The organism is Trebonia kvetii, from assembly GCF_007827045.1.
Classification (GTDB): domain Bacteria; phylum Actinomycetota; class Actinomycetes; order Streptosporangiales; family Streptosporangiaceae; genus Trebonia; species Trebonia kvetii.
The window spans coordinates 172082-229752 of sequence record NZ_RPFW01000001.1 but is presented as its reverse complement, the minus strand read 5'-3'; the positions used below and the strand labels follow the sequence as shown (position 1 = coordinate 229752).

At 70.9% G+C, this 57671-nt stretch carries 48 protein-coding genes and 1 pseudogene (2 of these 49 running past the window's edge); 16 read left to right on the top strand and 33 right to left on the bottom strand.

The window, feature by feature from the left end:
• Together EAS64_RS00975 and murD are read left to right on the top strand one after the other, a co-directional pair.
• Window positions 1-1347: the 3' portion of a MurL-like N-terminal domain-containing gene (locus EAS64_RS00975; RefSeq protein ID WP_145850820.1), read on the top strand. The gene continues 24 nt to the left of window position 1, outside the view; only the last 1347 of its 1371 coding nucleotides appear in the window; its start codon lies beyond the left edge, outside the window; the stop codon is at window positions 1345-1347.
• Window positions 1344-2768, top strand: a complete 1425-nt coding sequence (murD, locus tag EAS64_RS00970) for a UDP-N-acetylmuramoyl-L-alanine--D-glutamate ligase (protein ID WP_145850819.1) — start codon at window positions 1344-1346, stop codon at window positions 2766-2768. The genes EAS64_RS00975 and murD overlap by 4 nt, the downstream gene beginning before the upstream one ends.
• Here the strand turns inward: murD and EAS64_RS00965 are convergent.
• A complete protein-coding gene (locus EAS64_RS00965) occupies window positions 2765-3436 on the bottom strand; it encodes a pentapeptide repeat-containing protein (protein WP_145850818.1) in 672 nt (223 codons plus the stop codon). The two genes, murD and EAS64_RS00965, sit on opposite strands and share 4 nt — an antisense overlap.
• Window positions 3437-3775: 339 nt before the next feature.
• Between EAS64_RS00965 and EAS64_RS00955 the strand changes: the two genes are divergently transcribed.
• Entirely contained in the window at window positions 3776-5263 is a 1488-nt protein-coding gene (locus tag EAS64_RS00955) for a carboxylesterase/lipase family protein (RefSeq protein WP_145850817.1), read from the top strand.
• A 29-nt stretch (window positions 5264-5292) separates the two neighbouring features.
• Here EAS64_RS00955 and EAS64_RS00950 read toward each other — a convergent pair whose 3' ends face one another.
• Window positions 5293-7326 carry an ATP-dependent DNA helicase gene (locus EAS64_RS00950; RefSeq protein WP_439333576.1) on the bottom strand — a complete coding sequence of 678 codons (2034 nt, stop codon included), beginning with the start codon at window positions 7324-7326 and terminating at the stop codon, window positions 5293-5295.
• 24 nt (window positions 7327-7350) lie between these two features.
• Between EAS64_RS00950 and EAS64_RS00945 the strand changes: the two genes are divergently transcribed.
• The gene (locus tag EAS64_RS00945; RefSeq protein WP_222848908.1) at window positions 7351-7869 is read left to right on the top strand and encodes a gamma carbonic anhydrase family protein; all 519 of its coding nucleotides are present in this window, start codon (window positions 7351-7353) and stop codon (window positions 7867-7869) included.
• On the opposite strand, the gene EAS64_RS00940 is transcribed toward EAS64_RS00945, so the two are convergent.
• Window positions 7866-8435, bottom strand: a complete 570-nt coding sequence (locus tag EAS64_RS00940) for a helix-turn-helix domain-containing protein (RefSeq protein WP_145850815.1) — start codon at window positions 8433-8435, stop codon at window positions 7866-7868. The two genes, EAS64_RS00945 and EAS64_RS00940, sit on opposite strands and share 4 nt — an antisense overlap.
• 378 nt (window positions 8436-8813) lie before the next feature.
• Here EAS64_RS00940 and EAS64_RS46615 point away from each other — a divergent pair, with 378 nt between their 5' ends.
• Window positions 8814-10220, top strand: coding sequence for a DMT family transporter (locus EAS64_RS46615; protein ID WP_145850814.1), 1407 nt, complete (start codon window positions 8814-8816; stop codon window positions 10218-10220).
• Here EAS64_RS46615 and EAS64_RS00930 read toward each other — a convergent pair.
• The 5 genes from EAS64_RS00930 to EAS64_RS00915 form a co-directional block, all read right to left on the bottom strand.
• Window positions 10179-11096 carry a cytochrome c oxidase assembly protein gene (locus EAS64_RS00930; protein WP_145850813.1) on the bottom strand — a complete coding sequence of 306 codons (918 nt, stop codon included), beginning with the start codon at window positions 11094-11096 and terminating at the stop codon, window positions 10179-10181. The two genes, EAS64_RS46615 and EAS64_RS00930, sit on opposite strands and share 42 nt — an antisense overlap.
• An 11-nt stretch (window positions 11097-11107) precedes the next feature.
• Window positions 11108-11272 (bottom strand): hypothetical protein, encoded by a 165-nt coding sequence (locus tag EAS64_RS43160; protein ID WP_187365599.1) that lies wholly within the window; start codon window positions 11270-11272, stop codon window positions 11108-11110.
• Between the two features lie 173 nt (window positions 11273-11445).
• Window positions 11446-12099: a vitamin K epoxide reductase family protein gene (locus EAS64_RS00925; RefSeq protein WP_145850812.1), complete on the bottom strand. Its 654-nt coding sequence runs from the start codon at window positions 12097-12099 to the stop codon at window positions 11446-11448.
• 82 nt (window positions 12100-12181) lie between these two features.
• Window positions 12182-13123: a DUF929 family protein gene (locus EAS64_RS00920; protein ID WP_145850811.1), complete on the bottom strand. Its 942-nt coding sequence runs from the start codon at window positions 13121-13123 to the stop codon at window positions 12182-12184.
• Between the two features lie 90 nt (window positions 13124-13213).
• The gene (locus tag EAS64_RS00915; protein ID WP_145850810.1) at window positions 13214-14173 is read right to left on the bottom strand and encodes a DUF929 family protein; all 960 of its coding nucleotides are present in this window, start codon (window positions 14171-14173) and stop codon (window positions 13214-13216) included.
• A gap of 370 nt (window positions 14174-14543) precedes the next feature.
• Between EAS64_RS00915 and EAS64_RS00910 the strand changes: the two genes are divergently transcribed.
• The gene (locus EAS64_RS00910) at window positions 14544-17651 is read left to right on the top strand and encodes an AfsR/SARP family transcriptional regulator (protein ID WP_145850809.1); all 3108 of its coding nucleotides are present in this window, start codon (window positions 14544-14546) and stop codon (window positions 17649-17651) included.
• 44 nt (window positions 17652-17695) lie between these two features.
• Window positions 17696-18919 carry a phosphoglycerate dehydrogenase gene (gene serA, locus EAS64_RS00905; protein ID WP_281283166.1) on the top strand — a complete coding sequence of 408 codons (1224 nt, stop codon included), beginning with the start codon at window positions 17696-17698 and terminating at the stop codon, window positions 18917-18919.
• 210 nt (window positions 18920-19129) lie between these two features.
• On the opposite strand, the gene EAS64_RS00900 is transcribed toward serA, so the two are convergent.
• The 6 genes from EAS64_RS00900 to EAS64_RS43150 all read right to left on the bottom strand — a co-directional run bounded on the left by EAS64_RS00900 (window position 19130) and on the right by EAS64_RS43150 (window position 26451).
• Entirely contained in the window at window positions 19130-19891 is a 762-nt protein-coding gene (locus tag EAS64_RS00900; protein ID WP_145850808.1) for a gamma-glutamyl-gamma-aminobutyrate hydrolase family protein, read from the bottom strand.
• 136 nt (window positions 19892-20027) lie between these two features.
• Window positions 20028-21146, bottom strand: coding sequence for a pirin family protein (locus EAS64_RS00895; protein ID WP_145850807.1), 1119 nt, complete (start codon window positions 21144-21146; stop codon window positions 20028-20030).
• 61 nt (window positions 21147-21207) lie between these two features.
• Window positions 21208-23742, bottom strand: coding sequence for an FUSC family protein (locus EAS64_RS44385; RefSeq protein ID WP_222848907.1), 2535 nt, complete (start codon window positions 23740-23742; stop codon window positions 21208-21210).
• Between the two features lie 51 nt (window positions 23743-23793).
• Window positions 23794-25167 carry a sensor histidine kinase gene (locus tag EAS64_RS00885; protein ID WP_145850806.1) on the bottom strand — a complete coding sequence of 458 codons (1374 nt, stop codon included), beginning with the start codon at window positions 25165-25167 and terminating at the stop codon, window positions 23794-23796.
• 3 nt (window positions 25168-25170) lie between these two features.
• Window positions 25171-25881 (bottom strand): response regulator transcription factor, encoded by a 711-nt coding sequence (locus EAS64_RS00880; RefSeq protein ID WP_246115480.1) that lies wholly within the window; start codon window positions 25879-25881, stop codon window positions 25171-25173.
• Window positions 25882-26025: 144 nt separating this feature from the next.
• Entirely contained in the window at window positions 26026-26451 is a 426-nt protein-coding gene (locus tag EAS64_RS43150; RefSeq protein WP_187365598.1) for a hypothetical protein, read from the bottom strand.
• Window positions 26452-26532: 81 nt separating this feature from the next.
• Between EAS64_RS43150 and EAS64_RS43145 the strand changes: the two genes are divergently transcribed.
• From EAS64_RS43145 to EAS64_RS00855, 4 genes are read left to right on the top strand one after another with little or no spacing between them, the layout of a single operon-like run.
• Window positions 26533-26820 (top strand): hypothetical protein, encoded by a 288-nt coding sequence (locus EAS64_RS43145; protein ID WP_187365597.1) that lies wholly within the window; start codon window positions 26533-26535, stop codon window positions 26818-26820.
• A gap of 13 nt (window positions 26821-26833) precedes the next feature.
• Window positions 26834-27958: a ferric reductase-like transmembrane domain-containing protein gene (locus tag EAS64_RS00865; protein WP_145850804.1), complete on the top strand. Its 1125-nt coding sequence runs from the start codon at window positions 26834-26836 to the stop codon at window positions 27956-27958.
• Window positions 27959-28018: 60 nt separating this feature from the next.
• Window positions 28019-29422, top strand: coding sequence for an NADH-ubiquinone oxidoreductase-F iron-sulfur binding region domain-containing protein (locus tag EAS64_RS00860; RefSeq protein ID WP_187365596.1), 1404 nt, complete (start codon window positions 28019-28021; stop codon window positions 29420-29422).
• Window positions 29419-29622 (top strand): ferredoxin, encoded by a 204-nt coding sequence (locus EAS64_RS00855; RefSeq protein WP_222848906.1) that lies wholly within the window; start codon window positions 29419-29421, stop codon window positions 29620-29622. Before EAS64_RS00860 ends, EAS64_RS00855 begins: the two co-directional genes overlap by 4 nt.
• Window positions 29623-29644: 22 nt before the next feature.
• Here the strand turns inward: EAS64_RS00855 and EAS64_RS00850 are convergent, their stop codons facing one another.
• The 5 genes and pseudogenes from EAS64_RS00850 to EAS64_RS45425 all read right to left on the bottom strand — a co-directional run.
• Window positions 29645-30751 (bottom strand): NAD(P)-dependent alcohol dehydrogenase, encoded by a 1107-nt coding sequence (locus EAS64_RS00850; protein WP_145850802.1) that lies wholly within the window; start codon window positions 30749-30751, stop codon window positions 29645-29647.
• A 48-nt stretch (window positions 30752-30799) separates the two neighbouring features.
• Complete coding sequence (locus EAS64_RS00845; RefSeq protein ID WP_145850801.1) at window positions 30800-31759, bottom strand: alpha/beta hydrolase; 960 nt, start codon at window positions 31757-31759, stop codon at window positions 30800-30802.
• An 83-nt stretch (window positions 31760-31842) separates the two neighbouring features.
• A complete protein-coding gene (locus EAS64_RS00840; protein WP_145850800.1) occupies window positions 31843-33435 on the bottom strand; it encodes a flavin-containing monooxygenase in 1593 nt (530 codons plus the stop codon).
• A gap of 196 nt (window positions 33436-33631) precedes the next feature.
• Window positions 33632-34303: a Clp protease N-terminal domain-containing protein gene (locus EAS64_RS45430; RefSeq protein WP_246115572.1), complete on the bottom strand. Its 672-nt coding sequence runs from the start codon at window positions 34301-34303 to the stop codon at window positions 33632-33634.
• Between the two features lie 120 nt (window positions 34304-34423).
• Window positions 34424-34846, bottom strand: a pseudogene (locus EAS64_RS45425) (Clp protease N-terminal domain-containing protein); the annotation flags it as partial.
• Window positions 34847-35045: 199 nt separating this feature from the next.
• Here EAS64_RS45425 and EAS64_RS00830 point away from each other — a divergent pair.
• Window positions 35046-35414 carry an excisionase gene (locus tag EAS64_RS00830; protein ID WP_145850798.1) on the top strand — a complete coding sequence of 123 codons (369 nt, stop codon included), beginning with the start codon at window positions 35046-35048 and terminating at the stop codon, window positions 35412-35414.
• A 123-nt stretch (window positions 35415-35537) separates the two neighbouring features.
• On the opposite strand, the gene upp is transcribed toward EAS64_RS00830, so the two are convergent.
• Together upp and EAS64_RS00820 are read right to left on the bottom strand one after the other, a co-directional pair.
• Entirely contained in the window at window positions 35538-36170 is a 633-nt protein-coding gene (gene upp, locus EAS64_RS00825) for a uracil phosphoribosyltransferase (protein ID WP_145850797.1), read from the bottom strand.
• A gap of 50 nt (window positions 36171-36220) precedes the next feature.
• Window positions 36221-37546: a hypothetical protein gene (locus EAS64_RS00820; protein WP_145850796.1), complete on the bottom strand. Its 1326-nt coding sequence runs from the start codon at window positions 37544-37546 to the stop codon at window positions 36221-36223.
• A gap of 304 nt (window positions 37547-37850) precedes the next feature.
• Between EAS64_RS00820 and EAS64_RS00815 the strand changes: the two genes are divergently transcribed.
• Window positions 37851-38690 carry a class I SAM-dependent methyltransferase gene (locus EAS64_RS00815; protein ID WP_145850795.1) on the top strand — a complete coding sequence of 280 codons (840 nt, stop codon included), beginning with the start codon at window positions 37851-37853 and terminating at the stop codon, window positions 38688-38690.
• Window positions 38691-38841: 151 nt separating this feature from the next.
• On the opposite strand, the gene EAS64_RS00810 is transcribed toward EAS64_RS00815, so the two are convergent.
• The 9 genes from EAS64_RS00810 to EAS64_RS00770 form a co-directional block, all read right to left on the bottom strand.
• Window positions 38842-40380 (bottom strand): amino acid permease, encoded by a 1539-nt coding sequence (locus EAS64_RS00810; protein WP_187365595.1) that lies wholly within the window; start codon window positions 40378-40380, stop codon window positions 38842-38844.
• Between the two features lie 156 nt (window positions 40381-40536).
• Window positions 40537-41469 carry a metallophosphoesterase family protein gene (locus EAS64_RS00805; protein ID WP_145850793.1) on the bottom strand — a complete coding sequence of 311 codons (933 nt, stop codon included), beginning with the start codon at window positions 41467-41469 and terminating at the stop codon, window positions 40537-40539.
• On the bottom strand, window positions 41469-42218 hold the full coding sequence (locus tag EAS64_RS00800; RefSeq protein ID WP_145850792.1) for a hypothetical protein: 750 nt from the start codon (window positions 42216-42218) through the stop codon (window positions 41469-41471). The genes EAS64_RS00805 and EAS64_RS00800 overlap by 1 nt, the downstream gene beginning before the upstream one ends.
• A gap of 155 nt (window positions 42219-42373) precedes the next feature.
• Window positions 42374-44074 (bottom strand): choline dehydrogenase, encoded by a 1701-nt coding sequence (gene betA, locus EAS64_RS00795; protein ID WP_145850791.1) that lies wholly within the window; start codon window positions 44072-44074, stop codon window positions 42374-42376.
• 11 nt (window positions 44075-44085) lie between these two features.
• Window positions 44086-46566: a tetratricopeptide repeat protein gene (locus EAS64_RS00790; RefSeq protein ID WP_145850790.1), complete on the bottom strand. Its 2481-nt coding sequence runs from the start codon at window positions 46564-46566 to the stop codon at window positions 44086-44088.
• 142 nt (window positions 46567-46708) lie between these two features.
• The gene (locus EAS64_RS00785; protein ID WP_145850789.1) at window positions 46709-47464 is read right to left on the bottom strand and encodes an aminoacyl-tRNA hydrolase; all 756 of its coding nucleotides are present in this window, start codon (window positions 47462-47464) and stop codon (window positions 46709-46711) included.
• A 153-nt stretch (window positions 47465-47617) separates the two neighbouring features.
• Window positions 47618-48625: a sulfite exporter TauE/SafE family protein gene (locus EAS64_RS00780; protein WP_222848905.1), complete on the bottom strand. Its 1008-nt coding sequence runs from the start codon at window positions 48623-48625 to the stop codon at window positions 47618-47620.
• Window positions 48626-48868: 243 nt separating this feature from the next.
• Window positions 48869-50605 (bottom strand): glycerol-3-phosphate dehydrogenase/oxidase, encoded by a 1737-nt coding sequence (locus tag EAS64_RS00775; protein ID WP_145850788.1) that lies wholly within the window; start codon window positions 50603-50605, stop codon window positions 48869-48871.
• 112 nt (window positions 50606-50717) lie between these two features.
• Window positions 50718-52139, bottom strand: coding sequence for an MFS transporter (locus EAS64_RS00770; protein ID WP_187365594.1), 1422 nt, complete (start codon window positions 52137-52139; stop codon window positions 50718-50720).
• A gap of 198 nt (window positions 52140-52337) precedes the next feature.
• On the opposite strand from EAS64_RS00770, the gene EAS64_RS00765 reads away from it, so the two are divergent.
• From EAS64_RS00765 to EAS64_RS00755, 3 genes are all read left to right on the top strand, one after another.
• The gene (locus EAS64_RS00765) at window positions 52338-52901 is read left to right on the top strand and encodes a TetR/AcrR family transcriptional regulator (protein WP_145850786.1); all 564 of its coding nucleotides are present in this window, start codon (window positions 52338-52340) and stop codon (window positions 52899-52901) included.
• Between the two features lie 63 nt (window positions 52902-52964).
• Window positions 52965-54494 (top strand): glycerol kinase GlpK, encoded by a 1530-nt coding sequence (gene glpK, locus EAS64_RS00760; protein WP_145850785.1) that lies wholly within the window; start codon window positions 52965-52967, stop codon window positions 54492-54494.
• Window positions 54495-54539: 45 nt separating this feature from the next.
• Window positions 54540-55448 (top strand): SMP-30/gluconolactonase/LRE family protein, encoded by a 909-nt coding sequence (locus tag EAS64_RS00755; protein ID WP_222848904.1) that lies wholly within the window; start codon window positions 54540-54542, stop codon window positions 55446-55448.
• Here EAS64_RS00755 and EAS64_RS46610 read toward each other — a convergent pair.
• The 3 genes from EAS64_RS46610 to EAS64_RS00740 form a co-directional block, all read right to left on the bottom strand.
• Window positions 55445-56296: an urease accessory protein UreD gene (locus EAS64_RS46610; RefSeq protein WP_281283165.1), complete on the bottom strand. Its 852-nt coding sequence runs from the start codon at window positions 56294-56296 to the stop codon at window positions 55445-55447. The genes EAS64_RS00755 and EAS64_RS46610 overlap by 4 nt on opposite strands.
• Window positions 56297-56312: 16 nt before the next feature.
• Window positions 56313-56915, bottom strand: coding sequence for an urease accessory protein UreG (gene ureG / locus EAS64_RS00745; protein ID WP_145852218.1), 603 nt, complete (start codon window positions 56913-56915; stop codon window positions 56313-56315).
• Between the two features lie 97 nt (window positions 56916-57012).
• Window positions 57013-57671: the 3' portion of an urease accessory protein UreF gene (locus EAS64_RS00740; protein ID WP_145850784.1), read on the bottom strand. The gene runs 121 nt beyond the window's last position; 659 of the gene's 780 nt are visible here — the last part of the coding sequence; the start codon falls outside the window, past its right edge; its stop codon occupies window positions 57013-57015.

Below are 57671 nucleotides of genomic sequence, written 5' to 3'. Positions count from 1 at the left end.
CAGCCCGCGCCCGCGCGCGGGCAGGTCTTCAGGTACGAAGGGTTCGCCACCGACGCCGACCGAGGGCTGCTGACCTGCCGGTACTCGCTCGACGGCCGGGAGTTCACCGAACGGGTGTCGCTCACGCCCGGCCCCGCCTGGGATTCGCCCGCGGCCCGCGCCGCCGCGCGCCTCGTCTACGTGCTCGCGGCCGTCTCCTATTACAAGACGGCCGCGCCGCCGGTGATCGACCTCGGCGACACCGCGCTGACCGGACGCGAGCGGACCTTCCTGCGCGAGTTCTACCTGGCGGGCCTCGGCGAGTACGCCTACCGCAACGGCCTTGACCTCAGCGACCTGCGCATCGAGGCGCGACAAGCACCGGACGTCCCACAGAGCCAGGACAAGGCCACCCAGAGCGGCCTGCGCCCGCTGATCCCCTTCGGCGGCGGCATCGACTCGATCGTGACCGTCGAGGGCATCCGCAAGCGGACCGGCGACATCGTGCTCTTCGTCGTCAGCCGCCCGGGTGACCGGTTCGCGGCGATCGAGCGGCCGGCCGCGGTCAGCGGCCTCCCCGTGCTGCGGGCGGGCAGGGAGATCGACCCGCAGCTGCTGCGCTCCGCCGAACTCGGCTTCCGCAACGGGCACGTGCCGGTGACCGGCATCATCTCGGCGATCGCGGTCCTTGCGGCCGTCCTGGCCGGCCGGGACACGGTGGTGATGTCCAACGAGTGGTCGGCCTCGGTCCCGACGCTCGAGCACGACGGACGCCAGATCAACCACCAGTGGTCCAAGTCGGCGGCCTTCGAGGCCGACTTCCGTGACCTGCTGCGGGCGGAGGGCCTGCCCGGGTACTTCTCCGCGCTCCGCGACCGCACCGAGCTGTGGGTGGGGGAGCGGTTCGCCGCGCTCACCCAGTACCACGCCACCTTCCGCAGCTGTAACCGCGCGTTCCACCTCGACATCAGCCGCCGCCTCGGCCACTGGTGCGGCGAGTGCGACAAGTGCGCGTTTATCGACCTGATCCTCGCCCCCTTCATGTCTCAGGACCAGCTCGCGGCGGTCTTCGCCGCCGACGGCGGCGCCAGCGAGCCGCTCGGCAACCCGGCGCTCAGGCCCAAGTTCGAGGCGCTGCTCGGCGCGGGCACCAAGCCGTTCGAGTGCGTCGGCGAGATCACCGAGTGCCGCGCCGCCGTGGTCCTCGCCGCCAGGCGCGCCGACCGGGCCGCCACCCCGCTGCTCCAGGAACTGGCCGCCGAGATCACCGGCCGTCCCGACGCACCCACCGAGGCGGAGATCGCCGCCATGCGCCGCCCGGTCGGCGCCAGCTTCATCCCCGCGGAGTACTCACTCGAGGACGCATGACCGCCGGGCGGACCACCCTGCGCTGGCCGGACCTGCGAGGGGCCAAGGTCGGCGTCTGGGGCCTCGGCAAGGAGGGCCAGGCGACGGTGCGCAAGCTGCGCAGCCTTGCCATCGCGCCGGTCCTCGTCGATGACAGCCCGAACGAGAGCGGCGTACTCCCCACCGCCGACGGAGGCCTTGACGCCCTTAGGGCCTGCGAGGTGGTCATCAAGACGCCGGGCATCAGCCCCTACCGCCCCGAGGCGGACGAACTGCGCCTGGCGGGGGTGACCCTGGCCGGCGGCCTCGGCCTGTGGGTGAACGAGGCGGACCTGTCCCGCGTCGTCTACGTGACGGGAACGAAGGGCAAGTCCACCACCTCGTCGGTCATCGGCCACCTGCTGCGCGGCCTCGGCCGCAAGGCCATGGTCGGCGGCAACTTCGGCGTCGCGCCGTACGACCCGGAGCAGGCGGGCGACTTCGACTTCTGGGTGATCGAGGTGTCCAGCTACACGGCGGCCGACGTCGCGGTGACCCCGCCGGTCACCGCCGTGACGTCGCTGCACCCCGACCACCTGCCCTGGCACGGCGGTGTCGAGCGGTACTACGCGGACAAGCTGTCGGCCACCGCGCAGCCAGGCGCCGTGCTCACCGTCGCCAACGGCGACAGCGCGCTGCTCCGCGAGCGGGCAGCGCTGCTCGGCCCGAAGGTCGAGTGGGTCAGCGACGCCGACGAGCCAGGCGCCGTCTGGATGGACCGACTTGGCCTGCCGGGCAGGCACAACCGGCGCAACGCGCTGATCGCCCGCCAGGTTCTGCTGGCGCTAGGCATTGCCGGCGCGGACGACGACGAAAGGCTCGCCGCGGCGGCCGACGGCTTCGCGCCGCTGCCCAGCCGGCTGACCCCGGTGGGCACGCTGGACGGCGTCACGTTCATCGACGACTCGCTGTCGACGAACGTGCTGCCGACGCTCGCCGCCCTCGAGTCCTTCCCCGGCTCGCGGGTGGCGCTCATCGTCGGCGGTCAGGACCGCGGCATCGACTACACCCCGCTCGCGCAGAACGTGCGGGGTAGGCAAGAACCGACAATCGTTCTGACGCTGCCCGACAGCGGCCCGCGGATCGCGGCGGCCTTCGCGGAGACGGCAACCACCACGGTGACTCGCCGGGGGGGTTTGGGGGGGTCGCCCCCCCGGGCAAGTACGGTGATTCGCCGGGGGGGTTTGGGGGGGTCGCCCCCGCGGGCAAGCAGGGACCCCGCCTTTTCCGGCGTCATCGAGTGCCAGGACATGGAGGCCGCCGTCGGCGAGGCGTTCCGCTGGGCGCGGCCTGACGGCATCGTGCTGCTGTCGCCTGCCGCACCAAGCTTCGGCCGCTTCCGCGACTACCGGGATCGCGGCGACCAGTTCGCCGCCGCGATGCGGGCGCTGGGCCAGCCCTAGTCCGCCACCGTGATGCCCAGGTGGTGGGCGAGCAGCGGTGCGAGCGTCATCAGCTGCAGCGAGTCGATCCGGACGCCGCGCAGCGCGTCGAATCCTGCCTTGATGCCAGGCGTGCTCGCCGAGCCGAGCGTCGCGCCCCGCAGGTCAACGTCCTGGCAGGTGACACGGGTGAAGTCGACGTTGGCCAGCGTGCTGCCTGAGAACCGCACCCGGACCAGCTTCGCCGAGGCGAAGTCCACGTCGCGCAGCACGCAGTCCTCGAACGTCACGTCGGTCAGCCTGGCGTCGCGGAAGTTGACCGAGTCGAGCTTGCAGCCGCGCAGCAGCACCCGCCGGCCGGCCATGGAGAAGGCCTGCACCCCGGCGAACACGCTGCCGTTGAACCAGACGTCGGTCAGCGACGCCTCCGCCAGTTCCACCGCCACGAACCGGGTGTCGCCGAACCACACGTCCGAAAGCCGCGCCCGGCGCAGCCGCCCGCCCTCGAAGGCGGCGCCGGTGAACGCCGACTCGGCGAACCGCGCCCCGGAGGCGTCGGCGTCGGAGAACGCGTAGCGGGAGAATAGCAGCCGGTCGTAGTCACCCTCGGGTTCGAGTTCTTCCGCCTCGTCGAAGGGCTCAAGTTCCTTGCCGAACGGCAAGTCGCCGACATCGCGTGGTGACTTCACGTTTCCATTCCTAAACTAAACGTCATGACTGAGTTCCGTGCGCCTGAAGTGAATGACTTCAACGGCCAGATCATCGCTGAGTTCCGTGCCAACGGCGGCCGGGGTCGGCGGACCGTTCCAGGGGTCGGACATCCTTCTGCTGCACCATACCGGGGCACGCAGCGGACGGCAGCGGGTCTGCAGGCAGCAGCAGCGCAGGCCCGCGTTCGCGCAGTACGAGTAGAAGGCGGCGCCGCGCAGGATCCCGGTGGTCGTGCTCGAGCCAGTAAATTGACTTAAGTCGTAAAAAAAGGTCCTATATCGCTTATCGCTCCATCGACGCAGCGGGAGGTCGCCCCTATGGGCCCAGCCGAGCCTGAGGTTTCCACCACGTCCGGCAGGGTCCGGGGCCGCGTTGAGCACGGGAACGCGGTCTTCCGCGGCATCCCGTTCGCGAAGCCGCCGCTTGGCGAGGGCCGGTTCCTGGCGCCGGAACCGACGGAACGCTGGGACGGGGTGCGCGATGCGGCGGCGTTCGGCCCGCAGGCGCCGCAGGCCGCCTTCCCCGGCACACCGGAGCCGCCGCCGGACGAGACGGGCGAGTGGCTGACGGTCAACGTGTGGACGCCGGACACCGAGGCGCGGACGCTGCCCGTCATGGTCTGGATCCACGGCGGCGCGTACCTGTTCGGCTCGGGCGCCAGCTACGAAGGCGCGCCATTCGCGGCCGGCGGCGCGGTCTTCGTCTCCTGCAACTACCGGCTCGGCGTCGAGGGCTTCGCGCACATCGAGGGCGCGCCCGCCAACCGCGGCCTGCTCGACGCCGTCGCGGCACTGCGCTGGGTCAGGGACAACATCGAGCAGTTCGGCGGCGACCCGGCCAACGTCACGGTCTTCGGCGAGTCGGCGGGCGCGGGCGTGATCGCCGCGCTGCTCGCGATGCCCGCCGCCGCCGGCCTGTTCCGTCGTGCCATCGCCCAGTCGGTGCCTGGCACGTTCTTCACGCCGGAGCTCGCCGCCGCGGTCACCGAATCGATCGCCGCCGTGGCCGGCCTGCCGCCGACGCACGAGGCGCTCACCAAGGCCGACCCGATGCGCCTCGTCGCGGCCCAGGCGAGCGTGACGGCGCGAATGCAGGAGTACACCGAGTGGGGCGCGCTGCGGATCACCGACACCCCGTTCTCCCCTGTCGTCGACGGTGAGGTGCTGCCACGGACTCCCTGGCGGGCCCTGGTGTCCGGCGCGGCCCGCGACGTGGAACTGCTCACCGGCCATAACAGGGACGAGTACCGGCTGTTCATCGCGGCATCCGGGCGTCTCGGCAAGATCACCGAGTCCGAGTTGAACACGGTGCTCGACTACTTCGCGCCCGCGCCTGATGGCCCGGCCGGGTACCGGAAGGCCTATCCCGACCTGGACGCGGGCGGCCTGTTCGAGGTGGTCTTCTCCGACTGGCTGTTCCGCATGCCGACGCTGCACCTGGCGCAGGCGCACGCCGCCGCCGGCGGCACCACGCGCCTGTACGAGCTGACGGCGCAGGCGCCGGGCGGCCCGTACGGCGCCTGCCACGCGCTCGACATACCGCTGCTGTTCGGCGCCCGCAGCGAGGGCATCGGCCCGATGCTGACTGGTGCGGAGCCGCCCGCGCAGTTCATCGCGCTCGGCGCCCTGATGCGCGGCGAGTGGCTGGCCTTCGCCGCCTCCGGCGACCCCGGCTGGCCGCTTTACGGCACCGAGCACCGGGCGACGCGGGTCTACGACCTGCAGCCGGACGTCGCGTCCTACCCCGAGGAGACCTCGATGCGACTGTGGGAGCGGCACATGTTCGACGCGCTCGAGCTGCCCTGAGGCTCCAGTGCTCCGCTCGCTGACCTCGCTCAGCTGGCCGCTAGCCGCTCAAGCGCGCCGCGAACCACCTTCGGATCGGTGGTCTGCCAGAACGGCGGCAGCGACGCCCGCAGGTACTCCCCGTACCGCTTGGTGACGAGCCGGGAATCGAGCACGGCGACGACGCCGCGGTCGTCCATGGACCGCAGCAGCCGTCCGGCCCCCTGAGCTAGCAGCAGGGCGGCGTGGTTCGCCGACACCTCCATGAACCCGGACCCGCCGCGTGCGTCCGCCGCCCTGGTGCGGGCCGAGGCGAGCGGGTCGTCCGGCCGTGGGAACGGGATCCTGTCGATGACCACGAGCCGCAGCGACGGCCCGGGCACGTCCACTCCCTGCCACAGCGACAGCGTGCCGAACAGGCAGGTCGGCTCGTCCGCCGCGAACTCCTTCACCAGCTGCATGGTGGAGTCATCGCCCTGGCACAGCACGGGGAACGGCAGGCACTCGCGCATCGCGGCGGCCGCGGCCCGCGCGCCGCGCATCGAGGAGAACAGCCCGAGCGTCCGGCCGCCCGCCGCCTTGATCAGCTCCCAGAGCTCGTCCATGTACTCGGGGGGCAGTCCGTCGCGCGACGGCGGTGGCAGGTGCTTGGCCACGTAGAGGATGCCGCTGCGCCCGTGCGCGAACGGCGAGCCCACGTCGATCCCTGTCCACTCGTGTCCCATGGCGTCGGCGTCGAGGCCCCACTGCCGGGCGAGCGGCGTGAACGAACCGCCGAGGGTGAGCGTGGCCGAGGTGAGCACGACGGTCTTGTCTGCGAACAGGTGCTCGGCCAGGACCTCGCCCACCTCGAGCGGCGCGACGTGCAGCGAAGCCGGCCTGGTGCTCTCCGACCAGTCCTCGGGCCGCTCCAGCCAGACGACCTCCTCGCGCTCGGCGATGGGCTGGTCGAAGGCGCTGATCATCCGGTCCGCGACCACCCCGATCTCCTCGAGGCTGACGAGCGCGGTCTGCGCCGCGGTGACCTCGGCGGGGTCAGCGCTCTCGTCCTTGGTGCCCGCGATCTTGCGCACCTGCGCCGCGCAGGCCATGGCGGCGTCGCGCAGCGCCGCGAGCGTCGCGCCTAGCCCCAGGTCGAGCTGGTCCATCCGGCCGGCCGGCATGGTGGCGAGCAGCGGGGTCAGCGCGTTGCCCGCCTCGGACAGCCGGGCGATCTCCCCGTCGTCTGCGAGCTTGCCTGTCCGCCGCACCGCGAAGTCGATGGCGTACCCGGACAGCTCGCCGGTGGCGACCGAGGTGACCCGGTCGACGAGCTCGTGCGCCTCGTCGACGATGACGACCCGGTGCTCGGGCAGGATGCCGCCCTCGCCGAGGGTGTCGATGGCGAGCAGCGCGTGGTTGGTCACGATGACGTCGGCCTCGGCGGCCATCCGCCTGGCACGCTCGGAGAAGCACTGGACGCCGAACGGGCAGCGTCCGGGGCCGAGGCACTCGCGCGCCGTCACGGAGACCTGCCGCCACGCCTGGTCGGGCACCCCGGGGACCATCTCGTCCCTGTCACCGGTGCTCGTGGCGGCCGCCCACTGGTGCAGCCGCTTGATATGCGCGCCGAGCTGGCTGGTCTGTGCCTGACCGCCGAGGGCGTCGAACAGCGAATCCTGCTCGTCTTCCGGACCGTTGCGCAGCTTGTTGAGGCACAGGTAGTTGTTGCGCCCCTTGAGTATGGCGAACTCGGGTGTGCGGCCGAGCGGCTCGCGCAGCGCGGCGGCGAGGGTGGGCAGGTCACGGTCCACCAGCTGGCGCTGCAGCGCGATCGTGGCCGTGGACACGACCACCGGTCCCCGCCTGTCGGCGGCGAGCTGCATGGCGGGCACCAGGTAGGCGAGCGACTTGCCCGTCCCGGTTCCTGCCTGCACGGCGAGGTGGGTCCCGTCGTTCACGGAGTCCCAGACGGCCCTGGCCATCACCGTCTGGCCGGACCGCTCCGCGCCGCCGATGGCGCCGACCGCGGTGGCGAGTAGCTCCGCGACCGGAGAATCCGGCTCGGAAGAGGTGGGGAGGTTTGCCTCGGAAGCGCTGGCCACGAGCCAAGACGCTACCCTATGCCAGTGTCAATTTACGCCCTGGACGACGACGAGCCGGAGATCGACGAATCCGCCTATGTCGCTCCTGATGCCGTTGTTATCGGACGAGTCACGATCGGCCCCGAGGCCTCGGTGTGGCCGGGCGCGGTGCTGCGCGGCGACCACGGCTACATCTCGGTAGGCGCCCGCACGTCGGTGCAGGACGGGACCATCGTGCACTGCACCGCGCAATGGCCGACCATCATCGGCGAGGACTGCGTGGTCGGCCACAACGCCCACCTGGAGGGCTGCGTGGTCGAGCCCCGGTGCCTGATCGGCTCGGGCTCGGTGACGCTCAACCGCGTGGTCGTCGGCACGGGCTCAATCGTCGCCGCGGGGGCCGTGGTCTCCGAGGGCTTTGTCGTGCCGCCGGGCTCGCTCGTGGCGGGCGTCCCCGCCACGATCAAGCGCTCGGACGTGGATCCCAACTGGACCGAGCGCGCCGTCCAGAACTACATAGAGACGGCGCGCCACCACCGCTCCGGCCTGCGCCGGATCGGCTAGACGACCTTCAACTCGTCAGGCACTTCGTCAGGCTCGGCATGGCTGAGCGCCGGTGCCGCCGCGTCCGTGGGACGCAGAAGGCTTACCTCCTCGACCGCGGACTGCCCGGGCACCAGGAGTCGCTCGAGCGCCGCGAGTTCCGCCGGCCGCAGCTCGGCGAGCCGCCGCAGCAGCCGGATCAGCACCCTGTCGGCGAGCTCGTCGTAGTCAGGCACACTGGAGTACTCCGCCGAGAGCACGCCGCTATCCGCCGCAGCCGACTGGCTGATCCTGGCGGCAGGCGGCGCCGACAGGCTGATCCGGTAGGTGCGCTTGCCACGCACCTCACGGCTGATGAGGCCGTCACGCTCCATGCCGGAAAGCAGCTGCGCGAAGGCCACGCTCGACCCCGGATAGCCGACTGCCTTTGCCAGCTCGGTGCTGGCCATTCCCGTCCGGTCCGAGATCTCGGCGACAAGCGCGAGATGCGCGATGATCCGGTCTCTTGTGCCGACGGCGCGCCGTCTGACGGCCGTACGCTCGCGAGCGGCACGCGCCGCCCTTGGCACTGCGGTTGCTTCCCCCACCCAAGCTCTCCCTACCCGATCCCTCACGACGGCACCCACCTGCCGCCATGATGATAGTAAGGCTTGACCTGCCATTATTTGAGTGGGAATGACGGTCTCGCGAGCTGAGAAAAAACGAACGGCCAAAGGGCTCACAAGAGCGTGAACGTTATCATTCCGAGCTTGTGATGATAGACGCAGCGGGTAGGAGATTCGCAAGCCGGCAACCGCCGGCCGCCGCGCCCGACCGCCTGGCCTGATCGCCGGACGGTGATGGCACGGTTACAGTTGATATCCGGGCGGGCGTCCCCCCGCACCCCCGGCTGCGCGCCAGCTGGCAGACAGCGCCGATGGGATCGGCCGCGCGGAAAGGCATAGCGGGACGGACAGAAGGGTGCCGTGGACGTCGACGTCAGCCTCGACTACGTGCTCACGCTGTTCGCGGCGCTGCTGATCGGCCTCGGGTTCGTGCTGCAGCAGAACGCCGCGCAGGCGGAGCCCGACTCGCGGTTCTTGTCGTTGCGCCTGATACTCGACCTGCTGCGGAGGCCACGCTGGCTCGCGGGCATCGCGAGCATGATCGCCGGGCAGGTGCTCGCCGCCTGGTCGATCGGCAAGCTGTCGCTCGGCTTCGTGGAGCCGCTGCTCACCACCAACCTCGTGTTCGCCCTCGTGCTCGCCGTGCCCATCGCCAAGGCCAAGCTCAGGTTCTGGGAGATCTTCGGCGCGGTGGTGCTGTGCACCGGGGTGGCGCTGCTGTCGGCGTCACGGTCGGCCAAGCCGATCGGCCTGTCCTTCGGCTCGGTATCGCACTGGCCGGCTGCGGCGGTGATCGCCGGCATCGCGTTCCTCGCCGTCCAGGCCGGGCGGGGGCACCCCGGCCGGACCCGGGCCATGCTCACCGGCACGGCCGCCGGCCTGGTCTTCGGCGTCCAGGACGCGCTCACCAGGCAGACGCTGCAGGTCCTTGAGTCGAACGGCGCGGGCGCGATGTTCCACACCTGGGCCCCCTACGCGCTTGTCGGCGCCGGCGCCATCGGCATCTGGCTGATGCAGAGCGCGTTCAGCGCCGGCCCGCTGCCGCAATCACTCCCCGCCATCTCGGCGGGGGAGCCGGTCGTCGGGCTGCTCCTCGGCGTGCTCGTGTTCGGCGACCGGATCCAGATCACCCCCGGCGAACTCGCGCTCCAGGCGGCGGGCATCGCCGCGCTCATCGCCGGCGTGATCATCGTCGGCCGCGCACCCGCGCTTTCCCAGCTCCGCGCCTGGACCCCGCCAAGCCTCCCGCACGTCCCCATCGTCCCGCATGTGCCTCGCGTCCCGCACGTGCCCCATGTCCCGCGGAACCTGGCCACCTTCCCCGGCCGCCCGAAGCATCCTGCGAAGCCGCCGAGACCGCGTACCGACCACATCACGCACGTCAACGGCAAGGCCCCAGCCCCGCAAGACCCCGCGACCAACTCGGCCGATCCCGATCCCGCGGCCACCTCCCGTCGCTCCGCCGATGCCGGCAGCACCACCCTGCCCGGTGACGCCGGCTACCCCGACAGCGACGCCGGCCATCCCGACGGCCGCGCCGGCTACCCCGACGGCGACGTCGGCTACCCCGACGGCCGCGCTACCTACCCCGAGGGCGGCCCTGCCTCTTCCGGCGAGCCCGCTGCCCCCTCTGGCGAGCCCGCGGACACCTTCCGCCCCGACGCCCTCGCCTTACTCGCCCGCCTCACCGCAGCCCGCGCAGTGGGGCAGGCCGCAGCGGGGAGGTCAGCCGACCTTGCGCGGAGCGCGGGCGGTCCAGGAGCCTGACGTCGCCGCCCGGCTGCCCCGGTTGACGAACCGCTCCAGCGCCGGGCCGAGGCCCGCCTCGTCGTTGAGCAGCTTCCTGATCGTCATGATCATCGTGGGCAGCGCCCAGAAGTCGCCGCACACCCACAGGACAGCCGCGCCGATCTGCTGGTCGGCGAACGACGGCAGGGTCACCCCGGGCACGTGGTCGTAGGGCGCGTAGATGGAGTGTGTCGCGAAGATCGACAGCGTCATCGCAATGAAGATCATCACGACGTTGGTGGCGAGCAGTGCGGCAACCCGCCCGAGTATCGGCATCCGGGACCTGAACGGCGGCGACGGAATGAACTGCAGCCAGAACAGCACGCCGGTCGCGAAGAACGTCCCGTGCTCGAGCCAGATGTGCACCGCGGAGTTGTTCGCCGCCAGGTCGAACGCGGCGGGGATGTGCCACACGATCATCGCGAGGTTGAACAGCACCACCGCGACGACCGGCCCGCTGACGAACCGGAACAGCGCGCGCAGCGGCCGCGACCAGTCGTCCGCCAGCATCGACCGCGTAACCGCCTTCCCCGACCGTCCGGGGAGCGCGTCGAGCAGCGGCTGCCCCGGCGCGCCCGCGACGACGAGCGACGGCGCTGCGAACATCAGCAGCAGGTGCTGAACCATGTGCACCGTGAAGTACGAGTCGGCCCAGTAGTCGATCGGCGACACGACGGCGAGCAGCAGCACGAGCAGCCCGGAGTAGAACCAGAGTGACCGGACGCGCCGCTCCCTGGTGCGCTCCGGCCGTGACCGCTCGGCCAGCCGGAACAGCCCGATCTCGTGCCAGGCGACCACGACGGCGACGACCACGATAAACGGGTCGAACGCCCAGTTGTCCAGGATGTAGTGCATGCGGACCCGACCTAACTGGAGGAGCCGTACTGAACCGGCACGCTGATCGTCTGTACCTTCGACCACACGGTCGCCTTGGGCTTGAGTCGCCACACGGTCACCGTGGCGCCCGACACGGCGAACGCGTCCGTCGCGCCGCCCGGTCCCGAAGCGAGCACGCGGGTCCCTGACGGCACCCGCGGCAGCAGTGTCCACTGCGCGGCCCCCTTGGCCGCGGCGCCCGGCGCGTCGACACGGACTCGAGGATCGGGCTGGCAGGGCTCGGGCCCGAGTTCATGCCAGGCATGCGGTCACCCTACCGAGGGGGAATGCGCACTACCAGGGCGTTACGGGCAACATGAGCAGAATGTCATCCGGGGAGGGTTGACTGCTCCTCGCGACCGCGGAGCCCCCAGATCGCCGCGCTGAACACGGTGATGCAGAACAGCAGGAACGTCACGATGTGCACGCCGGTGCAGTACTCGCAGATGCTGCCGATCTGGTACAGCTCGGCGTAGATCAGGTACATCACGAAGCCCATGCCCACGACCATGGACGCCAGCCTGACCAGATGCACCTCGCGGCGCTTCATGCGCCATGCCCACGGGGAGAACAGCGGCACAGCGGCCACGTAGAAGGCCAGGCCGAGGATCGCCACGGGGATGACGCCGAAGACCATCGACTGCGGGCTGGTGATGACGGCGGTGCAGCCGCCGCCCGTGGTAGAGCAGCCGGCCAGGTGTGAGCCATGGAAGTGCGCCCACGTCTCGTACGAGGAGATCCCCAGGCCAATGATGGCCAGCACGAAGGAGACGACCTGGAGCCACGTCGGCTGGCCGACAGGACGGGCCGGCGCAGCCTCGATCAGGGCGTCCGCTGGCTCGTCGGGATCGAAGGCCTCGACGGTCGGCCTGATCACCGGGCGGCTGTTCGGCGTGGCCTTGACGGCCGCCATCGTCCGGGCGGACCTGGAAGGCGAGCCGGACCCAGGCCGCCCCGTCGAGCGCGCCTTAGAGTTTGCCATCGGGGATGTCTCCAGTGAGATCGGGCACTACAAGCAGTCGCCGCCAGCCTAACTGGCAGCCCTGGGGGCCGCCAGTAGCGGCCTACTTGGCGAGGTTGGCTTCCAGCTTCTGGATGGCCGGGGTGCAGGCGCTGGCCGGCTGGTTGTTCGTGAGCACGCAGGTCGCCGCGGTCAGGTAGTTCGCGTTGCCGACAAGTGCCTTGCCGAGCGACGAGGTCGGGTTGCTCATCGCCGCGGCCACCTGCGCCCAGGTCTTGCCCGTCATCATGCTCGGCGACAGCGGCAAGAGGTTGCCGACCTCGGCGTACTTGTTGCCCAGGTCGATGAACGGGATCGCGCCACCCGGGTCGTAGGTCGTGGCGAGCGTCTGCTGAGCCGCGGTCGGGGTCTGCAGCGTGATGTTGCTCTCTGCGCCGAACTCCTCGACCGGGGTGAAGGTGATGTACTTGCTGGTGTACTTGGAACCGACGAACGTGAACGTGGGCGTGTTCGGGTAGACGTCCGAGCCTGACGAGTGCGCCGTCTTCAACCCGGTGAAGGTGCCGAACCGGCTGAACGCGTTGACCATCGCCCACCGCTCGGCCGCGCAGTACGGGCAGTACTCGCCGCCGATGTACAGCACCTCTGGCTTGCCGTTCGAGGTGAGCGGCGTGCCGTTGACGGTCGCCATGTACGAGCCGAGGTTGCTCGACACGGTCTTGACGTCGGCGGCCGTATGGGCAGAGGCGAAGATCCCCTTGCTGACACCGCCGTCCGCCACCTTGTCGGTGACGCTGACGGGGATGTTGGTGACCTGATTGGTCACCGAGGTGAGCGCGGCGCCCGTCGGGGCACTGGCCGACGCACCGCCGCCGCTGTTCAGCTTCACGAGCACGAAGGCGACGACCACGATGGCGACGGCCAGGATGGACCCGCCTGCCAGGTAGATCCGCTTGCGCTGCTCGGCGCGGCGCGCCGCCTCACGCTGCGCGGCGACGCGCGCGCGCCTGTCGACGTCTTGCTTGGTCCTGCTCGCTTTGCCCATGGCAACAATCGTAGGGGGATTTGCGAGGGATATGGCCGCGTTCAAGCTGAGAGAAACCTCTGGTTGAGCTGAACGTTCAGTGACGCCCAGTTAAATCTTGGCCTGCAGCGAGCGGACGGTCGCGGTGCACGCGGTGGCTGGCTTGTTCCCGGTCATCTCGCAGAGCGCGGCGGTCGCGTAGTTGGCCGTTCCGAGCACCGCTTTCGCGACGGGACTGGACGGATCGTGCAGGTCGGCGGCGATCTGCGCCCAGCTCAGGTCCTTGAGCAGGTTCGGGTCGTAGGACGCGCCGACGCTGGTGAACTTGTTGCCGTAGTCGATGAACGGGATCGCGCCCTGGTTCGCCGCGTCGTACTTGGTGATGAGCGCCTGCTGCTCCGCGGTGAGGTTCATCAGCGTGGTGTAACCGCCGGTGGACGGGTCGGGGATGTTGGTGTATTCCTCGACGGGAGTGAACGCCAGGTAACTGCTCGTGTAGGTGGACTTGTAGAACGTCCAGGTCGGGGTGTTCGGGTAGGGCTCCGCGTCGCCCGCCCCGTTGTGCGCCGCCGAGCGGATGGTGCTGAGCCCGCTGAACGTGCCGAACCGGCTAAGCGCGACGATCATCGCCCAGCGTTCCGCCGCGCAGTAGGGGCAGTACTCGGCGCCGATGTAGAGCATCTCCGGCTTGCCGCCGCTGCTCAGCGGGTCCCCGGTGATGCGGGTCGGCAGCGAGTTCACCCCTTGCCCCGGGCCCACCTGGTCAAGCGTCGCCGCTGGCACCGAGGTGACCTGGCTGGTCACCGCAGCGAGCGCGGTCCCTGTCGGGCCCGGCGTCGCGGTCCCCGACGAACTCGGCGAGCCGCCGCCGCCATTGGCCAAGACCAGCCCGAGCACCACGCCCACGACCACCACGACCGCGCCGCCGGCCAGCAGGAGCCGGTTCCGCCGTTGTGCGCGCTGTTCCGCCGCCCGCTGCGCCGCGATCCGCGCCCGCCGGTCATCGCCCTTTCCCGGTGCGCCCGATGAGCCCGGTGAGCCCGCCTTCGCCATCCCCACCCCCGAAGTCACTGCGTGCGACCATCTGGTCTCGCAGTGTATCGAAGTCGGAGCGATTACTTGCGGGCGAAATGGCGCCGGCCCCCACGGCTGGAGTGAGGGGGGAAGCCATGGGGGCCGGCTGTCACGGCAGGGCACGAGGGGGGTGTGCCCTCACCGATCCGGGCAAGCGGCGAGGGACGCCATGCACCGGACCGTGGCGACCACCGGGCTGGCTGCGTGTGCTCGGCCGGCTCACCACTCGCATAGTGATAGTCGCCCCGGCTAGAGGCGATCTGGATATTTTCTAGATGCCCGTCCATCCAGGGCGGTAATCTCCCTGCCTGTACCACTTGGTTGCGCGGCGTGATGGCACGCGGGGTGCGCGCTCCCGGGTGAATGGGTGCGAAGGGGGCGGCTGGCAGTGGTGCCGCTGCGAGTGGGGGTGCTCGGACCGGTCACGGTCTGGCGCGAAGGTAGTGAGGTGGCTGCCGGCCAGCCCAGGCAGCTCGCCGTGCTTGGCGTGCTCGCGAGCCGCGCCAACCGGGTGGTGTCGCGCGGCGAACTGGTCGACGCGGTGTGGGGTGACAACACGCCTGCCAGCGCCGAGGGCGGCGTGTACACCTACGTGGCCGGGCTGCGCCGGGTACTTGAGCCGGACCGGGCGCCCCGTGCCAGGTCTCGCGTGCTCGTCTCGTCGTCCGGCGGCTACACGCTGCGGATCGGCCCGAGCTCACTGGACGCGAGCGAATTCGAGGAGTGCCTGATCCGGGCACGCGGGCTGCGCGCGGCGGGCGACGCGGCAGAGGCGGCGAGCACGCTCGATGCCGCGCTCTCGCTGTGGCGCGGCCAGCCGTTCACCGGGGTGCCCGGGCCGTTCGCCGAGGCGGAGCGGCGACGGCTGACCGAGCTGCGGACGGCCGCAGTGGAGGTGCGGGCCAACCTGATGCTCGACCAGGGGCACGCCGCGGCGGCGATCCCCGAGCTGACGGCGCTGGTGGCGGAGCATCCCCTGCGCGAGCGGGCACACGGGCTGCTCATGATCGCGCTGTACCAGTGCGGGCGCCAGGCCGAGGCGCTCGGCGTCTTCCGCGATGTCAGGGAACGGCTCGCCGAGGATCTCGGCATCGACCCAGGGGTCGAGCTGACCAGCATTCACCAGCGGCTGCTCGCGATGGACCCTGCGCTCAGCGGCCCGGCCCCGGCTGACCGCACCGGCGCCCGTCAGGCAGACGGTGCCTCGGCCCGGCCGCCGACGGACCAGGCACCGGAGGCAGGACCCACGACCAAGCCAGCCAAGATGCCTGACGGGACGCCAGAGCAGTCACCCGAGGCCGGCCGTGTCGCGGCGAGGCAGGAGGCGGACCCGGGCGCGGACGCGCCGTCAGGTCCCGGTGGAGTGCCGAGCCCTGCCCAGGTGCCGCCGGAGCCTGCCGGGTTCGCCGGGCGGGTACCCGAGCTGCGCTGGCTTGAGGGGCTGCTCCCCGAGCAGACGGGGGCGGAAGGGACGCCGATCGCACTGATCACCGGCACTGCGGGCGTCGGCAAGACGACCCTGGCGATCCGGTTCGCGCGGCAGGTGGCGTCCAGCTTCCCCGACGGCCAGTTGTACGTGAACCTGCGCGGGTTCGACCCGGCGAGCGCGCCGGTATCACCGGCCTCCGCGCTCCAGTGGTTCTTCGACGCGCTCGGCGTGCCGCCGCGGCACGTCCCTTCGGCGCTTGACGCGCAGAGCGCGCTGCTGCGCAGCCTGCTCTGCGGCAGACGGATGATGCTGCTGCTCGACAACGCGCACGACGCGAGCCAGGTGCGGCCGCTGCTGCCCGGCAGTCCCGGCTGCATGGTCATCGTGACGAGCAGGTCGCAGCTGACCGGCCTCGTGGTGACGGAGGGCGCGTGGCCGCTGTCGCTTGACGTGCTCGGCGCGGACGAGGCCGCGGAACTGCTCGCCAAGCGGCTCGGTCCTGAGCGGGTGACAGCCGAGCCCCACGCGGTGGTGGAACTGGTGGCTCAGTCCGCGGGTCTGCCGCTCGCGCTGAGCGTCGCCTGCGCGCGCGCCGTGACCAGGGCAGGCGGACGGCTCGCCGACCTGGCCGCCGAGCTCGCCGACGCGCGAGACAGGCTCGACGTGCTGCGGACCGGTGAGGTCACCACGGACCTGCGGGCGGTCTTCTCCTGGTCGGTGGACAAGCTGAGCGAGGAAGCCGCCTCGGCATTCCGGCTCATCGGCCTGCACCCGGGACCGGACATCTCGGCCGCCGCGGCCGCGTCGCTCGCCGGGACGACGCCGGCCAAGGCCCGCGCCGCGCTCGCCGAGCTGACCAGGGCCTCGCTGCTCACGGAGGACGCGGCAGGCCGGTTCGGCTGCCATGACCTGCTGCGCGCATACGCGGCAGAACAGGCGGCCGCTACGCTGACCGATGCCGAGCGCGACCTCGCCAGACGCCGGATCCTGGACCACTACCTGCGGACAGCGCAGGGGGCCGCCGTCCGGCTGTACCCGGGGCGCGGCCTACTGGTGCTCTCTGACCAGCCGGACGGCGTGGCCGCCGAGGAATTCGACGGCGATGGCGCCTACGACGCCGCGCTCGCCTGGTTTACCGCCGAGAACCGGGTACTGCACAACGTGATCAAGATGGCCGCGGCCCACGGCGAGGACGAGCACTGCTGGAAGCTCGCCTGGTGCTGGGCGCCGCTGCTCAAGCGGCGCGGTCGGCTGAACGCGGTGCTCACGGTGCAGCGCATCGCCCTGGACGCCGCGGACCGGCTCGGCGACACAAACGCGCTCGCTCACGTGCACTACGACCTCGGCCACGTTAGCCTGCGGCTCTGCGCGTACGCCGCGGCCGAGGCGCACCTGCGGCGGGCGCTCGAGCTGTTCACCGGGATCGACGACCCGGTGGGCATCGGGCAGGTGCGGCAAGGCCTCGGCCTTCTCCTGCACCAGCAGGAGAAGTACGCCGAGGCGCTCATGCACGGCCTTGAGGCGCTGAAGCTGCGCCGGGCGTACGCCGACCGGGCGGCGGTCGCCTACTCGGAAAACCTGGTCGGCTGGATCCAGGCTCACCTGGGCCAGCACGAGGCGGCGCTGCGGCGCTGCCGCGTGGCGCTCGACCTGCACCGGCAGTCGGGCAGCAGGACGGGCGCCGCCGACACGCTCGACAGCATCGGCTACATCCACGGCAAGCTCGGCGACCACCGGCAGGCGGTCGCCTGCTACGAACAGGCGCATGAGCTGTACCGGGTGATCGGGGACTCCGAGGGCGAGGCGCGATCGCTGCTGTACCTCGGCGACATCCAGATCGAGGCGGGCGAAACGGAGGCGGCCCGCGGCAACTGGGAGCGGGCACTGTCGCTGCTCGCGCAGATTCCCGGCGCCGACACGAGCGGGGCGGCCGGCCGGGTCAGCCGGCTCGAGCCGGACGCCGCGGCCTGCGGCGGAGCCGACACAAATGCGGAAAACGTGCCAGAGAGCTGGAATGATCGGCCACGGACAGGTGCTGTAAAGTGACATCGCCCGTCAGTTAAGTAACGTGGGGAAAACGTGGGGAAGAGGTGCTGACGCTGGACACGCTCAACCGTGCCTTGCTGCTTGAGAACATTCACCCGGACGCGACGGCTCGACTGACGAAGGCTGGCTACCAAGTAGAGACGATGACACGCGCCCTCGGCGAGGGCGAGCTCATCGAGAAGCTCCAGGGTGTCAGCCTGCTGGGCATCAGGTCCCAGACCCAGGTCACAGAGCGCGTGCTGAAGTCCGCGCCCGACCTGCTGGCCGTTGGCGCCTTCTGCATCGGCACGAATCAGGTGGACCTGGCCACCGCCGCCAAGCGCGGCGTGGCGGTGTTCAACGCGCCGTTCTCGAACACCCGCTCCGTGGTGGAGCTGGCGATCGCCGAGATCATCTCGCTCGCCAGGCGGCTGCCGGAGAAGAACGTGAAGATGCACCAGGGCGTGTGGGACAAGTCCGCCAAGGGCGCCCACGAGGTCCGCGGTCGCAAGCTTGGCATCATCGGCTACGGCAACATCGGCACCCAGCTGAGCGTCATCGCCGAGTCCCTCGGCATGTCGGTGTACTTCTACGACATCGCCGACAAGCTGGCGATCGGTAACGCGCGCCGCTGCTCCACGCTGAACGAGCTGCTCGAGTCGGTGGAGACCGTCACCATCCACGTGGACGGCCGTCCAGGCAACCACGGGTTCTTCGGCGAGGAAGAGTTCTCCCGGATGAACCCGAGGTCGCTGTTCCTCAACCTGTCCCGCGGCTTCGTGGTCGACCACGCCGCCCTGCGCAGGCAGATCGAGTCGGGGCACATCGCGGGCGCGGCGATCGACGTCTTCCCGAAGGAGCCGAAGGCGAACGGCGAGGAGTTCGTCTCCGAGCTGCGCGGCCTGCCCAACGTCATCCTGACCCCGCACATCGGTGGCTCGACAGAAGAGGCGCAGCAGGACATCGGCGAGTTCGTGTCGGGCAAGCTCGTCGACTTCGCCGAGGGCGGCGCCACGGCGATGTCCGTCAACCTGCCCGGCGTCGCGCTGCCCGCGGTCCCGGGCACGCACCGCCTCATCCACCTGCACAAGAACGTGCCCGGTGTGCTCGCGTCGATCAACCGGGTGCTCGCCGACCACGGCGTCAACGTCGAGGGCCAGCTGCTGCGCACCCGCGACGAGCTCGGCTACGTGATCACCGACATCGGCACCCAGTACAGCGACGAGGTGCTCGACGAGCTGCGCGCGATGGACGTCACCATCCGCCTGCGCACCATCGAGTGGGAGTAAGAAACCCGTTATCCAGAACGGGTTCGTGTTCCACGCCACGGCATATTCCGTACGCCCCCGGTAGCCGACGTCGCAGTTCACCGGCAGACTACGGGGAACGATGTGCGAATAGCCGGAAAGCGCGTCGGCCTGAGCTGGAGATCTTCCCAGCTCAGGCCGGTATTTGAGCCATTTAATCCTGATCGGAAACCGTTTGCGGTGCGACCGCGATTACGCTCCGGCAAGCAGTGGCGGCAGTGAAGAAGCTACCGTTCGTTCCGAATAGTGCATTTCCGCGGCCGCGACGAGAGCGCTGAACAGCCGCGGGTCATCGCCCTGCTCGGGATGCCACTGCACGCCGACGAGGAACTCGCCAGGCGTGGTCGACTCGATGCCCTCGACTATCCCGTCGTCGGCCCAGGCGACGGCGGTCAGGCCGGAGCCGACGATGTCGACGGCCTGGTGGTGATGCGTCGGCACCTCGAAGAACTCGCCGCCTGGCAGGATCGAGGACAGGATCGTGCCGCTGGTCACGCGCACCTTGTGCGTGCCGAACCCGTTGTCCGGACCACAGTGGTGGCCGTGCCCGACCAGGTCGGGTACGTGCTGATGGAGCGTCCCGCCACAGGCGACGTTGAGCATCTGGTGGCCGCGGCAGATGCCGAGCAGGGGAACGCCCTGCCGTACCGCCGCCTCGGCGAGCGCCAGTTCCCAGGAGTCCCGGTCCGGCGCGTTGTCTTCGGTCTTCGGATGCTTGGGCGCGCCGTAGATCGCCGGGTTAATATCTCCCCCGCCGGCGATGACAATGCCGTCAAGTACGGCTACGGTCGCTTCGGCCTCGGACACGTCGCCACCGGGCGGAAGCAGCACGGGGCGGCCTCCGTTGTTCCTGATGGACGTGACGTAGGTCCACGGCAGCAGGGCACCCTCCTCTGACCAGCCACGCCAGTTGGCGTGCATGTGGTAGGTGGTGATGCCTATAGTCGGCGCCATTTGTCCCCTTCGTGGTGATGAAAGCGCACCGATCCGCCATCGTTTTCCATTGCGGGCCCGGGAGGTGATTCCCCGGAACCTCGTGCTCCGCCGGTCTTGGGGGACGACCCCCTGTAACCCACGAAGCCCGGGCCAGTCAATAGGGAAGGCGGGCGAGTTGCCGAAAATAGAGATTACTAGCGATGCGCCCGCCATTGCTGCCGATCGCGGATACTACTGACCGTAACCGGCTGTTATGAGAACCGTTCTCGCCTGCCCTACGTTCCCCAGGCGAAACATTATGAGAACGGTTCCCACGCGCCCTAAGTTCCCCAGGAGGAAGCGGCGGTGCCGCCAGCGGATCGCCGGCGTACCCGCGCACCTCGCCAAACTCGCCATTTCCCCACGCGTTGCGTGCCGTAACAATCTCCTCGTGCGTTCGCGCGACGAAGTTCCACCACATAACGAGCTTCTCGCGCATCGGCTCCCCGCCGACGACGAAGAGCCGGCACGGGCCGGCCGAGGACAGCGTGATCGTCGGCACCCCGGCGGGCAGGTGCGCCAGCTCGCCGACCGCGATCTGGGCGGGTGAGCCGTCGGTCGCCGGGCAGCCGACGCCCGCCGGTCCGTCGGCGGTTATCACCCCGTACTCGTAGCCTTCCGTGGCCGGCAGGGTGATCTGGCTGGCGCCAGGCAGCACCACCTCAAGGCCGACGAGCGGCGTGTAGACCGCCGCGGGTGACCGCTCGCCGCCGAACGCGCCTGCCACCACGGTGATGCGGGCGCCGTCGCCGGTGTCGAGCACCGGCAGGTCGGCGTGGTGCGCGAAGTCCGGGTCGCCGAACCGGCGCTCCTGCGGCAGCGCGATCCACAGCTGCACGCCGTGCAGCAGCGGCGGCCGCTGCGGCGGCGACTCCTCGGAGTGCGCGATGGCCCGTCCCGATGTCATGAGGTTGAGCTCGCCAGGCCTGATGAGCTGCTCGGAACCCAGGCTGTCCCGGTGCAGCACGAGCCCGTCGAACAGCCAGCTGGCAGTCTGCAGCCCGATGTGCGGATGCGGCGGCACCTGCATGCCAGGCCCGGCGGAGACGTCGTCGGGCCCGTAGTGGTCCAGGAAACACCAGGCGCCGATGGTCCGCAGTTCCCTGGTCGGCAGCAGCCGCCGCACCTCGGTCCCGTCGCCGATGGCGGCCTTCCGCGCCTCGATGACGTCCACCGCGCTGACCACGCTGGCCGCGAGTTCAATCGCGTCCGGTCGCGGATCGAGGTTGCTCATGCCCTCACGGTACGCCGGGGCCACGCGCCGTGCCGGGGACGGGTGTTGCGGACGGGGCTGGTCAGCGCCACCAGGGCCGCTGGCGGATCTCCGCGAGCCGCAGCGCGGGATCGCTCACCGTCTGGGCGCTGATGCTGAGGTGGTGCAGGTGCTCCTGCACCCAGAGCAGGTGGGGGTGCGGCAGCTGATGCGCCGGTGCGATAGTCCCGGGCGTGCTCACGCCCCCTCCCGTCTCGCCATTGCCAGGGCCACCAGTGCCCGCCCCTCCCGTGCCGTTAGTGCCCGCGGCGCCCGCGCCCGTTGCCGCGCCGCCTGCGGCCCGGTGCCTGGGCATCGCGGGACCTATCAGCATCGGCGCGGGCACCGGCGCGATCTGCCCGGTCCCCGGATGCCTCATCTCGTCGGCGACCGCGTCGTAGAACCCGGCGAGTCCGGACGCGGCCGACCGCAGCGTGACGCAGGCCGGCGCGCCCGCGTACTCCTGCGAGCCCTCGAGCGGCAGGCACGCGGCACCGGGGGAGGAGTCGGGAACTATGGCAATCCGCAGCCCGGCGAGGCTCTGTGCGGTCAGCCGCAGCCGCATGGACGCGTTGACCAGCGCCCACAGGTCCTCCTTGGTAAGCCGCTTGCTGCCCTGCTCGGTCAGGAAGCCGCGTACAGCGTCGTCCAGCCTGACGCCTGCGCTCACGGCGGCGACCGCCGCGGCCGGCGGCACGAGCAGCTCGGACAGCGCCCAGTCGACCGCCTGCGACAGGTACGCCGCGCCGGTCCTGAACGCGTCCGCGAGGTCGTCGCCGACGATGGATGACACGCCGCGGGGCCAGAACAGCAGGCCGAACGCGAGGCTGACGGCGCAGCCGATGGCCACGTCCTCGACGCGGAGCAGCCCGACCCGCCAGCCGGCCGGCACGAGCAGGTTGAACAACACCACGATCGTCACGGTGAACGCGGCCTGGCCGACGAGGAAAGGCGTCGTCCCCGGCGCGTACGCGGCGACGAGGACCGCGAGCGGCAGCGCTACCCACAGCGCGGTCTGTGCCGTGCCGATGCCGACGAGCAGCGCCCCGCCGATGACGAAGCCGACCGCGGTGCCTGCCAGTGCCCGCCAGGCCGTCGAGCCTGTCGACGCGGCGCTTGTCCGCAGCACGGACAGCGTGCCGAGCACCACCCAGAACCCGTGCTGCACTCCGGACAGGTCAGCGATGGCGACGGCCGCCGCGAGCGCGAGAGCGCCGCGCAGCGAGTTGAGGAACCAAACCGAGCGCACGCTCGCGTGCCGGCGTACCAGGGTGGCCGCCCCGGCGAGCCCGGCCACCCGCGGCGAGCTGGCCAGCGCGGCGAGCCGGCCCGCCTCGTCCGCCTGGTCCGCCCGGGCGACGCCGTTGGCGGCTCCGGGAACGGCGCTCCCGTTCGGTACCGGCGTGGCGGGGGACGGCGCGGCGGCGAGCGTGCCGGCAGGCGGGACCGGCGCGCTGCCGTTTCCGCCGGCGGCCGAGGCAAGCCTGGTGACACCGGCCGAGGTGACGGGGGCGGTGCCGTACCACTGGCGGCGCGCAGCCGCGATGGTGGCGTCGCTCGCGCGATGGCAGACGATCAGCGCGTCGGCGGCGGCTGACAGCGCGACGATGGCCAGTCCCTGTGCGTGCACTGCCTGCGCCGCGGACAGCCGCGCGTCCGGCTCGCCGGGCCGCCCGGACAGCTCGCGCAGGTGCTCGGCGGACCTGGCGCGTGCCGACTCAATAGCGGCGAAGTCCGGGTCCGCGTGCTCGCCGGACAGCAGCGCGCGAGTGTCGTCGTAAAGGCGGCCGGATTGGCGGAGCAGTTCGCGGTCCTCAGGACAGCCGGTCTTCAGGTCGATATGCCCGTCGAACGCGTCACTGACCTGTGTCGCGCCCCACTCGAGCAACTGGACAAGGCTGGACAGCGCCTGGTCAGCGGTGGCGAGCCCGGTCGGCCGGTAGGGGGCAGCCGTGAACGCGGTGCGCAGTTTCTGCTTCGCGGCCATCATCGCCCGCGAATCGGTGGTCTCGCCTGCCGCAGCTGCGCGCACCCGGCTGGCGAGCTCGCCGGCCAGGTCGGCCGCGGCGGCCTGCAGCCGGCTGCCGGGGGCGCGCGGCGAAAGCAGCAGGACCGCGATCGTGCCCGCGGCCGACGCGAGCAACCAGCCTTCGATCCGGCTCGGGATCATGGCAGCGTTGCCTGCCGAGGCGACGGGCAGCACATAGGCGAACATGGCGGCGGTGGAGCCCGAGGCGGCGTTCGGGCCGCCGATCCCGGCGAAGAAGATCGCGAACGTGACCGGGACGGTGACCACGGCGGCAAGCCAGGTGGTGCCGCTGACCAGCGTGCCGATGATCAGCACCAGGCAGCCGGCGGCCGCGAGCCCCGCGTGCGCGGTGAGCTTGTCCCGTCTTGTGCCGTTGAAGCCGGCGATGACCAGGGTCGCGAACCCGCCGAATGTCGCGAACAGCGCCATCTGCGGGTCGCCGACGACCTTGTAAGTGATCGCGAAGAGCGCGGGGACGACAACGGTCGCCCGTGCGGCGCGCATCGCGGCGGGTACGGACCAGACGGGTTTCCACCATTGCTGCGCCATGATCAAGAGCCTATTGACGAACGTTGCTCACCAGCCATCTTTTTCACCGAGTTAACGCCCGGGCTTGGGGGCCGGCGGCTCGTCCTGGCTTGGCAGCTCGACCTCCACGGTCAGACCGCCGCCCGGCGTGTCGGCCAGCCTGATGCCGCCGCCGTTGGCGGTGACGAGCCGGTGCACGATGGCAAGGCCGAGGCCGGTGCCGTTCTGGCTGCCGGTGGTGAACCGCAAGAACGCACGCGACCTTTCCTGCGCCGTCATGCCAGGGCCGTCGTCCGCGACGGTCAGCGTGGCGCGCTTCTCCGACCTCGCTACGGACACCCGGACGATGCCGCCCCGGTCGCCGATGGCCTCGATGGCGTTGTCGAGCAGGTTGTCGAGTATCTGCTCCAGGTGGCCGGCGCCGAGCGCGATGATCGGCGCGGGGGAGGCCGTGGCCTCAGCGATCAGCTTGACCCCGTTGCCGTCGGCCACCGGCTGCCACGCGGCGACCCGCTCGTGAACCGCCTCATGCAGGTCGATCTGCTCGAGCTGCTCGGTGACCGCCTCGGCGCGCGCGGTGGCGATCAGTCCGTCGACCAGCCGGGAAAGCCTGGCGATCTCCTCCTGGGCGCCTGCCAGCTCCGCCGCCGCGGCGGGCGCCGAGTCCACGGCGAGCAGGTCGAGCCGCAGCCGCAGTGCGGTAAGCGGTGTGCGCAGCTGGTGCGACGCGTCGGCGAGCATCGCCCGGTGCCCGTGCACGAGGGCCTCGAGCCGTCCGGCCATCATGTTGAAGGTGGCGGCCATCCGGCGCAGTTCGGGCGGGCCGCTTCCGGCCTTGGCGCGCACCGTCAGGTCGCCGTCGGCGATGCTGCGCGCGGCCGTGTCCAGCCGGGCGAGCGGCCTGCTCACCCAGCGCCCGAAGTAGATGGCGATGAGGACAGCGGCGGCCATCGCGACGCTGCTCAGCCCGACTAGGTAGAGCCACAGGTTGGCGATGTTCTGGTTGAGCGTGCCGGTGGGCCGTTCGAGCACCACGGTGCCGATGGCGGTGTCGCCGTCGCCCCAGACGGTCTGTACCGCGATCGCCCGGTCGTTTGCCAGCTCGGTGGTCGGGTCGTTCTGATCGGAGGCCTCGGCCACCAGGCGGCGCCAGTCGCCGTTCTGCGGGACTCCCTGGGAGATGACGACGTGGCCGTACTTGTCGAGCAATAGCAGTTCGTCGTGCTCCCTCGCGGCCGATACGAGGGCCGACGACAGGGCGGGGTCTGCCGCGTTGGCGCTGAGCCGTGCCACGGCGATGTCGGCCACCGAGGCGGCGCTGCGCGCCGTGTCCTGGACGAACGAGTCCCGCTCGTGGGCGATGGCGCCGAGCGCGAGCGGTACGACCGCTGCGAGCAGGATCGCCAGGGTCAGCACAACCAGCGCGGCGACGACCCGCCGCGTCATGGGTCAGTCCGCCGAGTCACTCTGGTCTGCCATGGCGGAACGGTCGGCGAGCCGGAAACCATGCCCGTACACCGTCTCGATCAGCGCCGGGTCGCCCAGCTTGCGGCGCAGCGCGGCGAGGTGGACGTCGAGTACCTTGGTCGGCCCGTACCAGTGCTCGTCCCAGGCCCGCTCGACGATCTCCTGCCGGCTGATCAGCCGGCCGGGGTCGGCGGCCAGGCACTCGAGGATGGCGAACTCCTTGGGGGTCAGCGCCACCTCCATGCCGGACATGGTCACCTTCCTCGTCCGCAGGTCGATGTTGAGCGGGCCGTGCCTGAGCACCTCGGCGGCGGTGCCGCCGCTCGTGCGATGGCCACGGCGGAGCACGGCGCGGATCCTGGCGAGCAGTTCCGCGAGCCCGAACGGCTTGACCAGGTAGTCGTCGGCGCCCTCGTCGAGCGCGAGCACCCGGTCGGCCTCCTCGCCGCGCGCCGTCACCACGATGATCGCGGCGTCGGAGTCAGCGCGGAGCCGGCGGCACACGTCCATGCCGTCCACATCGGGCAGCCCGAGGTCGAGCAGGATCACGTCGGACGGCGGCCGCCGCAGCGCCTCCGCGCCCATGGCAACGCTGTCGGCGGTGTATCCGGCCCGCTCAAGCCCGCGGACCAGTTGCGTAGCGATTCCCGGGTCATCTTCGACCACGAGTACGGAAACCTGTGGAGAACTCACGGATACACGGTAGATCGACATGGGCCCCATGCCTAAATCGGACGCGATTCTTAGGAAAACCTGAAGAACATCCCCCGCGTTCGCTCAGCTTCCGCCGACGTCATTGTTACTTCTGAGGCGGCTCAGAAGTACTCCTTGCGGGTATCAGAACCTGGCCGGCTTCCCTGTGGGCATGACAAGCTCCCACTTCCGGCAGGCCGTCCAGGCCAGGACGGCCGGGCGCCGGCGGGTCAAGAAGATCACCTGGACCACCGCCCTGGCCGCGACGGCGGCGACCGCGACGGCGGCGGTCGTCGGCGCACAGACCACCCATGCCTCCGCCGCGACGAAGGCCCACACCAGCACCAGCACCGGGACCTCCTCGACGGCGAAGAAGGCGACCTCAAGCCCGTCCTCCGCCGCATCCTCGGCCAATTCGTCGTCGAGTAAGTCGTCGTCCAGTAAGTCCTCGTCGAGCAAGTCGTCAAGCTCGTCTTCCTCGGGCTCGTCCTCGTCGTCGAGCTCGTCGTCCTCCGGCATCGCACCGTCCTCCGGCGTCTCCTCGGGCTCGGGCAGCAGCGGCACCACCACGAGCGGCGCCTCTTAGCGATTCCTACACGGTTCAGAAGCGGTTCCGCTCGATGGCAGAGGATGGGCGGCAACCCTGTAGCCGTGAAACGAGCGAAGTACTCACAAGCACTGCAAGCCAGAGATGACGGCCTGCGCCGGGTCAGGAAGCTCACCTGGCGGGTGGGGCTGCTCGCCTCGGCCGCGGCGGTCGTCGTCGGCGCCAAGTTCGCGCATCTCACCGCGGTGTTGCCGCATCTGTCGGTGGACGGCTCGTCATCTTCGGGCGGCGGCTCCTCATCGTCGGGGTCGTCGTCATCGTCGGGGATCTCCTCGTCGTCCGGGATTTCGTCCGGCACCGGCGGCGGCGTCACCACCAGCGGCGGGTCCTGACGGGGCGACGGCAATGACAACCGCGGCCGTCGCGACCGCAACCAGCCCGCTCTGGTTCGCCACCCGGGCCACCGGCCTCATGGCGCTGGTGCTGCTGACCGGCACCGTGCTGCTCGGCATCCTGACCTCGGTCCGTTTCGCCAGCCCCGCCTGGCCCCGGTTCGTTACGATCGGGCTGCACAGGAACCTGTCGCTGCTGACGATCACGTTCACCGGGCTGCATGTGCTCACCACGATCACCGACCCGTTCGCCTCCATCAGCCCGTTCTCGGTGGTGCTGCCGTTCACCTCCGGGTACCGGCGGATCTGGCTCGGCCTCGGCGCGGTCGCCTTCGACCTGCTCCTCGCGGTCCTGGTCACCAGCTTGCTGCGTACTAGGATCAGCCCCCGGCTGTGGCGGCTCGTGCACTGGGCCGGCTACGCCTGCTGGCCGGTCGCGGTGGTGCACGGGCTCGGCACCGGTACCGACGGCGCGGCCCGCTGGGTGCTCGCGATCACCGCGGCGTGCGCCCTGGCGGTGCTCGCGGCGGGCGCCTGGCGGCTCACCGCCGGCTGGCCGGCCCACGCGGGGCTGCGGGTGACCGCAGCGGCGGTGGGCGTCGCGGTCGCGCTCGCCACCGCGGGCTGGGCCTGGGCGGGGCCACTGCGGCCCGGCTGGGCGCGCCGGGCGGGCACTCCGCCGTCGCTGCTCGCGCGGTCGGCCGGCAATGCCGCCGGCTCGGGCACCCCGGCTGCTGGGGGGCCCGGCGGAGGAAGCACCGTCCGTTCCGGATCAGGAGTCTTTCCCGCGGTGCCGTTCCAGGCGCGGCTGACCGGGACGGTCAGCTTCGCATCGGGTCCGGCCGCAGGCGACCGTACCGTCAGCCTCGCGATGAAGAACGGGACCGCGGTGCGGCTGAAGGTGACCATCATTGGCCCCGCGGTGCAGGGCGGCGTGCATATGAGCGCGAGCAGCGTCGCCCTCGGTCCGGCCTCCGCTCCGGACAGGTTCACCGGGCGCGTGGTGCTGCTCGACGGATCAGTGCTCCAGGCGGCGGTGTCCGGCGACGGCCAGCGGCTGACCCTGGCCATCGAACTGACGAGCCAGACAAGCACGACGGTCACCGGCGTCATGACGGCACAGCAGGCGGAGCAATGAGGCGCGGGCACCTGGCCTGGGCGGCGAGGAGGAAAAGTGCGCACAGTGGGAGATCTGTCCGTGAACGGTGAGAGGGCGGAACTGGACGGCGACGCGGCTTGGGGCCTGGACGCCGGTCATGCGGCGGACGGCCCGGCGGCGGACGGGTCCCTGTCCCGGCTGCTGCCGCCGGTGCCGGTGCGTGAGCTCCGCGCCCACGAGGCGCGGTACGGGCCGCCGGGGCTGCGCGGCGGCTCGCTGATCGACGAGGTGACGCGGGCCGGGCTGACCGGACGCGGCGGCGCGGCCTACCCCGCGGGACCCAAGCTGAGCTCGGTGCGCGAACGAGCGGGACTGCGCGGCTCGGTGGTGGTCGCGAACGGCATGGAATCCGAGCCTGCGAGCGCCAAGGACGCGTCGCTGCTCGCCCGCGTGCCGCACCTGGTGCTCGACGGGATCGCGCTCGCTGCGGAGGCCGTGGCCGCCAGGTCGGCGTACCTGTGCGTCAGGCGCCAGGCGCAGGCGGACATGCTCGCCGCGGTCATCGCCGAGCGCGGCGCGCACGACCCGGTTCCCGTCAAGCTTGTTCTGGTGCCGGAGCGTTACGTATCAAGCGCTGAATCGGCCCTGGTCAGGCACCTCAATGGCGGGCCGGCCCTGCCGGGGTTCACGCCCCCGCGGCCCTTCGAGCGCGGCGTGCGCGGCCGGCCGACGCTGGTAAGCAACGTGGAGACCCTGGCCAACATCGCGCTGATCAGCCGGCACGGCGCGAGCTGGTTCCGGTCCGTCGGCACGGGCACGGCGCCGGGGTCGGTGCTCGTCACGGTGGCCGGCGCGGTGAAGCGGCCAGGCGTCCATGAGATTCCCCTTGGCATGCCGGTCCGTGACGTGCTCGGGCTGGCCGGCGGCTGCGCGGAGATCGGCGGCGTCCAGGCGGTGCTCGCGGGCGGCTTCTTCGGCAGCTGGCTGCCAGGCGGCGCCCCGCTCGACACGCCTGCCACGCCCGACGCGCTGCGCTCGGCAGGAGCGTCGTTCGGCGCCGGCATCTTCCTCGCGCTGCCCGCCGGCGGATGCGGCCTGGCGGAGACCACCCGAGTCCTGCGCTACCTGGCCGAGCAGAGTGCCGGGCAGTGCGGCCCGTGCGTCAACGGCCTACCGGCGATCGCTGACGCGTTCGGCCAGCTGGCGTTCGGCCGTGGCCCGCACGTTCGTACCGTCCGGGAGCTGCGTGAGCTGTTCGGGCTTGTGGACGGGCGCGGCGCCTGCCACCTGCCGGACGGGGTGACGCGGCTCGGCGAGAGCGCGCTTCGGGTTTTCGCGGAGGACATGCGGCGCCACGAGCGCGGCCCGTGCCCCGCGGCGTTCGGCTCGCGGTGGCTCCCGGTCCCGGCGGGCCTGACACGGGCACCCGAGCGCAGACAGACATCGCGGCAGATGGCGACCATCAAGCTTGGCACGTCACCGGAGCAGGCGGTGCGCCCGTGACCAAGCGACTGCGGGTGAACCCGATCGTGTGCGAGGCGCACGGGGTGTGCGCCGGACTGCTGCCCGAGCTGATCACACTGGACCGGTGGGGCTACCCGGTGCTCGCGAAGGAGCCGGTGCCGCCCGGCCTGCTCCCGCTGGCCCGCCGCGCCACCGCCGCCTGTCCGGCCCTCGCCCTGCTCCTCGAGCGGGCCGACTGAGCCACCCCGCAGGCCGCCAGGCCTACGGCATCTCGAGGACCGGCTTGATGACGTCGCCGTGGTGCGACGCCTCAAGTGCTTCGTTGACCTGCTCGAGCGGGAACTTCCTGATCAGCCGGTCATATGGGAACCGGCCCTGCGCGTTCAGCGTGATCAGCGTGTTGATCAGCGAGTCCGACCGGCCCTCGCCGCCGAGGATGCCGACGACCTTCTTGCCCCATAGCGTGGACATGTGATCGAGGGAGAACGACGCGCCTGCGGGCGCGCCGCCGATCAGCGCGACCGTGCCGCGCATGCCGACGGAATCGGCTGCCTGCCGCAGCACGTTCACGTTGCCCGCGCAGTCCATGCTGAAGTCCGCGGGCCCGCCGCAGATCTCCTGCACAGCCGCGACCGGGTCAGTGCCTGGAGCGGACACGTCAATGGTCTCCGTGGCACCCAGTGAGGCCGCCAGTGCCAGCCGCGACCCCAGGCGGTCCACCGCGATGATGTGCGTCGCCCCGGTCAGCCGCGCCGCCATGATCGCCGAAAGCCCGACCGCCCCGGAGCCGTACACCACGATCGCCGACCCGGCAAAGGGCCGCAGTGCGTTGAGCACTGCCCCGGCACCGGTGGAGATACCGCAGGCCAGCGGGCCGAGAAGTGACACGTCCGCGTCGTCGGGCACCTTCACGAGCCCGTTCGCGGCGCAGATCGAGTACGAGGCGAAGGAGGACTGCCCGAAGAAGTGGCTGTGCAAGGAGGACCCGTCCGCACGGCGCAGCGACGTCGACCCGTCGCCCCGCGCCCCGGCGATCACCAGCGGCCCCAGTTGCAGGCAGTACCGCGGCTGCCCCTCCAGGCAGTTGCGGCACGAGCCGCACCACGGCCACCCGATGACCACCTTGTCGCCGGGGGCCACGTTGGTCACCCCGTCGCCGACCGCAGCCACGAAGCCCGCGCCCTCGTGCCCGAGCACGCCTGGCGCGGGGAACGGCATGTCGCCGTCCCTGGCGAGCGCGTCGGTGTGGCAGACACCAGACGCGACGATCTTCACCAGGACTTCGCCCGGCCGGGGCTCGTCGATCTCCACCTCGGCCACCGACAGTGGCGTGAACAGCTTCTCGAATATCGCCGCGTTAGCGCGCATGAATGATCCTCCCTGGCTTCAGCCAGCTGTCCACCATCAGCCGATATCTCAGTCGTCGACCGGCGAGCCAGCCGAATCGGGCTCGACCGCCGCCCTGATGGCGGTCCCGGCCTCGGACACCGCCTTGTCGGCGTCGTCGAGCACGCCGGTGAACGAGAAGAACGCGTGGATCTGCGACCCGTAGTGCCGGTGCTCCACCGGCACTCGCGCGTCCCGCAGCCGGTCCGCGTAGGCGAACCCCTCGTCACGCAGCGGGTCGTGCTCGGCGGTGATGAGGTACGCGGCGGGCAGGCCGGCCAGCGAGGGAGCCCGCAGCGGCGAGGCGTACGGGTTGACCCGCGCCTCGCGGTCTGGCGCGTACCGGTCCCAGAACCACCTCATGTCCCGCCGGTTCAGGATCAGGTCGTCGCCGTCGTACTCCCGGTAGGACCGCCGGTCCATGTCGCAGTCCACCACGGGGTACACAAGGACCTGCAGGACGATGGCCGGCCCGCCGGAGTCCCTGGCCCGCAGCGCCGACACGGTCGCGAGGTTGCCGCCCGCGCTGTCGCCCGCGACCACGACCGGCCGCCCGGCAGCGAGCCCGGCCGCGGACGCCACCCAGACGAGCGCGTCGTACGCGTCGTCAGCCGCGGCCGGGAAGGCGTGCTCCGGCGCGAGCCGGTAGTCCACGCCTACCACGTCGCAGCCGGAGGCGGCCGCGAGCGCCCGCACCGAGGGGTCCCAGCCGTCGAGCGAGCCGACTACCCAGCCGCCGCCGTGGTAGTAGACGACGATTCCCGGCGCGTGGTCCGACGGCGAGTACACCCGGGCTGGCATCCCGCCCGCCTGCGAGGGGATGACGATGTCGCGCACGGACTCCAGGGCGGGACCGGCCGGGATCATCGCGTTGCTCGCCTCGACCCCGGCCCGCGCTTCATCCGGGGTCAGTTCCCACAGCGGTGGCGCGCCGGCGGCGGCCTTTCCGTCGAGGATCTCTTGCGCCTGCGGATGCACAGAAGTCGCCACCGCTTACCTCCGAGAGCTGACAGTCACCGTTGAAGTCAGGCCGTACCAGGTCACGGCGCCGTGCGCCACGGCACCGGTCAAGATCAGGACACCGCGAACCCCTCGTAGCCGGCCGCCGCCACCGCGTCGCACTTGGCCCGGTACGGCCCGCACCCGCCGAGGTAGGAGGTGAACACCCGGGGCTTGCCTGGGATGTTCGCGCCCACGTACCAGGAGTCGGCCCGCGGGAACAGCGTCCCGTTCGCCACCTCGGTCACGTGCGACATCCAGGCGTCCTGCGCCGCCACAGTCGCCTCGATCGTCGCATGACCGTGGTCGCGAAGCCAGACGATGCAGTCCCTGACCCACTCCACGTGCTGCTCGATCGACAGCACGACGTTGGAGAACACCGCGGGCGACCCAGGCCCGGTAATCAGGAACATGTTCGGGAACGCGGGCACCCCGATCCCGAGGTACGTGCGCGCCCCAGCAGCCCATGCGTCGCCGAGCGTCGCCTCGTTGACGCCGCGCGTGTCGATCGCGAGCTGCGCCCCGGTCAGCGCGTCGAAGCCGGTCGCGAACACCAGCGCGTCGAGCTCGTAGCTGTCCGCGGCGGTCTTGACGCCGCCCGGGTAGACCGACTCGATCGGCGCCGACCTGATGTCGACGAGCGTCACGTTGTCCCTGTTGAACATGGCGTAGTAGTCGTCGCTCTGGCACAGCCGCTTCGCGCCGACCGGATAGCCGCGCGGGCAGAGCAGTTCCGCCACCGCCGGGTCGGTCACCGTCTCGCGGATGCGGTCCCGCATGAATTCGGCCACCACGTCGTTGGCCGGCTCGGAGACAAGCACGTCGGTGTAGGCGCCGAGGAACGGCATGCCGCCGCCCGCCTTCCACCGAGCCATGAACAGCCGCTGCACGTCCTCCAGCGGCTCGGAAAGCACGGGCCGCCCGGTGCCGGGAACCGGGACCCCGAGGAAGGACTCACGCGCCTCGGCCCGGTAGTCGCGGTACCGCGACTTGAATGCGCTCCATTCGGCCGCCTCCCATGGCCGGTTCCTGTTCGGCACCGCGAAGTTCGCGGTCCGCTGGAACACGTACAGCTGGTCGGCGACCGCCGCGATCTCCGGCGCGATCTGGATGCCGGTCGACCCGGTGCCGACCAGGCCGACCCGCTTGCCCGTGAAGTCGACGCCTTCCTTCGGCCAGCGCGACGTGTGATACCAGGGGCCCTCGAACTCTTCAAGACCCGGCAGCGCGGGCACCTGGAACTGCGACAGCGCGCCGACCGCGGAGACGAAGTACCGCGCGGTGACCGCCGCGCCGGCGTCCGTCGTCACCGTCCACTCGCCGGCCGCGGAGTCCCACGAGGCGCTCGTCACCCGCGTGTTGAGCTGGATGTAAGGCCACAGTCCGAATCGGTCGGCCACATGGTGCAGGTAGCGCAAGATCTCCGGTTGCGCCGGATACCGCTCGCTCCACGACCACTCCTGCTCGAGCTCGGGCGAGAACGAGTACGAGTAGTCCTTGGACTCGACGTCGCAGCGTGCGCCGGGGTAGCTGTTCCAGAACCAGGTGCCGCCGATTCCGTCGCCGGCCTCGAACGCCCGCACCGTCAGCCCGGCTTCCCGCAGCGCGTACACCGCGTAAATCCCGGAAAACCCGGCACCCGCCACCACGACGTCAACGTCGGCCACCGCGCAGCTCCTTTACAGCAGAGTCCGCATCCGACGTTAAGCGGCGGGAAAATGCCCGGTCAATCCCTTCCCCCACAAGCTCCGCGGTCTGCTTTGCGGTGTTTCACCCAAGCCAGGACTTCATCCGAACGGTTGCCTGTTCCACGTCCTCCCGGTCCGATGGCCCTTTAGTGCGTGGTGGGAGCGGGGCGGGCGGTCAGGATGAGGCTGCTTCTCCGCGGGGGTCGTCGGGGGCGAGGGTGTCCGTGGCCGGGTCGGCGATGTCGGGATGGTCGGCGGCTGACTCAGCGATGAGCTTGCTCGAGCCGGGGTGCCTGACGACCCTGGTGCGCCGGCGCGGCGGCGGGGCAGGGACGCCCGCGAGGGTGGCCAGGGTCTTGCGGAGCTCCACCCAGACGTCGGCCAGGCCGGCGGCGGCGGGGTGGTCGCCGCGGATCACGCGGCTTGTCGCGGCGGGGCTGGCGGATTCCCCGGTTGCGGGCTCACCGTCCTCCGCTTCCCCGGTTCCTGCCTGGCCGGCGTTGCCGAAGCGCAGCGCATCCTTGCCCGCCTTGACGATGACCGGGTCGGTGAGGACGATCGTGAGCATCTCGTCGGAGACCTCGATGGTCATCTGGCGGCGGCCGGCCTCCTGGGGAAGCTCGTCGCTGGTCCCGGCCAGGTTCGCAGAGCGCAGCTTCTCCCGCAACTCGTCGAGGTCGACGCCGAGCGAGGACAGGGCGGAAGAGGCGGCGGAATCCGTGTCGTTGAGCGCGGCCAGCAGCAGGTGGTGCGACCCGACGGGCAGCGCTCCCGCCAGCGTGGCCGCCTGCTGGAGCGCCGCCTCGACGGCCGGGGTGCCGCGAGTAAGACCCGCCTCAGCGGTCATTGCCTCCGGGCGGAACGGCACGCTGGCGGAGTGCCTGGTCAGCCGGGCTCGCAGCCAGCGGAGTACGGCATTGGTCTCATCCGGGGCGTCGCCCTCGCCTTCCGGGGACGCGGTCATCGGGATCGCGTCGATCACCGCGGCGCGCAGTGTTCCCAGGTTCGTGCGCTCGCAAAGGATCTGGTAGGCGACCCCCTCGCCCTCGCGGATCAGGCCGAGCAGGATGTGCTCGGTGCCGATGTAGTTATGGCCGAGTGACAGCGCCTCGCGGAGCGACAGTTCCAGGATCTTCTTCGCCCGCGGCGTGAACGGGACGTGGCCGCTCGGGAAGCTCTTGCCCCGGCCGACCCGCCGCTCCACCTCCTCGCGGCCGCCCTCGCGGGTGAATCCGAAGTCGGCGAGGACCTTACCGCCGATGGACTCGGACTCGCCGAGCAGGCCGAGCAGGATGTGCTCGGTCCCGATGTAGTTGTGGTCAAGCAGTCGCGCCTCTTCCTGGGCGAGGACGACGACGTGCCGCGCTCTGTTAGTGAATCGCTCGAACATGCCCCTCAGCCTGTCCGCTACTTCAAACCCTGTCAATACCATGCTAATAATAGGGATACCATGCTAATAATAGGGTTATAGGCCCAAGCCGGCAGCGCGTGCACGGGTGTGACGGGGGAGTGGCATGGTGGCATCGTGACCCGGTCTGGGTACAAATGAGGCCTGGGGTACACGGCGGAACGATGCGGGAGGGGCGTCCATGGACTGGGAAGACCGGCTCGATGAGTGGGAGCTCGACCTCGAGCTCAACGCCACCCTGGAGGGCTCGGAATGGGTGACGCTCGAAAAGGCGGCGGAGGAGACCGGCGTGTCCCGTGCCGCGCTGCGCACCTGGTACCGCACCGAGCAGATCCCGTCGCGGCTGGTCGACGGCCCGCACGGCCCCCAGCGCCTGGTCCCGCTCGCGATGGTGGCCGAGCGGGCCGAGGCCAGCCCGCGGCTGCGCAAGACCGCCGAGCGCCGCCTCGCCGACGAGGCCCAGCTAGAGCTGCTCCGCCACCGCGTCGACCAACTGGAACTCCGCCTAGCCGACCTTGAGCGCCGCCTGAACCCCCCAGAAGATCGTTAGCAAGATCGTTTAAGCGGTTGCCCTTTTCATTACCGGGTTATAACCCCGGTAATGGCAAGGGCATTTTCGAAATGATCTTCGCGGGGGCGGGCGGGCGGAGCCACGAGCCCGTTCGGTATGTCCTTAGATCTCGCCGAAGAGGCGGTCGCCTGCGTCGCCGAGGCCGGGCACGATGTACCCCTTGTCGTTCAGCCGCTCGTCGACCGCGCCCGTGACCACCCGCACGTTGTCGCCTGGGAAGGCCGCCTCCACCCGTGCCATGCCCTCGGGGGCGGCGAGCAGGCAGACCGCAGTGACGGCGGCGGCGCCCCGGTCGAGCAGCATCGACACCACGGTGACCAGCGTGCCGCCGGTGGCGAGCATCGGGTCGAGTACGAACACCTCACGGCCGTCGAGCCTGGCCGGGAGCCGGTTGGCGTAGGTGGAGGCGACGAGCGACTCCTCGTCCCTGACCATGCCGACGAAGCCGACGCTTGCCATCGGGAGCAGCCGGGTCATGCCGTCGAGCATGCCGATGCCGGCGCGCAGCACGGGGACGATCAGCGGCTTGGGGTCCGCGAGGCGGGCGCCAAGGGCGATACCGACCGGCGTGGTGACCTCGGCGGGTACCGCCCTGATCTCGCGGGTGGCCTCGTAGGCGAGCAGGGTCACCAGTTCGTCCGTCAGGATGCGGAAGGTCGCCGTGTCTGTCGAGGCGTCGCGGAGCAGCGTGAGCTTGTGGGTGACCAGCGGGTGGTCGGCGAGGAGCGTGCGCATGGAGAAGAGTGTGTCAGGTTCCTATGGCCCAGGTGACGTTGCGGCGGCCGTCAAACATGCTCGTGCCGCCGCGGCCGCAGCGCCCGCGCGAGCAGCCCGGACAGCGCCGCCGCCGTCCCGACGCTGGTCAGCGCCACCGTGCCGGGCGGCGCCTCCTCATCGAGCAGCTGCAGCGCGCGCAGCCGGTGCCGCAGTACGTGGATCTCGCCGCGGATCGCGCCCGCGAGGCTGCCGCCGGACCGTGACGCCCACCCCTCGGCGGCGTGAATCTCGGTGAGCCGGCTCGCGAGCTCCTCGTACCCGACGGGTCCCTCGTGCAGCGCGACGATGAGCAGTGCCGCCTCGCGGACGGCCACGGTGAAGTCGGGATCCGGCGCGTCGTCCGGTCCGATCAGCGACGCGGTCCCGATGTGCCAGCGCACCGCGGCGTCGTCGGCCATCAGCCGCCCGGTCCTCGTCAGCACCAGCGCGGCGCCGCTGCGCCTGATGGCGCCCATCTCGTGCTGCGCGAGCGCGCGCAGTGTGTGCAGGGGGTAGACGTCGAGCTCCTGCTGCCGCCGTCCGGGCCCGGACGAGCCGGTCCGCCAGCCGAACAGCACCGCGGCCTCGCCGACGATCGTCGGCGCGATGTAGTGCCTGGCGGTGAGCCGCATCCCGGTGCCGGCCTGCTCGAGTATCCAGGCAAGCGTCGGCAGCGGCTCGTCGGGCAGGTCGGGCGGCTCGAGCAGCTTGGGCATCACGGCCCTGGCGAGCCTGGATCGCTCGCCCGGGTGCCCGTGCGCCCACTCCTCGATCCGTTCCGCGCTGATCTTGCTGAGCCAGGTGTCAGAACCGGGCGCGCCGGTGCTGCGGGTCAGCCAGCGTTCCACAAGCGCGGCGCGCTTGGTCTTCCAGCCGCTGACCCCGGGCTTCAGCTCCTTCGAGGCGACGGCGAGCTCGATCGCGGCGCCGCAGGCGTCGTAGGCCGCGCGCTCCTCCGGGCCCATCACCGAGGACCAGGCGAGCAAGTCGGTGTCCGGCGGCGCCGCGTGCGACGTGGCGAGCGCCCCGGTGTAGGCCGACAGACCCTCGGTGCGGGACACGCCGTACGCGGCCAGAATCCGTTCTGTTTCCGCGCTGGTGCAGACCTCCGCGTAGCGCTCCATGCCGGCCAGCGTGAACAGCCTGGCGAGCGCCTTGGTGACGGTCAGGTGCGCCTCGGGCGACTCGGCTGAGCCGGCGGGCAGCGCGTACCACAGGTACTCCTGAAGCCGCAGGAGCGAGATTGCGCCGAGCCCGCCGCCTGATGTGAGCGAGTGGAGAGCGGTCCTCGCGTCGTCGGCGACAGCGGGGTCCTCGCGCGCCAGGGTCTTGAGTGCCTCCGCCTCAGTCATCATGCGGTCAGTCTGCCCCACGCCGCGAGGCGGCGGTAGATGCGTTGCGGATTTGACGGGTGATGTTCGGGTGCTGTCGGTCGCTCAAGCCGCGGCTCCCCGCCGCACCTGTTCACGCCGATCCCGAACGGTTGCAGAGCTTCGCCCATATCTATCGCTCCGACTGTTTTGCCTGGTGAGCGCCGGTTTTGAGCGGCCAAAGAGATCGCGAATACACGCCTGTGTGTTGCCCCTGTGACCAGGGTGGGAAACGGCCAGTGACCGCTCGCCGTCCGGCCGGCGGCCGGTGTGCGGCATGATTGCAGGGGTGAGCGGCATTTATGACGAACCCGAGCTGTACCAGCTTGCCTGCGCCTACCGTGACGTCCCCGCCGAGGTGACCGCGCTGCTTGCCTGGTGCGCCCGCCACGGCGCGCTGCCCGGCGGCCGGCCGGCCGCGTCCGTGCTCGAACTGGCCGCGGGGCCCGCCGAGCACGCGCGCGAACTCGCGGGCCGTGGCCTGCGGGCGACGGTGCTCGACCGTTCTCCCGCGATGTGCGCGTACGCCGCGGCGCAGGCCAAGGCGTCGGGTACCGACCTGGACGTGGTCGAGGCGGACATGCGCGACTTCCGTATCGAGGGCACATTCGATGTCGCCATCACGATGCTGAACTCGCTCTGTCACATGTTCACCCTCGATGACATGGTCCGGCACCTGGTCGCGCTGCACGGGCACCTGGCACCCGGTGGCCTCTACATCGTCGAGCTCGCCCACCCGGCGGACTTCTTCACCCCGGTGCCGCGCACAAGCAGCGAGTGGACGGTCGACGCGGACGGCGTGCATGCCGAGGTCCGCTGGGGCGGCAGGGAAGACAGGATCGACCCGCTGACGCAGGTCACCCGCGAGCATATGACGATCACCGCGACGAGCGAGGACGGCACCATCCGCACGGTCAGCGACGTGGTGCCGAACCGCTTCTGGACCCTGACCGAGTTCCGCGCCGCCGTGGCGCTTGCCAACGGGGGCATCGCGGCCGAAGGGTTTGAGCTGGTGGCGAGCTACGGCGACTTCGACGAGACAACGGAGCTCGACGCGCCCACAGCTTGGCGAATGATCCTGGTCCTGCTAGCGCGCGATGGCAAAGAGCGCCATCGTATCGCGCGCTAGCAGGACCCTTTCTCCCGGGGGGACGACCCCCCGTACCCCCCGGTGTTCGCGCTCCGCGCGAACGAAGTTCGGAGCGCCTGTGCCCGGAGACAACGCAGGGGGCCTGCTCGCGTCGTCGCGAGCAGGCCCCCGGTGCGCTGTGGGTGTCATGCTATTCGACCGGGATCTCCTTGTTGATCAGGGAGAGGTCGATGCCCTGGCGGGACCTGATGGCCCTGGCCACCAGGTAGATCACCAGCGCGAGCACGTACATTCCGCCCATGTAGAGCAGCGAGTCGTTGTTGTTCACGAAGTAGCTGTCGTTGGACAGCCACTCGTACAGGCAGTACCCGATGAGCCCGATGGTGACCACACCGGCGGCGGGCACGACAGGGACACCGAGCAGCTTGATCCGCGATGCGGGGGAGGCCGCCCACAGGTCCGGCTTGCGGAACGGCAGGATCACCACGGCAATCGCGGAGAACAGGTACGTGACCGCGATGACGAGCGTCGCGTCCAGCGTGTAGGTGTGGAACGTCGAGTTGTAGGCGTAAAGCGCGCCGAGCCCCACGGCCGGCAGCAGCATCAGCACCAGAGACCACACCGGCACCCGGCGCTTCTCCGACACCTGCGCAGCGCCGTCGGGGAGGATCCGGTCGAACGCCGCCGCGAAGATCACCCGGGTGGACGACAGGAACAGCGTCCCCACCCAGGCGAAGAACCACAGGCTCATCAGCAGGATCAGGATCACCTGGAACGCCTGGTTGTTGACGAGCCAGCTGACAAGCAGCGTCGGGTACGGGAACACCGGCAGGGCCGCGCTCGTCCCGGCGTAGCCCGCCCAGTTCGCGTTCACGTCCTGGTAGAAGACGAAGCCGAAGGTCTTGGAGAACAGCGCGAGGAAGGCCACCGACAGCAGCACCGTCGTCCACAGGCCGAAGAACATCCCGCTGAAGACCCGCTTGAAGTCGGACGCACCGCGGATCTCGCCGTACAGCGTGGTGCCCCAGTTCGGCCAGAGCAGGTAGAACATCAGCATCGGGACGAGCAGCATGGACTGCCCCAGGTCGCCGCTGAAGCCGAACCCCGGCGGCGTGTAACCGGCCTTGGCGGCCGCGGCGGTGGTCGCGGCGTACGCGTTCTTCATCCCGAACAGCTTCGAAGTCTGGTTGTTGAAGGCGCTGACGAAGTTGCTCTGGTTGTTGACGAGCAGGATGATCACGATGATCGCAAAGCCGAGCAGGCCGCCGTAGAAGCACCACTTCTGCACGCGGGCATAGCCGGCCATGCCGAGCGAGACGAGGATGCCCGCCAGCGCGATGGTGATCAGCGTGACGACGAAGATGCCGGTGTGCGTGGTGAACCAAGCCGCGCCCGACGGGTCGTTGAACGCGACCCACAGCGGCTGGAAGAACTCCTCGGAGAGCACGGACCCGTAGATGGGCGCCCACAGCCAGAGGATGAACCACCACCCGGTCGCGGCCATGACGAAGCCGAGCCCGCTGCCCAGGATGCGGGACTGCCATACGTAGTCGCCGCCGGCCCGCGGGATGGTGACCACCAAGCCGCTGTAGGCAATGACGAGGAACGAGACCCAGACACCGGAGATGAGCACGGCGGTGAGCAGCTGCCCGGTCGGGAAGGCGCCCTGATAGGCGAATTCGACCAGGCCGAGCGTGACGACGTTGGTGGATAGGCAGGCGTAGATCATTGAGTCGCGGACAGACCAGCCGCGTACGAGACCCGTCGCTTTACGCAGGAATAGCGTAGGTCTCTCATCGCCGATGGCGTTAGAGGCCATGGGACCCTCCGGGGGGGTTATCGAAAAATGCCAATACAATGCATCGTAACGGCAGCACCATAACAGTCAGCCGTTAACAAGGACATACTTAACCTTTCCATTTTTCATGTTGATATCGAGCAGAGCGGCCTGAAGCACGCCGTCTCCGTAGGAACTGCCGGGGTTGACCGTCAGGGTCCGGCCCAGCTTGGCCACGCCCCGGCTTTCGTGGATATGCCCGTGCACGGAGAGCGGCGGCTGGTACCGCAGGATCGCCTCGCGCACGGCCGTGGACCCGACTGGCTTCATGACCGCGCCGCCGTGAGTCGGCCGCATGGTCGCGTCGAGCTCCGGCGCCTCGTCGAGCCCGGTGCCGTAGGGCGGGGCGTGGAAGTTGAATATGGTCCTGTTCATGTCGGGCACGCGCGCGGCGATGGCGTCGATCCGCATCGCGAGCTCGTCCTCCGGCGCCTCCCGGTGGGTGTCCCACGGCGTGGGGTTGGTCCAGCCCATCGAGATCATCGTGAATCCGCCGAGGTCGATGACCTTCCCCTCGGCGAACGTCACGGCGGGCGAGGACTCCAGAATCGGGTCGATCTCGAAGATGTCGTCGTTGCCGCCGTTGAGAATGCACGGGACCGAGCCGCCGCGTAGCTTGCCGTCTGCCATGTCGAGCCAGCGGTCGAGAGAGTGCGTCATCTCGGCGTTGAACCGCTGCGTGATGGCATGTTCATTGCTTAGCGCGTCGAGTTCGTCGCGGGTCACGATCGCGGGGTACGAGCCGCGGTCGCGCAGCTGCTGCATCGTCTCCTGCAGCTCTTCCCTGCTCTCGAGGCGGCGCCGCTCGCCGCGCACCGAAACCTCCCAGTAGCCCGGGTAGGCGACGATGGGGACCATGACCTTGCCGGTGACGTCGCCGCCGAGCACGACCAGGTCGGCCTTGTAGAAGGCGGCGGCGTTCAGGAACTTCTTCCAGCAGATTTCCGACCCGTGGATGTCAGTGGCGAAGAAGATCTTCATCAGTGCGCTACTTCCTCTGGCAGCTCGTACCAGCGCACGCGGTCGCCGACGTTGGCGCGCAGCTTCCACTTCATTGACTTGGGGACCGAGTTGGCCACGTCGAGCAGCCGCGCCGCCTGCGCGGCTGGGTCGAACCTGGCCTGCGGCGGGATCATCTCCGCGCTGTCGGCGAGCAGCTTGGGCAGCTTCTCCAGGTTTCCCGTCGAGGTGCGCCACCAGCCCCAGTCCGCGGCCAGGATCTCCCCGAACCTGCGGGTGTCGATGAACGGGCCGCCGCCTTGGCCGTCGCCGACGGGGACACCGGAAAGCAGCTGCGTGATGTCGCGCGCGTCCTTCGCGTTCAGCTCGAAGATCTGCAGCTTGGACAGCAGCAGGTCGGCCGGGTCCAGGGTGAGCGAGGAGTTGCCGAGGGAGGGACGGAGGTCCAGCGTGTGGCACATGACGAGCCGGTCGACCATGACGTCGACCGGCAGCCCCGACGGTGCGATGAAGTACATCTGCCAGTCGCCGTTGAGCGCGTTGAACGCCTTGTCGGGCTGGCAGCCGCTCCTCTCGAGGAAGGCGGCGATGTCGCGCCGTCCCTTGCCCGCGCAGGCGAAGTCGATGTCCCGGTGCGGGCGAGGCGGGAAGTCCGGGCAGAGCACCCGCACGCCGAGCCCGCCGAGCAGCCGCAGTCTCAGCCCCGCGGCCATGGCCCCTTCGACAAGCGCGACCGCTTCTGGCAGCGGATCATCATCTGGGCTGGGCATGCCGGGCAGCTCCTAGAAAACCGTGGTCGATTTGGTCTCGATGATGCGGAGATTCCCGCCCCACTGTCCAGACATTCGCGCGCTATGACCGCATTGGTTCCACGATGTGGGCGGGTAATTTGCGCCTGTCCCCGGGGCGCGCGGCCGTTACCGCGCTAGACCGCGTCCGCGTCGGAATTGTGCCGGTAATACGGGATCTGCTCCGGTGTCAGCGGCGTGTTCCCCATGATCAGGTCGGCTGCCTTCTCCGCGATCATCATGGTCGGCGCGTATATGTTCCCGTTGGTGACATAGGGCATGACCGACGCGTCGACGACGCGGAGCCCGGACACCCCGTGCACGGCGAGGGATTCCGGATCGGTCACAGAAAGCGGGCCGGTGCCCATGGCACAGGTGCAGGACGGGTGCAGCGCGGTCTCCGCGTCTCTTGCCACCCAGTCGAGCACCTCCCGCTCCGCGGACACCCCGGGGCCCGGGGACAGCTCGCCGGCGTTGAACTCGTCGAACGCCGGCTGGTTGAGGATCTTCCGCGCGATTGCGATGGCCTCGGTCCACTCCGAGCGGTCGGTCGGCGTGGACAGGTAGTTGAACCGCAGCGCGGGCTTGGCGAACGGGTCGTCGGACACCAGCTTCACCGTGCCGCGCGAGTCGGAGTACATCGGCCCGATGTGCACCTGGTAGCCGTGCCCGCCGGCCGGCGAGGACCCGTCATAGCGGACCGCGATCGGCAGGAAGTGGAACATCAGGTTGGGGTAGCTGACCTTGTCGTTCGAGCGGGCGAAGCCGCCCGCCTCGAAGTGATTGGTGGCGCCGGGCCCGGAGCGCGCGACGGCCCAGCGCAGCGCCACGCCTGGCCGGTTGCGCCACTTCAGCGCGGGGGCCACGGAGACCGGCAGCTTCGACCCGTACTGCACGTACACCTCCAGGTGGTCCTGGAGGTTCTCGCCGACACCCGGCAGGTCCGCCACCACGGGGATGCCGAGCCTGGCGAGCTCGGTGGCGTTGCCGACGCCGGAAAGCTGGAGCAGTTGCGGCGAGCCGAATGCGCCACCGCATACGATCACCTCGCCGCCGTGGGCCTGGCGCGGCGCGGAGCCGCCCGCCGCCGCGCCCGCGGGCCCGGCCAGCACGAATTCCACCCCGGTCGCGCGCGTGCCGGAGAACAGGATCCGGGTGGTGTGCGCCCTGGTGACCACCCGCAGGTTGGGCCGGGACATGGCCGGGTGCAGGTAGGCGCGCGCCGCCGACAGCCGCCGTCCGTGGGAGATGTTCCTGTCGAATGCGGCGAACCCCTCCTGCCGGTACCCGTTGACGTCGTCCGTGAGCTGGTACCCGGCCTGCTGCACCGCCTCGAACCAGGCACCGAACAGCGGGTTGGTGGCCGGACCGCGCTCGAGCACGAGCGGGCCGGCTGTGCCGCGGAACGCCTCGCTCGGCGTGCCCGGCGCGGCCAGGCAGTTCTCCATCCGCTTGAAGTACGGCAGGCAGTGCGCGTAGTCCCAGGACGACATGCCCGCGTCCGCGGCCCACCGCTCGTAGTCGAGCGGGTTGCCGCGCTGGAAGATCATCCCGTTGATCGACGACGAGCCGCCGAGGACCTTGCCGCGGGCGTGGTAGATGCGCCGCCCGTTGAGGAACGGCTCGGGCTCCGATGAGTACTGCCAGTCGTAGAACCGGGACCCGATCGGGAAGGTGAGGGCCGCGGGCATGTGGATGAACGGGTCCCAGACGTAGTCGGGACGGCCTGCCTCGAGCACGAGCACCCGGGTGGTCGGATCGGCCGACAGTCGCGCCGCGAGCGCGCTGCCCGCGGAACCGCCGCCGACGATGATGTAATCGAACTGCTCAGCTGCCACCAGAACTCCGTCTACTCCGTCGCTGCTTGCAGGCTTTCCCTGACCGTGGCGGTCATGGCATGGTCCGGTCCCAGGTACCGCTCGCAGTCCGCGAGCGCGTGCCGCATCACCGTGATGCCGTCGGGCATCCGGCCGCCCTCGTAGTAGGCGGCGGCCAGGTTGCACCGGGCGGTCAGCGTGTCCAGGTCGCCGGGGCCGAGGGCACGCTCGCTGTCGGCGACCACCGCCTCGTAGGTCGCCACCGCCTCGCGCATCCGGCGCGCGACCTGGTAGGCGGCGGCGAGCAACGCGCGGGAGGCGAGCGTGTCGCGGTGATCGGCGCCGAAGATGCGCTCTCTGTCGGCCACCACCCGTTCGTAGTGCGGTATCGCCTCCCGCAGCTTTCCGGCGCTGCGATAGGCGTAGCCGAGGCTCCCGCGCGCCGCGATCGTGTCGGGGTGGTCGGCGCCGAACTGCTGCTCCCGGCCTGCCAGCACCCGCTCGTACTCGGCGATCGCTTCCTTGTTCTTGCCCGCTGCCCGGTAGGCGCCGGCCAGGGCGGCCCTGGTGGCCAGGATGCCGAGCGCGGTCGGCGCGCCCGCCGCGTCCGCGCCGGGTCCGGCCGGCTGCGTGCCGTCGGTCGCCGCTGCCTCGCGTTCCTGGGCGGCCAGCGTGCGCTCGAAGGCGCTGATCGCCTCCTTGTTCCGGCCGGCCCCCAGGTAGGCGGCCGCCAGGCTGGCACGGGCGGACAGCGTGTCACGGTGCGCCGGGCCGAGTTCGCGCTCGGCGTCGGTGACCGCCCGCTCGTACAGCCGGACGCTGTCGCCGCGCCGTCCCGCCATCTCATAGGACTCGGCGAGCTTGAGCCGCACCGCGAGCGTCTCCCGGTGCGCCGGCCCGAACAGCCGCTCCCGCGCCGCCAGCACCTGCTCGTACAGTTCGATCGCCTCGGACTCGCGTCCGGCGGCGTGCAGCGCGTTCGCGACGGTGAGCCGCGCGGTGACCGTCTCTGGGTGATGCGGCCCGTAGGTCGCCTCCCGGTCGCCGAGTGCCGCCTCGAAGACCGGCAGCGCCTCGGAGAGCCGCCCGGAGGCGGCGTAGGCGTCGGCGAGCCGCTCCCGCGAGAGCAGCGACTGCGCGTGGCCGGGCCCGAGCAGTTGCGCGCTGGTGGCGCCGAGGGCCTGCCAGTACCCGATGGCGGCGTCGGCGAGCGCCGGGGCCTCGCTGAGCGATATCCCGGCCCGCACGAGCAGCGGGTGCGCCTCCGGTTTCCACAGCATGTCGCCCGCGAAGGCGCGTAGCGCGGCCGCGTTGTCCCGCAGCGCCTGGCTGAGCTGGGGGCCGCCGCCGGGCGAGCCAGCCTCGGGCCAGGCCTCAAGCAGGCCGTTCGCCGCCGCGCTGACCACCTGCTCGACGTTGCCTGGCGCCAGGTAGGCGCGGACGAGGGACCGCACCGCTGAGTGCAGCCAGACCGTCCGCACCGGGCTCGCGTTGTCCACGCTGAGCAGCCCGAGTCGCTCAAGGCTCGCGTACGCGGTGCGCACCAGGTTCAGCTCGCCGCCGCGCTGCGGTCCGCCCTGCTGCCCGGTGATGTAGCCGGCCGCGGCAGGCGCGGTCAGCACGCCGGCCGGGATTCCCCCGGTGTCGAGCACCGAGGCGAAGACCAGCGCCGGCCAGGCCAGCCCGGCCGGGCCGAGCTGATGCGCGTGCTCGACGGCGAGCGACCAGGTGGCGAGCAGCGCGGGCGGGCAGCCGTCGACCTGTGTGCCCGCCGTGCCCTGCATCCGCTGCGCGAACTCGGCCCGGTAGTCACGGCAGGTGGTCTGCGTCGCCATGACCACCGCGGCGGCCTGGGAGAGCGCGATCGGCAGCCCGCCGACGTCCTCGGCCAGGTCGAGCGCCTCGATGCGCTGGTCGGGATACCCGGTAAGCCGTGCGTTGAGGTAGCCGAGCGCCTCCCGCCTGCTGAATCCAGGTACGGGGTACGCGGTGACGCCGGCCGCCGAGCCGACGGAGCCGAGTTCCTGCTCACGCAGCCTGCTGGTGACGACGACCTGGCCGGCCGGGCCTTGCGGCCACAGGCCGTCGAGTTCGACGGGGGAGGCGACGCCGTCGAGCATGACCGCCCACCGCCGGTCGGTCCGTTGCAGCCAGGACAGGAACCGCTGCGCGATCGCGTCGGCGGTGAGTTCGTAGGCCTCGGCGCTCGTCAGCAGGTCCAGGTCCGCCGCCGCCTGCGCGTAGCCGCCCACAACCGAGGCGCGGCTGCCCGCGGAGACCCAGACAAGCAGGTCGACGGCGCGCGCCGACCACATCGCGTGCGCGAACCCGACCGCTAGCTGCGTCTTGCCCGTGCCCCCGACGCCAAGCATCGAGGGAATGAGCAGGATGGTCTCACCCGGTCGCAGCCCGTCCGCCAGCCCGAAGCCCGTTTCCTGGCGTGCGTGGAAGAACTCGGCCAGGGGCGGAACGGACCCGGAGAGGACCGGTGCCACGGCGCGTTGAGCACCCATGTTCGCTGTCCCTCCCCACACGCAAAGCGGTGTCAGGGGGCATTTTACGATCGGGGCGCCATGGAAAGTCGCATGTCGCGGCAGAAAATGCGGCAAATACCGAAAGAGTCCGGGCGCCCACTCACCGCATCGGGAGAACGCTTTATAGATAAATCTGTAACAGCGTCATGCCGAGCGTCGCCCGCAGCGCAGGATGATCCGCCACCACGGTGGCCGATCCCGGTGCCACCTCGGTGAACCCGCCGTCGGTGACCACCGGCAGCCCGCTGGCAATCAACTCTCCCCAGCGGCCCGGGTCCGCGACCCGCACGGCCAGGGCGAAGTCCCGGTCCCGCCATTCGGAACGGGCGCGTGACGACAGCCCCCACCAGGCGAGCTGAGCCCCGTGCCCGGCCTGCGCCATGGCCTTGCCCGCCGTGATGGGCAGCCCGGGATTCATCCAGAGCACGGGCATGTCCGCGGCCGGCGCGTCCGGCGGCTCCTGGTCATCAAAGTCGGTTCCTGACACCTGGAGCCTGGCCAGGTCGGCGGGCCAGTCGTCCACCGGCACCGGCGGGTAGACGCGGACCTCCGCGGTTCGCTGCGTGACGGTGATTCCCGGTAGCGCGCCCGCCCGGTCCCATCCCGCGCCGCGTGCCCGCCTGACGACCTTCCTGATCCGCGCGTCCTCCCAGGCACGCGCCGCGGCGAACCACTCGCCGTCCTCGTCCGCGACCCGCGGATCGGACAGGAACGCAAGCACGGCACGCGCGGCGGCCTCGAGCGCGTCGGTCCGCGCCGGAGGCGCCGCCCGCTCCACCCGGATCACCAGCGGCAGCGCATACTGCCGCCCCTCATCCCTGCTCGCGTCCTGCATCGCCGCGGGGGCCTCGCCCGGCCCTGACTGCTCATCCGTCACCGTTCAAGCATGTCAGCCATGCCTGCGTGCCCCGTACCGCGCCGCCGCCGGCCGGCGGTGCCGCTAGCGGGGCGGCGGCTCCGGGCAAGTAGAGAGCGACCAGGCGCGGGATCAGCCACCCGCGCCGCGCGATCAGCCACCCGCGCCGCGCGATCAGCCGGGCCGCCGGGCGAGCCCCGGCAGCTCCGCGCGTTCCGGTTCCAGCTCCTCGACGCCGACTTCCAGCCCGGATTCGGACCGCCCGGCGTCGGACTTGCCCGCGACGGCGATCTTCCCGGCCTCGGTCTGCGCGTCGCCGCGCCACGGCTTGCGCCGCGCCAGCCAGTACGCGCCCCAGGCGAGCGCGGCACCGCACAGCGTCCAGCCGAGCGCCGTGGTGCCCATGCCCGCGTACTTGAGCCCGGAGGCGAAGATCACGAAGGTGATCACCGGCCTGATGTAGCGGTCGGGCGCCCGCGAGGACAGGAACGAGCCGACAAGCACCGCGGGCACCGACCCGATGATGACCGCCGTGGTCAGCCCGAACTGCACATGCCCGAACAGCAGCGCGCCGAGCGCCGCCGCGGCGGTCAGCGGCACCGCCTGGGTGAGGTCGGTGCCGACGAGGCGCCCCGCCGCGAGTGCCGGGTAGGTGAACAGCAGCAGCACGATCATCAGGGAGCCGGAACCGACCGAGGTCATCCCGACCACGATCCCGCCGATGGCGCCGATCGCGATCGAGGCGAGCGGCCGCACCCGTATCGCCTCGATGGCCTGCGTGCGCGCCTGGCCTGACCGCCGGTCGAGCCAGTAGCGAAGCAGCATCGCCGCCGTGCCGGCGAGCAGCGCGGCGCCGAGCGCTCTCTCCACGTTCAGCTGCTGCGCCTCACCGCCGCCGAGCACGTGCAGCAGGTAGGAGCCGAGGAACGCCATCGGGACGGAACCCGCGCACATCCAGGCGACGAGCCGGTAGTTCACGGTTCCCCTGCGCATGTGCACCAGCGAGCCGACCGGCCGCATCACCACGGCGGCGACCAGGTCGCTGGAGATCGCCGCGCTCGGCTTGACGTTGAACAGCAGGATCAGCATCGGGGTCATCAGCGCCCCGCCGCCCGCCCCGGTGAGCCCGACGAGCAGCCCGACGACCGCGCTGCCCAGGACCACATAGGGGTTGAGGTCCACCGTGCCTCCTCTGATCTGCTGACCTGCCACCGGCAGGAAGCTCCGCGCCCCGCCCGGCGCCCGAACTCCCTACCTTCCCGATGGCAAATATATCCCTTGTAAACAGATCGTAAAAATGTAACGTCCCTCACGCCCCCGCCCTGCTGGCCCTGAGCCGGAAGAGGCGTGCGCACGCATGCAATAGCCATGCCGGGACGCCGTTGGCAAGGTCGGGCCGCTGGCTCGCCCCCGGACGCCGCTGGCCTACGCCGGGACGGACACCTCGTCGGAGGAGTCGGCGAGCACCGCGGCCGCGACCGCCGGAATAGCAGGCGCGCTGAGCGCGGCCGTGTTGGCGGCGGCGAAGTCCAGGTAGCGCCGGATCTCGGCGGTCCGCCGCCGGCGGCTCCAGCCGAGCAGGCCGCCCATGATCGCCGCCACCTCGGGTGCGGCGGACGCGCCGGCGTCCGAGGACTCGATGAGCAGCCGGACCCGGCGGGCGAGCACGTCCTCCACGTGCAGCGCGCCCTCGTGGGTGACCGCGTGGCTCACCTCGGCGCGCAGGTAGGGATACCCGTCGACCAGTGGCCGCCTGAGGCCGCGGTCGGCGCGGATCGCGTCGAGGATCTCGCTCGCCGCCGACCCGTACCGCGCGATCAGGTGCTCGATGGCGGCAAGAGGCACCGCGTAGTCCTCCGCGAGCCGGCGTGCGGAGGCGAGGATGGCGGGCAGCCCGTCGGCGCCGAGCAGCGGAAGCTGCCCGGTCACCGACGGCGAGACCTGCCCGGGCAGGCCCTCGACTGCCGCGTCGACCACGTCGCGCGCCATCAGCCGGTAGGTGGTGAACTTCCCGCCCGCGATCGAGGTGAGCCCGGGCAACGGGCTGTCCACGACATGCTCGCGCGACAGTTTGGTCGTCGGCTTCTCCCCGTTGCCTGCCTTGTCGTTGGCCGGCTTGTCGGGCTCGGCCACCAGCGGGCGCAGTCCCGCGTAAACGGCGAGCACGTCGCCGCGGGTCAGCGGCGTGGCGAGCACCCGGTTCGCCTCGCCGAGTATGTAGTCGACGTCCTCGGCGGTAGCAGTGGGCTCGGCCCGGTCGCCCGACCAGTCTGTGTCGGTCGTCCCGACGATCCACCGCGAGCCCCACGGGATGAAGAACAGCACGCTCTTGCTCGTCCGCACGATCATCCCGGTCTCGGCGTCAATGGCCGACCTGGGCATCACCAGGTGCACGCCCTTGGACATCCGCACCTGGTAGCCGGCCCGGACGCCGCTGGCCGAGTGGACAAGATCCGACCAGACGCCGGCGCACACGATCACCCGGGAGGCATGCACGTCGAAGTCCCAGCCGCTTTCCTCGTCCCGCACCGTCGCGCCGGTCACCCGCGCGCCGTCACGCAGCAGCGAGATGGCGGTCGCCCTGGTGACCACGAGCGCTCCGTACCTGGAGGCGGTCCGCGCCACGGTCACCGTGTAGCGCGCGTCGTCCACCTGGGCGTCGTAGTAGACCATCGCGCCGGCCAGCCGGTCCGGCCGCAGCGCGGGCGCCCGGCGCAGCGCGCCGCGGGTGGTGAGGTGCCGGTGGTGCGGCACCGGCCGCCTGGTGCCCTCCATCGCGTCGTACAGCACGAGCCCGGCGCCTACATAGGGCCGCTCCACAACCTTCCTGTACAGCGGATAGAGGAACGGCACCGGGCGCACCAGGTGCGGCGCGAGCCTGCTAACCAGCAGGTCGCGCTCGCGCAGCGCCTCCCTGACCAGCTTGAAGTCGCCCTGCTCCAGGTAGCGCAGCCCGCCGTGGATCAGCTTCGACGACCGCGACGAGGTGCCGGCCGCCAGGTCGCGCGATTCGACGAGGCCGACCCGCAGCCCGCGCGAGGCCGCGTCGAGTGCCGCACCCGCCCCGGTGATGCCGCCGCCGATCACAAGCACGTCGAGCGGCTCCGCTGCCATCTTGCGCAGCGACTCATCGCGAACGCGGGCGTCAAGTACACCGGGCATGGACGACTGCTCCCTCCCAGGCCCCGCTGTGAGCCCTGTCATCCATGGTAAGTACCCAAACCAACCGGTTACTGACGGGTAAGCCAACGCGGCATGAAACGAGTAGGCGAAGCTAGCCCCCGGCCTGCAACTCGATCAGGTTGAGCCGCTCGCCTCGCCCGTCCTCACGCAGCAGCACCGCGGCGGCGGCTAGCCCGGTGATCACGAGCGCCGCGCTGACCGCGAATCCGGCGTGAAAGCCGCTGGTCAGCGCGTCGGGCGCGGCGTGACCGGCGGCCGCCGCGCGGGCCGACACGCCGGCGGTGATCGTCGCGATCACCGCGAGGCCGAGCGCGCCGCCGAGTTGCCTGCTCACGTTGAGCAGCGCGGAAGCCACCCCGTGCCTGGCGGCCTCCACTCCGGACATCGCCGCGACGGAGGTGGGCACGATCACCAGGCCGGCCCCGAGCCCGACCACGACCGTGGGCACGATGATGTCGGTCAGCAGGTGACCGGTGGCGGGCACCCGGGCGAGCAGGAACAGCCCTGCGACGCTGATCGCGGAGCCGGCGACCGACGTGAGCCGTATCCCGGCGAGGGTCACGAGCGCAGGCGCCACCCCGGCCGCGACCAGGATCGACGAACCGAACGGCAGGTACGCGAGCCCGGTGCGGAGCGCCGAATAGTGCAGCACCTGCTGCATGTAAAGCGTCGTGGCGTAGAAGACCGCGAACATCGCGCTGCCGAGCAGTGTGGAGACTACGTTGGCGCCGGCGACGGAGCGGTTGCGCAACAACGACAGCGGCAGCAGCGGATCGGCCGCCACTCGCCACTCGTGCAGCACGAAGTAGCCGAGCAGCACCGCCGCGGCGCACAGCAGCCCGATGGTCCGCCCCGAGCCCCACGCGTGGGTGCCCGTCTGCGCCACGGCATAGGCGAGCACGCTCGCCCCCGCCGTCACGCTTACCGCGCCGCCCAGGTCGAAGCTACGCAGGCCGCGCAGGCCGGAACCTGGATCAGCGGGCAGCACCCGCAGCGCCGCGGCGATCACCAGCGCGCCGAGCGGCAGGTTGACGAGGAAGACCCAGCGCCACCCCGCCGCCGTGACGAGGACGCCGCCGATCACCAGGCCCAGCGTGGCGGCGCCCGCCGTCACCGCGCCCCAGATGCCGAACGCCCGGTTCCGCGCGGGCCCAGGCGGGAAGACCGAGCCGAGCATCGCGAACGTCATCGGCACCACGAACGCGGCCGCCAGACCCTCCAGGGCCCGCGTCGCGATCATCACCTGCGCGGAAGGCGCCAGCGCCGATCCGGCCGACGCCACCGTGAACAACGCCGTCCCGGCCACCAGCACCCGGCGTCGCCCCGCCAGGTCCCCGGTCCGCCCGCCGAGCAGCAGGAACCCGCCGAACGGCACCATGTACGCGTCGACCATCCAGGCGAGTCCGCCCTCGGAGAAGCCGAGCGCGGACTTGATCGCGGGCATCGCCACGTTGACCACGGTCACATCGATGGAGTCGAGCAGCGCCGCCATGCACAGCACGACAAGCGCCACCGTGTGCCGCCGGCTCCACAAGAACCCGGGGACGGCCCCGCCGCCCGCATCCGCCGCCCCAGCCCCATGGCCGGCGCCAGCCGACCGGCCACCCGAATCACTTACTGATCGATTAGTAAGTCGCCTCATGATTCCCGACCCTAATCCACTTACTAACCAATCAGCAAGTACCCGCGGGACAGAAGTACACTGCCGCATGTGAGCCCGGTCGACACCAAGCAACGCATCCTGGAGATCGCCGCCGAGCTGTTCGCCCGCAAGGGCTACACAGGCACCACGATCGCCGACATCGCGGGCGAGCTCGGCACCACCACGGCCGCGCTTTACTACCACTTCCCGTCCAAGCAGGCGATACTGGTGGGCCTGCTCGCCGGCCCGATCGGCGGCTACAACCGGCTGCTTGACGGACTCGACTCCGGCGAGTCCACCCCGCAGGACTTGCTCAGCGCGATCATCGACATCTGCGCCGACTCCCGCGAGCTCGCCACCATCTTCGACCGTGACCCCACCGCGCTCGCCATGATCGACAGCCAGCTCCCGCGCTCTTCCGCCGAGATGACCGCGCAGACGGTCGCCGCGCTAGCCGGTCCCGATCCCAGCCGTGCCGCGCTGATCAGGGCGAACGCGGCGCTCGCCGGGGCCAAGGCCGCCACCATCGCCGCCCTCGACCTGAGCGGCGGGGTGCTGCTCGAGGCCGACCGCGCCGAGGTCCTCGCGGCGGCACTTCGTTCCCTAGCCGAGCCTGTCAAATCAACAACATGATCCCGAACGGTTGCGGCTGACTCTCCCACCGCCCATGAACCCTTCTATGCAGAGGAGGCCCCAGTGGCCGACTTCGTCGGTGCCGTGGACCAGGGCACGACAAGCACCCGGTTCATGGTCTTCGACCACGGCGGTAACGAGGTCGCCAGGCATCAGCTCGAACATCAGCAGATCCTGCCGCGGGCCGGCTGGGTGGAACACGATCCGCTGGAGATCTGGGAGCGGACCAGGACAGTGATCGCGGCCGCGCTCAACGGGGCCGGCCTGTCCACGGACGACCTCGCCGCGATCGGCATCACCAACCAGCGGGAGACCACCGTCGTATGGGACCGCCGCACCGGCGTGCCGTACGCCAACGCGATCGTCTGGCAGGACACCAGGACCGATCAGATCGCCTCGGCGCTGGAGAAGAGCGGCGCGGGCGAGGTGATCAGGCGCAAGGCGGGCCTGCCGCCCGCCACCTACTTCTCCGGCGGCAAGCTCCGCTGGCTGCTGGACAACGACGAGAAGCTGCGCGCGGACGCGGAGCGCGGCGACGCCCTGTTCGGCACGGTCGACACCTGGCTGCTGTGGAACCTGACCGGCGGTCCGGCCGGGGGAGCGCACGTCACGGACGTGACCAACGCCAGCAGGACGATGCTGATGGACCTGCGCACCCTCGACTGGGACGACGAGCTGTGCGCGATCTTCGGTGTGCCGCGGGCGATGCTGCCCGCCATCAGGCCGTCGGTCCACCAGTACGGCGTCGTCGCGCGCGGCGGCCTGCCGAGCACGGGCACCCGGGGCAGCGGCGAGCTTCCGATCGGCGGCGTGCTAGGCGACCAGCACGCGGCCACCATGGGCCAGGTCTGCTTCGCGCCAGGAGAGGCGAAGAACACCTACGGCACCGGCAACTTCCTGGTGCTCAACACCGGCACCGACCTGTTCGCCTCCACGTCCGGACTGCTGACGACAGTCGCCTACCAGCTCGGCGGCGCGAGCCCCGTCTACGCACTCGAGGGCTCGGTGGCCGTCACCGGCGCCGCGGTGCAGTGGCTGCGCGACCAGCTCGGCATCATCAGCGGCGCGGCGCAGAGCGAGAGCTTGGCTCGGCAAGTCGACGACACGGCCGGGCTCTACTTCGTCCCCGCGTTCTCCGGCCTGTTCGCACCCTACTGGCGGGCCGACGCCCGCGGCGCGATCGTGGGCCTGTCCCGCTTCCACAACAACGCGCACCTGGCCAGGGCCACCCTGGAGGCGATCTGCTACCAGACAAGAGACGTGGTGGACGCGATGGCCGCCGACTCCGGTGTCACACTCGACGTGCTCAAGGTGGACGGCGGCGTCACCGCGAACGACCTGTGCATGCAGCTTCAGGCGGACATACTCGGCGTGCCGGTGAGCCGGCCTGTGGTGGCGGAGACCACCGCGCTCGGCGCCGCCTACGCGGCGGGCCTGTCGGCCGGCTTCTGGCGCGACACCACGGAACTGCGCGCCAACTGGCGTGAGGCGCGCCGCTGGGAGCCCACCTGGAGTGAGGACCGCCGCGCGGGCGGCTACGCCGGCTGGAAGAAGGCGGTGGATCGCACCCTGGACTGGGTAGACGTCGGTTAATGTCTGCCTGGTATCAGCGGGACGAAGCGGAGGGAGCGATCCGTCGTGGTGAGCGTGCGTGAGGGTGCGGCCGTCGAGCCGGTCGGCGACGTGGTGGCGGAACTCGGCGAGGGCCCGTACTGGGTGCCGGAGGACGACTGCCTGCTCTGGGTCGACATCCCGCGCGGCGAACTGCACCGCACCTACTTCCCGTCGCGCGAGACGCTCACCGTCGATCTCGGCGCGGTCTCCGCGGCCTTCCCCGCGCTCGGCGGCGGCATCCTCACAGCGGGCGGCAGCAGGCTGGTGCTGCACCTTCCCGCGGAACGCGGGGAGAAGTGGACGTCACGAACGATCGGCGAGGTGCCCGCACGGGAGGGCGTGCGCTTCAACGACGCCGCGGTCGACCCGGCAGGCCGGGTGTGGGTCGGCTCCATGCACATCGATGAGACTGACCCGCTCGGCGAGCTGCTCCGCCTCGACCCGGGCGGCGAGCTGACCACGGTCGTCAAGGGCGTGACGATCTCCAACGGGATCAGCTGGTCGCCGGACGGCGGGCGGATGTACTACGTCGACTCGCCGACCCGCCGGGTGGACGTGTTCGACTACGACCCCGCGACAGGCGAGGCGTTCCAGCGCCGCGTCTTCTGTGACGTGTCCGCCTTCCCCGGCGTGCCCGACGGCCTGACCGTGGACGCCGACGGCTACATCTGGGTCGCCATGCACGGCGGCAGCGCGCTGCTGCGCATCACGTCGGACGGCGAACGCGACGCCGTTCTCGAGCTTCCGGTGTCCATGCCCACCAGCTGCGCCTTCGGCGGCCCAGGGATGAGCGACCTCTACGTCACCACCGCGAGCAGGGGCCTGAACGAGGCAGGACGCGCCGCCGAGCCGCTAGCCGGCCGCCTGCTCCGCCTCCACCCCGGCCCGGCCGGCCTCCCCTCGACCACCACCTACGCCACCCTCCCCGCCTAAACGGCCCTCGGCCCCTGCCCGCCTAAGACGGCCCTGGGCCCCCGCCCGCCTGAAACAGCCCCCGGCCGAAGCCGACGCCGCAGGGTGACGGCGTCGCCGGCCAGGGCGGTCAGCAGAATGCCCGGACCCGCCAGCCGCATGACGGCTCGTTCCGGCGTTGCCCGATCGGCGGCGTCGCCGCCGGTCACATCGGTGCCAGGATCGGCACCCTCGCCCGCGAGCAGCAGCGACCCGACCGCTCGGTGCCCGGCGAGCATCGCGGGCCCGAGCGCCACCGGGTCGGTCCCTGACACCGACAGCGACTGCCGCAAGAGCGACCGCCCCGCATAGGTCACCTGCAGCACCGTCCGCGCGGACCCGCCCGCCTCGCCATGCCGCCCGAGCAGCAGCTCGTCGCGGAGCACAAGCGACGCGCCCTCGGCAAGCGCCGCCGACACCAGCGTCGCGTGCCGCGCCCCCGCGCTGACCACGAGAGGCTCGGGCAGGTACTCAAGCCGTCCGCCGGCCGCGACAGTCACCGATACCCGCAGCACCGACTCGCGCCCGTCCAGCCCGGGCAGCGCGATCGACGCCGCCGCGGTCCGCAGCCGCAGGAAGGCGCCGGCGCCCACCGCGATGCGCAAGTCGAGCTCGTCACCGCCGATCGGCCCGGCCGCCCCGCCAACCAGGTAAACCGCCGACGGCGTGCGCCGCAGCACGAGCGGCGCCTGCGAGCGAAGCACCGGCAGCCGGGTCGCCCCGCCAGGTCCGGCGATCGCCTCAACGGACGCCGACGCGGTCACCCGGTTCCGCGGGGGCAGGTCCGTCGGCCCCGCCCCCTTGGTTGCCGCGGTCGCTGAGAGAGTCACCTGGCACCCGTTCCGGCTAGTGCATGGCGGGCTTGCCGACGGCGGCCCGCACCCACGCGGCGACCTCGGCGGCGAGCGGGTCTTCGCGCAGCGACGTGAACATCACCGGCCGCCCGTCGCGCACCGCGTCCGCGTCGCGGGACATCACGGCGAGCGACGCGCCGACCATCGGCGCCAGGTCGGTCTTGTTGATCACCAGCAGGTCGGAGAAGGTGACGCCTGGACCGCCCTTGCGCGGCACCTTGTCGCCGCCGGACACGTCGAGCACGAAGATCTGCAGGTCTGCCAGCCCCCGCGAGAACGTGGCGGTGAGGTTGTCGCCGCCGCTTTCCACGAGCACCAGGTCGAGCGGCCAGAAGCTCGCCTCCAGATCCTCGACCGCGTCCAGGTTCGCCGCGATGTCGTCGCGGATCGCGGTGTGCGGGCAGCATCCCGTCCGCACCGGAATGATCCGCTCCAGGTCGAGCACGCCCGCCCGGCGCAGGAAGTCCGCGTCCTCGGTGGTGTAGATGTCGTTCGTCACCACGGCAAGCGCGATGTCGTCGCGCAGCGCCCGGCACAGCGCCGCGACGAGCGCGGTCTTGCCGGAACCGACGGGACCGCCGATCCCGATCCGCAGCGCCCGCCCCGCGCGCGGCGGCGCGGCGTGCGCGTCGGTGCTGTGGTCATGCGGGCCGTATTCGCGGTCATGGTCGTCGTGCGTCCCGTGGACGTGGTCAGGACTCAAAGAGCCGCACCTCCGCTCCGATATGCGTTTGGGCAAGCAGGTCAAGGGCCGGCGCGGACGGGCAGGGCAGGTCGGCTGGCGGCAGGCCGGCGTAGCCGGCGCCGTGGGTCGCGATCGACTCGATGTCCGCACTGAGCCGCGCGAGCACCCCGGTCGCCCGCATCGGATCCAGGGCGAGCAGCCGCACCGCGGCGCTGACCGGCCCGGCCACCGCCTGGTAGGCCGCGATCCGCGCCGCCTCGGCAGGCGTGCACCCGGCCGCCGCCGCGGCCGCCCCGAGCACCACCGCGTGATGCGGGCCGCCCCGGAACTCCCGCCGCCCGGCCAGCCGCTGGCTACCGCTGCTCCCGACGGCCGCGCCAGCCCCTCGCGTGCTCTGCACGGCGGCGGCGACCTGCGCGAGCCCCCGCGCCTCCGGCCAGGCAACCCGCGCCGCCCGCAGCAGCGCCCGCCCTTGCCGCCGCGAGGCCTCCCGTTGTGCCGGGGCCGGGGTCCGCGCGCTGGTCTCCGCGTCGAGCAGTTCCCAGTAATCATCATCCCGAACGGGTGCGGCTGACTCCCCGTCCGTCGCGCCCGCCCGCGAGCACGCGAAAGCGGCGATGGCGGCCGAGACGAGCCCCGCCGTGCGCAGCCGTCCGCGCAGGAACG

What these genes read in the sequence shown, in the direction of transcription:
- murD (WP_145850819.1), top strand. Translation starts at nt 1,344, where the DNA reads ATGACCGCCGGGCGGACCACCCTGCGCTGGCCGGACCTGCGAGGGGCC.
- EAS64_RS00955 (WP_145850817.1), top strand. Translation starts at nt 3,776, where the DNA reads ATGGGCCCAGCCGAGCCTGAGGTTTCCACCACGTCCGGCAGGGTCCGG.
- EAS64_RS00930 (WP_145850813.1), bottom strand. Translation starts at nt 11,096, where the DNA reads ATGCACTACATCCTGGACAACTGGGCGTTCGACCCGTTTATCGTGGTC.
- EAS64_RS00925 (WP_145850812.1), bottom strand. Translation starts at nt 12,099, where the DNA reads ATGGCAAACTCTAAGGCGCGCTCGACGGGGCGGCCTGGGTCCGGCTCG.
- EAS64_RS00920 (WP_145850811.1), bottom strand. Translation starts at nt 13,123, where the DNA reads ATGGGCAAAGCGAGCAGGACCAAGCAAGACGTCGACAGGCGCGCGCGC.
- EAS64_RS00900 (WP_145850808.1), bottom strand. Translation starts at nt 19,891, where the DNA reads ATGGCGCCGACTATAGGCATCACCACCTACCACATGCACGCCAACTGG.
- EAS64_RS00895 (WP_145850807.1), bottom strand. Translation starts at nt 21,146, where the DNA reads ATGAGCAACCTCGATCCGCGACCGGACGCGATTGAACTCGCGGCCAGC.
- EAS64_RS44385 (WP_222848907.1), bottom strand. Translation starts at nt 23,742, where the DNA reads ATGGCGCAGCAATGGTGGAAACCCGTCTGGTCCGTACCCGCCGCGATG.
- EAS64_RS00885 (WP_145850806.1), bottom strand. Translation starts at nt 25,167, where the DNA reads ATGACGCGGCGGGTCGTCGCCGCGCTGGTTGTGCTGACCCTGGCGATC.
- EAS64_RS00865 (WP_145850804.1), top strand. Translation starts at nt 26,834, where the DNA reads ATGACAACCGCGGCCGTCGCGACCGCAACCAGCCCGCTCTGGTTCGCC.
- EAS64_RS00850 (WP_145850802.1), bottom strand. Translation starts at nt 30,751, where the DNA reads ATGCGCGCTAACGCGGCGATATTCGAGAAGCTGTTCACGCCACTGTCG.
- EAS64_RS45430 (WP_246115572.1), bottom strand. Translation starts at nt 34,303, where the DNA reads ATGACCGCTGAGGCGGGTCTTACTCGCGGCACCCCGGCCGTCGAGGCG.
- EAS64_RS00830 (WP_145850798.1), top strand. Translation starts at nt 35,046, where the DNA reads ATGGACTGGGAAGACCGGCTCGATGAGTGGGAGCTCGACCTCGAGCTC.
- upp (WP_145850797.1), bottom strand. Translation starts at nt 36,170, where the DNA reads ATGCGCACGCTCCTCGCCGACCACCCGCTGGTCACCCACAAGCTCACG.
- EAS64_RS00820 (WP_145850796.1), bottom strand. Translation starts at nt 37,546, where the DNA reads ATGATGACTGAGGCGGAGGCACTCAAGACCCTGGCGCGCGAGGACCCC.
- EAS64_RS00810 (WP_187365595.1), bottom strand. Translation starts at nt 40,380, where the DNA reads ATGATCTACGCCTGCCTATCCACCAACGTCGTCACGCTCGGCCTGGTC.
- EAS64_RS00805 (WP_145850793.1), bottom strand. Translation starts at nt 41,469, where the DNA reads ATGAAGATCTTCTTCGCCACTGACATCCACGGGTCGGAAATCTGCTGG.
- EAS64_RS00800 (WP_145850792.1), bottom strand. Translation starts at nt 42,218, where the DNA reads ATGCCCAGCCCAGATGATGATCCGCTGCCAGAAGCGGTCGCGCTTGTC.
- EAS64_RS00790 (WP_145850790.1), bottom strand. Translation starts at nt 46,566, where the DNA reads ATGGGTGCTCAACGCGCCGTGGCACCGGTCCTCTCCGGGTCCGTTCCG.
- EAS64_RS00775 (WP_145850788.1), bottom strand. Translation starts at nt 50,605, where the DNA reads ATGCCCGGTGTACTTGACGCCCGCGTTCGCGATGAGTCGCTGCGCAAG.